Source organism: Flavobacterium sp., assembly GCF_050696275.1.
GTDB lineage: Bacteria > Bacteroidota > Bacteroidia > Flavobacteriales > Flavobacteriaceae > Flavobacterium.
In genome coordinates, this window is record NZ_JBOGUT010000023.1 from 1 (window position 1) to 57,671 (window position 57,671).

Annotated in this window: 47 protein-coding genes (1 of these 47 running past the window's edge); 21 read left to right on the top strand and 26 right to left on the bottom strand. The window is 36.1% G+C overall.

The features are described 5' to 3' along the window. The 4 genes from ACRDEC_RS12045 to ACRDEC_RS12060 form a co-directional block, all read right to left on the bottom strand. Positions 1 to 5,371: immunoglobulin domain-containing protein (locus ACRDEC_RS12045; protein WP_431498601.1), on the bottom strand; the 5,371-nt coding region annotated here is incomplete at its 3' end. Between the two features lie 416 nt (positions 5,372 to 5,787). Then, complete coding sequence (locus ACRDEC_RS12050; protein WP_431498602.1) at positions 5,788 to 6,450, bottom strand: response regulator; 663 nt, start codon at positions 6,448 to 6,450, stop codon at positions 5,788 to 5,790. A 33-nt stretch (positions 6,451 to 6,483) separates the two neighbouring features. Then, positions 6,484 to 8,439, bottom strand: coding sequence for an ATP-binding protein (locus ACRDEC_RS12055; RefSeq protein WP_431498603.1), 1,956 nt, complete (start codon positions 8,437 to 8,439; stop codon positions 6,484 to 6,486). A gap of 176 nt (positions 8,440 to 8,615) precedes the next feature. Further along, entirely contained in the window at positions 8,616 to 8,819 is a 204-nt protein-coding gene (locus ACRDEC_RS12060) for a hypothetical protein (protein WP_431498604.1), read from the bottom strand. Positions 8,820 to 9,111: 292 nt separating this feature from the next. Between ACRDEC_RS12060 and ACRDEC_RS12065 the strand changes: the two genes are divergently transcribed. The 3 genes from ACRDEC_RS12065 to ACRDEC_RS12075 are packed head-to-tail and all read left to right on the top strand — an operon-like array spanning position 9,112 to position 10,960. Beyond that, complete coding sequence (locus tag ACRDEC_RS12065) at positions 9,112 to 9,837, top strand: metallophosphoesterase (RefSeq protein ID WP_431498605.1); 726 nt, start codon at positions 9,112 to 9,114, stop codon at positions 9,835 to 9,837. A gap of 42 nt (positions 9,838 to 9,879) precedes the next feature. Next, complete coding sequence (locus ACRDEC_RS12070) at positions 9,880 to 10,377, top strand: DUF6646 family protein (protein WP_431498606.1); 498 nt, start codon at positions 9,880 to 9,882, stop codon at positions 10,375 to 10,377. Position 10,378: 1 nt separating this feature from the next. Beyond that, positions 10,379 to 10,960, top strand: coding sequence for a PhnA domain-containing protein (locus ACRDEC_RS12075; protein WP_431498607.1), 582 nt, complete (start codon positions 10,379 to 10,381; stop codon positions 10,958 to 10,960). Positions 10,961 to 11,008: 48 nt separating this feature from the next. On the opposite strand, the gene ACRDEC_RS12080 is transcribed toward ACRDEC_RS12075, so the two are convergent. The 5 genes from ACRDEC_RS12080 to ACRDEC_RS12100 all read right to left on the bottom strand — a co-directional run bounded on the left by ACRDEC_RS12080 (position 11,009) and on the right by ACRDEC_RS12100 (position 17,434). Then, entirely contained in the window at positions 11,009 to 12,430 is a 1,422-nt protein-coding gene (locus tag ACRDEC_RS12080; RefSeq protein ID WP_431498608.1) for a PcfJ domain-containing protein, read from the bottom strand. A gap of 484 nt (positions 12,431 to 12,914) precedes the next feature. Then, positions 12,915 to 14,468 carry an L-piperidine-6-carboxylate dehydrogenase gene (gene amaB, locus ACRDEC_RS12085; protein ID WP_431498609.1) on the bottom strand — a complete coding sequence of 518 codons (1,554 nt, stop codon included), beginning with the start codon at positions 14,466 to 14,468 and terminating at the stop codon, positions 12,915 to 12,917. Between the two features lie 190 nt (positions 14,469 to 14,658). Further along, the gene (locus ACRDEC_RS12090; RefSeq protein ID WP_431498610.1) at positions 14,659 to 15,585 is read right to left on the bottom strand and encodes a magnesium transporter CorA family protein; all 927 of its coding nucleotides are present in this window, start codon (positions 15,583 to 15,585) and stop codon (positions 14,659 to 14,661) included. Positions 15,586 to 15,745: 160 nt separating this feature from the next. Then, positions 15,746 to 16,264: a 3-hydroxyanthranilate 3,4-dioxygenase gene (locus tag ACRDEC_RS12095; RefSeq protein WP_431498611.1), complete on the bottom strand. Its 519-nt coding sequence runs from the start codon at positions 16,262 to 16,264 to the stop codon at positions 15,746 to 15,748. 72 nt (positions 16,265 to 16,336) lie between these two features. Then, positions 16,337 to 17,434: an endonuclease/exonuclease/phosphatase family protein gene (locus ACRDEC_RS12100; RefSeq protein WP_431498612.1), complete on the bottom strand. Its 1,098-nt coding sequence runs from the start codon at positions 17,432 to 17,434 to the stop codon at positions 16,337 to 16,339. A 353-nt stretch (positions 17,435 to 17,787) separates the two neighbouring features. On the opposite strand from ACRDEC_RS12100, the gene ACRDEC_RS12105 reads away from it, so the two are divergent. From ACRDEC_RS12105 to ACRDEC_RS12115, 3 genes are read left to right on the top strand one after another with little or no spacing between them, the layout of a single operon-like run. Then, positions 17,788 to 20,598, top strand: a complete 2,811-nt coding sequence (locus ACRDEC_RS12105) for a carboxypeptidase-like regulatory domain-containing protein (RefSeq protein WP_431498613.1) — start codon at positions 17,788 to 17,790, stop codon at positions 20,596 to 20,598. Positions 20,599 to 20,610: 12 nt separating this feature from the next. Continuing rightward, positions 20,611 to 21,219 (top strand): choice-of-anchor J domain-containing protein, encoded by a 609-nt coding sequence (locus tag ACRDEC_RS12110; RefSeq protein WP_431498614.1) that lies wholly within the window; start codon positions 20,611 to 20,613, stop codon positions 21,217 to 21,219. 25 nt (positions 21,220 to 21,244) lie between these two features. Then, positions 21,245 to 22,576, top strand: a complete 1,332-nt coding sequence (locus ACRDEC_RS12115; protein ID WP_431498615.1) for a DUF5689 domain-containing protein — start codon at positions 21,245 to 21,247, stop codon at positions 22,574 to 22,576. Positions 22,577 to 22,766: 190 nt separating this feature from the next. Here the strand turns inward: ACRDEC_RS12115 and ACRDEC_RS12120 are convergent, their stop codons facing one another. Next, positions 22,767 to 23,711 (bottom strand): L-threonine 3-dehydrogenase, encoded by a 945-nt coding sequence (locus ACRDEC_RS12120; RefSeq protein ID WP_431498616.1) that lies wholly within the window; start codon positions 23,709 to 23,711, stop codon positions 22,767 to 22,769. 135 nt (positions 23,712 to 23,846) lie between these two features. On the opposite strand from ACRDEC_RS12120, the gene ACRDEC_RS12125 reads away from it, so the two are divergent. Beyond that, complete coding sequence (locus tag ACRDEC_RS12125; protein WP_431498617.1) at positions 23,847 to 24,467, top strand: hypothetical protein; 621 nt, start codon at positions 23,847 to 23,849, stop codon at positions 24,465 to 24,467. 52 nt (positions 24,468 to 24,519) lie between these two features. Beyond that, positions 24,520 to 27,828 carry a transcription-repair coupling factor gene (gene mfd / locus ACRDEC_RS12130; RefSeq protein ID WP_431498655.1) on the top strand — a complete coding sequence of 1,103 codons (3,309 nt, stop codon included), beginning with the start codon at positions 24,520 to 24,522 and terminating at the stop codon, positions 27,826 to 27,828. Between the two features lie 13 nt (positions 27,829 to 27,841). Here the strand turns inward: mfd and ACRDEC_RS12135 are convergent, their stop codons facing one another. The 3 genes from ACRDEC_RS12135 to ACRDEC_RS12145 all read right to left on the bottom strand — a co-directional run bounded on the left by ACRDEC_RS12135 (position 27,842) and on the right by ACRDEC_RS12145 (position 29,839). After that, complete coding sequence (locus tag ACRDEC_RS12135; RefSeq protein WP_431498618.1) at positions 27,842 to 28,501, bottom strand: aspartate kinase; 660 nt, start codon at positions 28,499 to 28,501, stop codon at positions 27,842 to 27,844. A gap of 72 nt (positions 28,502 to 28,573) precedes the next feature. Next, positions 28,574 to 28,933: a YraN family protein gene (locus ACRDEC_RS12140; protein WP_431498619.1), complete on the bottom strand. Its 360-nt coding sequence runs from the start codon at positions 28,931 to 28,933 to the stop codon at positions 28,574 to 28,576. Between the two features lie 3 nt (positions 28,934 to 28,936). Beyond that, positions 28,937 to 29,839 (bottom strand): S66 peptidase family protein, encoded by a 903-nt coding sequence (locus tag ACRDEC_RS12145; protein ID WP_431498656.1) that lies wholly within the window; start codon positions 29,837 to 29,839, stop codon positions 28,937 to 28,939. 282 nt (positions 29,840 to 30,121) lie between these two features. Here ACRDEC_RS12145 and metG point away from each other — a divergent pair, with 282 nt between their 5' ends. The 3 genes from metG (at position 30,122) to ACRDEC_RS12160 (ending at position 34,261) form a co-directional block, all read left to right on the top strand. After that, on the top strand, positions 30,122 to 32,182 hold the full coding sequence (gene metG / locus ACRDEC_RS12150; protein ID WP_431498620.1) for a methionine--tRNA ligase: 2,061 nt from the start codon (positions 30,122 to 30,124) through the stop codon (positions 32,180 to 32,182). A gap of 18 nt (positions 32,183 to 32,200) precedes the next feature. Continuing rightward, positions 32,201 to 33,637, top strand: a complete 1,437-nt coding sequence (locus tag ACRDEC_RS12155) for a hypothetical protein (RefSeq protein WP_431498621.1) — start codon at positions 32,201 to 32,203, stop codon at positions 33,635 to 33,637. 105 nt (positions 33,638 to 33,742) lie between these two features. Continuing rightward, positions 33,743 to 34,261, top strand: coding sequence for a ferritin (locus ACRDEC_RS12160; protein ID WP_431498622.1), 519 nt, complete (start codon positions 33,743 to 33,745; stop codon positions 34,259 to 34,261). Positions 34,262 to 34,479: 218 nt separating this feature from the next. On the opposite strand, the gene ACRDEC_RS12165 is transcribed toward ACRDEC_RS12160, so the two are convergent. From ACRDEC_RS12165 to ACRDEC_RS12200, 8 genes are all read right to left on the bottom strand, one after another. Continuing rightward, positions 34,480 to 35,433 (bottom strand): DUF3078 domain-containing protein, encoded by a 954-nt coding sequence (locus ACRDEC_RS12165; protein WP_431498623.1) that lies wholly within the window; start codon positions 35,431 to 35,433, stop codon positions 34,480 to 34,482. A gap of 53 nt (positions 35,434 to 35,486) precedes the next feature. Then, on the bottom strand, positions 35,487 to 35,993 hold the full coding sequence (locus tag ACRDEC_RS12170; protein WP_431498624.1) for a DUF2480 family protein: 507 nt from the start codon (positions 35,991 to 35,993) through the stop codon (positions 35,487 to 35,489). Between the two features lie 5 nt (positions 35,994 to 35,998). Next, positions 35,999 to 36,322, bottom strand: coding sequence for an SUF system Fe-S cluster assembly protein (locus tag ACRDEC_RS12175; RefSeq protein WP_431498625.1), 324 nt, complete (start codon positions 36,320 to 36,322; stop codon positions 35,999 to 36,001). Between the two features lie 9 nt (positions 36,323 to 36,331). Then, positions 36,332 to 36,751 (bottom strand): SufE family protein, encoded by a 420-nt coding sequence (locus ACRDEC_RS12180; RefSeq protein WP_431498626.1) that lies wholly within the window; start codon positions 36,749 to 36,751, stop codon positions 36,332 to 36,334. Position 36,752: 1 nt separating this feature from the next. Continuing rightward, the gene (locus tag ACRDEC_RS12185) at positions 36,753 to 37,226 is read right to left on the bottom strand and encodes a hypothetical protein (protein WP_431498627.1); all 474 of its coding nucleotides are present in this window, start codon (positions 37,224 to 37,226) and stop codon (positions 36,753 to 36,755) included. Positions 37,227 to 37,241: 15 nt separating this feature from the next. Continuing rightward, positions 37,242 to 38,456 carry an aminotransferase class V-fold PLP-dependent enzyme gene (locus ACRDEC_RS12190; protein ID WP_431498628.1) on the bottom strand — a complete coding sequence of 405 codons (1,215 nt, stop codon included), beginning with the start codon at positions 38,454 to 38,456 and terminating at the stop codon, positions 37,242 to 37,244. A 66-nt stretch (positions 38,457 to 38,522) separates the two neighbouring features. Beyond that, positions 38,523 to 39,680 (bottom strand): hypothetical protein, encoded by a 1,158-nt coding sequence (locus ACRDEC_RS12195; RefSeq protein ID WP_431498629.1) that lies wholly within the window; start codon positions 39,678 to 39,680, stop codon positions 38,523 to 38,525. Further along, positions 39,664 to 40,653 (bottom strand): DUF2157 domain-containing protein, encoded by a 990-nt coding sequence (locus ACRDEC_RS12200; RefSeq protein ID WP_431498630.1) that lies wholly within the window; start codon positions 40,651 to 40,653, stop codon positions 39,664 to 39,666. Before ACRDEC_RS12200 ends, ACRDEC_RS12195 begins: the two co-directional genes overlap by 17 nt. 120 nt (positions 40,654 to 40,773) lie before the next feature. On the opposite strand from ACRDEC_RS12200, the gene ACRDEC_RS12205 reads away from it, so the two are divergent. Continuing rightward, positions 40,774 to 42,120: a serine hydrolase domain-containing protein gene (locus tag ACRDEC_RS12205; RefSeq protein ID WP_431498631.1), complete on the top strand. Its 1,347-nt coding sequence runs from the start codon at positions 40,774 to 40,776 to the stop codon at positions 42,118 to 42,120. A 283-nt stretch (positions 42,121 to 42,403) separates the two neighbouring features. Next, positions 42,404 to 43,396 (top strand): hypothetical protein, encoded by a 993-nt coding sequence (locus ACRDEC_RS12210; RefSeq protein ID WP_431498632.1) that lies wholly within the window; start codon positions 42,404 to 42,406, stop codon positions 43,394 to 43,396. 50 nt (positions 43,397 to 43,446) lie between these two features. On the opposite strand, the gene sufD is transcribed toward ACRDEC_RS12210, so the two are convergent. The 5 genes from sufD to ACRDEC_RS12235 are packed head-to-tail and all read right to left on the bottom strand — an operon-like array spanning position 43,447 to position 47,819. Further along, positions 43,447 to 44,763, bottom strand: coding sequence for a Fe-S cluster assembly protein SufD (sufD, locus tag ACRDEC_RS12215; protein WP_431498633.1), 1,317 nt, complete (start codon positions 44,761 to 44,763; stop codon positions 43,447 to 43,449). A 1-nt stretch (position 44,764) separates the two neighbouring features. After that, positions 44,765 to 45,517, bottom strand: coding sequence for a Fe-S cluster assembly ATPase SufC (gene sufC, locus ACRDEC_RS12220; protein WP_431498634.1), 753 nt, complete (start codon positions 45,515 to 45,517; stop codon positions 44,765 to 44,767). 10 nt (positions 45,518 to 45,527) lie between these two features. Next, complete coding sequence (locus tag ACRDEC_RS12225) at positions 45,528 to 46,016, bottom strand: flavodoxin family protein (RefSeq protein WP_431498635.1); 489 nt, start codon at positions 46,014 to 46,016, stop codon at positions 45,528 to 45,530. 7 nt (positions 46,017 to 46,023) lie between these two features. After that, entirely contained in the window at positions 46,024 to 47,472 is a 1,449-nt protein-coding gene (sufB, locus tag ACRDEC_RS12230; protein ID WP_431498636.1) for a Fe-S cluster assembly protein SufB, read from the bottom strand. 17 nt (positions 47,473 to 47,489) lie between these two features. Beyond that, positions 47,490 to 47,819 (bottom strand): HesB/IscA family protein, encoded by a 330-nt coding sequence (locus ACRDEC_RS12235; protein ID WP_431498637.1) that lies wholly within the window; start codon positions 47,817 to 47,819, stop codon positions 47,490 to 47,492. A 277-nt stretch (positions 47,820 to 48,096) separates the two neighbouring features. Between ACRDEC_RS12235 and ACRDEC_RS12240 the strand changes: the two genes are divergently transcribed. The 8 genes from ACRDEC_RS12240 to ACRDEC_RS12275 form a co-directional block, all read left to right on the top strand. Continuing rightward, the gene (locus tag ACRDEC_RS12240; RefSeq protein ID WP_431498638.1) at positions 48,097 to 48,960 is read left to right on the top strand and encodes an MBL fold metallo-hydrolase; all 864 of its coding nucleotides are present in this window, start codon (positions 48,097 to 48,099) and stop codon (positions 48,958 to 48,960) included. 135 nt (positions 48,961 to 49,095) lie between these two features. Continuing rightward, on the top strand, positions 49,096 to 49,524 hold the full coding sequence (locus ACRDEC_RS12245; protein WP_431498639.1) for a MarR family winged helix-turn-helix transcriptional regulator: 429 nt from the start codon (positions 49,096 to 49,098) through the stop codon (positions 49,522 to 49,524). Positions 49,525 to 49,560: 36 nt separating this feature from the next. After that, positions 49,561 to 50,919, top strand: coding sequence for an alpha/beta fold hydrolase (locus ACRDEC_RS12250; protein ID WP_431498640.1), 1,359 nt, complete (start codon positions 49,561 to 49,563; stop codon positions 50,917 to 50,919). Between the two features lie 87 nt (positions 50,920 to 51,006). Next, entirely contained in the window at positions 51,007 to 52,614 is a 1,608-nt protein-coding gene (locus ACRDEC_RS12255) for a S8 family peptidase (RefSeq protein WP_431498641.1), read from the top strand. 81 nt (positions 52,615 to 52,695) lie between these two features. Beyond that, the gene (locus tag ACRDEC_RS12260; RefSeq protein WP_431498642.1) at positions 52,696 to 54,573 is read left to right on the top strand and encodes a M1 family metallopeptidase; all 1,878 of its coding nucleotides are present in this window, start codon (positions 52,696 to 52,698) and stop codon (positions 54,571 to 54,573) included. A 156-nt stretch (positions 54,574 to 54,729) separates the two neighbouring features. Next, on the top strand, positions 54,730 to 56,235 hold the full coding sequence (locus tag ACRDEC_RS12265) for a T6SS effector amidase Tae4 family protein (protein WP_431498643.1): 1,506 nt from the start codon (positions 54,730 to 54,732) through the stop codon (positions 56,233 to 56,235). Then, positions 56,220 to 56,681 (top strand): hypothetical protein, encoded by a 462-nt coding sequence (locus ACRDEC_RS12270; protein ID WP_431498644.1) that lies wholly within the window; start codon positions 56,220 to 56,222, stop codon positions 56,679 to 56,681. Before ACRDEC_RS12265 ends, ACRDEC_RS12270 begins: the two co-directional genes overlap by 16 nt. Before the next feature lie 367 nt (positions 56,682 to 57,048). After that, positions 57,049 to 57,671, top strand: partial view of a helix-turn-helix domain-containing protein gene (locus ACRDEC_RS12275; RefSeq protein ID WP_431498645.1) — the 5' portion only. The gene runs 175 nt beyond the window's last position; 623 of the gene's 798 nt are visible here — the first part of the coding sequence; its start codon is at positions 57,049 to 57,051; its stop codon lies beyond the right edge, outside the window.

Consider the following 57,671-nt stretch of genomic DNA (forward strand, 5'->3'; position numbering starts at 1 on the left):
GGGCTATAACATTTCCACCGGTAGCCGCATCATACCAAATGATACCAGTTCCTGTTACCTGAATGTTGGCAACCGTTGGATTAGTAATTAAACAGAAATCCTGAGTTGTATCACTTGTTGTTGGAGTAGTGCCATCATTAACCTGAACTGTAACAATCAATCGGATGGAACTTTCACAGCCTGTTATCGCATCCGTTTGAGAAGCATAATACACCATGCCGTTGACCAAAGCTGCTGTTGGGGCTATAACATTTCCACCGGTAGCCGCATCATACCAAATGATACCAGTTCCTGTTACCTGAATGTTGGCAACCGTTGGATTAGTAATTAAACAGAAATCCTGAGTTGTATCACTTGTTGTTGGAGTGGCACCATCATTAACCTGAACTGTAACAGCCAATCGGATGGAACTTTCACAACCATTAATTGGGTCGATTTGTGCCGCATAATATACCATACCATTGATTAATGCAGCGGTTGGCGCTACAACATTTCCACTGGTAGCAGCGTCATACCAAATGATTCCAGTTCCAGTTACCTGAATATTGGCAACCGTTGGATTATTGATTAAACAGAAATTCTGAGTCGTGTCAGTTGTTGTTGGAGTGGCACCATCATTAACCTGAACTGTAACAGCCAATCGGATGGAACTTTCACAACTATTAATTGGGTCGATTTGTGCCGCATAATATACCATACCATTGATTAATGCAGTGGTTGGTGCTACAACATTTCCACCGGTAACAGCATCATACCAAATGATTGTAGTTCCAGTTACCTGAATATTGGCAACCGTTGGGTTATTGATTAAACAGAAATCCTGAGTTGTATCACTTGTCGTTGGAGTGCCCCCATCATTAACCTGAACAGTAACCATCAATCGAATGGAACTTTCACAACCGTTAACAATATCGATTTGCGAAGCATAGTACACCATACCATTGACTAAAGCCGTTGTTGGTGCTATTACGTTTCCTCCAGTTGCGGCATCATACCAAATCACACCCGTTTCGTTTACCTGAATATTGGCAACCGTTGGGTTATTGATTAAACAGAAATCCTGAGTTATATCGTTTGTAGTTGGAGTGGCTCCGTCATTCACCTGAACAGTAACTGCTAATCGGATGGAACTTTCGCATCCGGTGGTAATGTCTGTTTGGGATGCATAATACACCATTCCGTTGACCAAAGCTGTCGTTGGCGCTACAACATTTCCTCCGGTGGCAGCATCGTACCAGATTACGCCCGTTCCTACAACCTGAATATTAGCGACTGTTGGATTAGTAATTAAACAAAAATCCTGAGTTGTATCGCCTGTAGTTGGAGGTGCTGTATCATTGACAATTACTGAAACATCCTGAAAAGTTCCAGCTACGTTTTGACAAGTAGTATCACTTGAAACGGAAATGAAATAAGTATAAGGGCTGCCAGTTGCAGTTAGTCCTGAAATGGTCAGCGTTCCGTTTACTGCTATAGAATAAGTAACTCCACTAAACGTTCCATTTACAATTGGCAGTGTGGTATCATTAGTAAAATACCAATTGTAAACCGGATTCGGCAATAAAGTGCTTGGCTGTAAAATTATATTCGTGTTCAAACATTGCTGAACATCACTGATGGTGATATCACTCGCTACAGAAAAAGGCAGAATAGTAAATGTGATCTGCGCTCTTTCGGCTTGTAAAGTCTCACAATACTCATCGGAACTTACACCAACATAATAGGTGTATGTTCCCGGTGCCAATCCTGTCAAGTTTAAAGTACTTGCTGTCTCACCTGGAATTAAGATTTGATTTGTACCATCAAAACTATACCAATGAAATATCGGATTAGTTACTGGTGGTGTTGCGCTTAATTGTGCTGTTAATGTCACTGAGCCTGTTGCACTGCAAAATACGGTATCGGTTCCTGAATTGATCAAAATACCAGATATTACAACCGCCGGCGCAGTGTCACCTACAATTATTGTTATTTTCGTTCTTGACAATACTTCACACCCGTTACGCACAGGTTGTATATAGAAATCATGAGAACCTACTGAAAGATTATTTGGCACTGTATAAGAGGAACCAGTTGTCACAATGTTTCCTCCGTATTCTGCATCATACCATACATAAAATGTACAAGGTTGTGGTGCAATAGAAACAATATCTCCATAACAAGCCTCAATAATATTATCACCTCCGCTTCCTACGATATCAATAAGCGCTTCTCTTTTGACCATGTGCACTTGTAAAAAATCGAGTAAATTAAGAGGTCCTTCAAATCGAATTCGAACACGATCAAAAGCTGGCGATGTTGAATTGGACGTTAAAAGCACTTCCGCTCCTCCGTTAAGAAGTTCGGTATTCAGAAATGACCCGTTAACTTCCATCAAATCTCCAACCGGAGTATTTCCCATATAACGCTGAATCGTGAAACCAAATAACAAACTGAGTGTCAATTGTGTCCCCGGTTTAGAGATTTTAATTTTCAAAATATCCGTGCCTTGAGATATCGTTCTGAATTTCACAGTCATTTCTGCTGCTGCTAACACTCCAATAGTCTTATGCATAGTAGCATAAGTAACTTCATCATTATCAACTGCATTCCATGGGTTTTCTACATATACTAAAGAGCTTCCTAATACTCCTATTCCTTGATCTACCGACCCGTAAAAAATATCTTCCACGTCTCCGGTTTGACAAACAATTGGATTTGCCTCTCTGGTATAATACGCCTCATATACTTTGGCGCTTTGTATAACACTCAAGAGTGATCCAACTATTATTCTGACACCATCGTACGACTGTGGCCCTGAAGCATTGGAAGGAACAAAAGTATATTCAAAAATATTTTCTCCAGGCAGTAAATTGATAAGATCATCATTTGATACCGTTTGTATTGTCCCTATATCAATTGGATTTCCTAAGCCGTCTCTTTTAGTTCCTACGACCGAAATTGCATTTAATAAAGTAAGACCACTAAATTCTGAACCCAACTTTATGGTTACTGGCGTTCCTGCTGAAATCGTTGAATTCCATTGCAAGGTTTGCCATGTGGTTCCTATACCAAGAATTCCAAGACCAGTAATTATAGTAGAATTTGTTTGTAAGTCATGATCAATCGCAGCATTTCCATTAGTAACTGCCCCTGTAATGATTGACCCACTAATTTGAGTATCTGCAAAAACTTTTTCTATAGCTGTCGGACAAGCATCAGGATCAGACACTACTACGGTTACAGATAAATTTTTTGAGCATAACCCATTATTAGCTACAACTGTAAAAGTATAGGTTCCTGCTTGTGTGAACGGTCCTGCTATGTTAGAAGGCAGCGCCACTCCATTTTGATTATACCATACAATTGGTGCATTTGAAGTTGATAATAATGTGACTGTATCACCAAGATTGGCAGAATAGCTTATTGGGGAAACCTCTAGTTGAGGTAGTGGATTTACAGTCACATTAACTGATTCCTTATCGGATGTACATGTTTCAGCCGGATTTGAAGCTTGAATATAAAAAACTCCACTCGCTTGTATATTGGCAGCCTGACTGCCTGTTATTGGATTATCTGCCGCATCATAAAAGGTATACACAGTATCTCCAGACATATCAAAATTGATGATGGCGTCTCTCAGGTTTACAAATCCGCAACCCGTAATTGATGCTTGGATATCTAGGGCTGTTTCAGTTGGAGCGGTAACCACAACCGGTTGTAAAGTATTAATTGCATTTTCACATGTACCGCTGACCTCTATTGAAACATAATAAGTAATTGGTGTATTACTTGTACTTAGTCCACTTATTGTCAATGCTCCTGTGATATTATCTTTAACATATGTTAAACCTGGATGTCCACTAAATCCAGTTATAATTTCCTGGGTTTTTAGCTGATCCGTATAATAATTAAAAACCGCGTTCGGAATAATTGTTGTAGGTGCTAAAACTGCAACTCCCAGACAAGAAGCCTGTACTGTCGCATCAATTGTAATATCTGAAGCGATTGGTACAGGAACGACATTAATCAAAACAGGGATTCTTTCCGAGTCAACGGCACATCCAATTTTTCGGGCTGCAACATAAATTGTTGTTGGAACCGCTAATGGCCCTGTAGTATAACTTCCGTTATAAGCTGTTACTGCCAAAGGGATTCCTCCAACAGCATTGGCATACCAAACCAATTCATTTGTATTCGCAGTCAGTGCTGATACAGTTGCCGTCTGGCCACTGCAAATTGTCATATTCTGACTGGACACATCAATTATTGGCGGAGCTGGCGATCGTGTTATACCATATAATTTTAATGCTTTTACTAAATTAAGCTGTACCAGAGAACTAATGGTCACTTTAACCCTGTCAAACGATTGACCTGGTGATAAAGGAATCGTTACTTTTTGACTGGTATTTAATAGATTCAGCAAGTCCAGATTCAGTTCATTTCCTAAATCGTGGGTATATACCAAGGTCGCACCACTATATGCCTCTACTTTTATCCCATCAGACAATCCTAAATTTAACGGTGATGGATCATCCATTTGAATTGTGATATGAAACTGGTCAGTAGGATTTGAAAGTGAAGAAAAGTAAACCGTCTGGCTAATATTTCCTGCAACTGACAACAGTCCCAAACTAAGTTCTGAAAAACTGTTCATGTCTGTATCAATTGCAAATTTAGGATTTGTAACTCCCGTACCTCCTAACCCTAAAATATCTAATGTTCCTCCAGTTCCATCAAAAGAAGTGGCAAAACTTTTATCGCATACATCATATCCTTCAGTATAAAAAGCATAATATACTGACATACTGTTTGTTGTTCCAAGCAGTAAAGCATCGGTTAGATCTTCAATTTCTAATCTGTTGTATGCCGAATTAGGAGTTATGGCTACATAATAATAGCCATTTTCATCGACTATAAGTCTGACGTTTTCGTTAGAAAATCCTGAATGGCTTGATCCGGAAAGCACACTTGCAGCACCATTTTTAGCTGTAACTGTAAAGTAATGATCTCCTAGAACAACCGTCCCAAGCAAATCAGACAAAGCACCACCCAATCCTCCGCCCAGCAAAGAATTCAAGGCATCAGTATCAAAGCCTATCCGTACATACGAGGTTGTACCAGCCGGCAAAGTGGTGGGAAAACCCAATTCCAGCTTACCACTATAACTGCCAATTCCTAAAGCTATACCGCCGTATGAATTGAGTGTGGCAAAACTGTTGTCATTCAGAATCGCGTTAGATTCATTTGTGACATGACTGTGGGAAATTACCTGATTGGCGTAAACGTAACTTACTTGCGCGCTTAAATCAGTTTGAGAAAAAAAAACGAGTAAGATAGAGATGTAAAATGTTCTGACATAATAATCCCAAATTGTAGAATTCCTATTCATAAGCAATAATTTAATTGTTCTTAACTCCGTGAATTATAGAAATTTGCGTGTAGGTACAAATGCCATAAGAAATGAATTTTTCTTGCTAATTTTTGGGCATAAAAATGCCTGTTAACAAAAACAATAAATTTTAACCGTAATGAAAAAAATTGTGATTTGGGGGTAAGTGGTACTAAACCTAAATTCTAATAAAAATGTTACTTTTTACTTTTGAAACCCTTAATATTAAAGAATTAATTGATTTTTTATTAAGCTATCTACTACCAAATTTACTTCATTTTAAGATTGTCATGGTAAGGTTTTTCCACATCAATTGTTAATATTTTGAATTTTAGGCGTTTACATCATGACCGAAAAGCAAAACACGTCATAGAAACAAATTCCATGACGTGTTTTAAAATATGGAAAACACCTTGTTAAATCAGACCCAGTTTCTTTGCTTCCCTTATAATATCTTCGTCAGTTCCTTTTTCAATACAGAAATAATCTTTTATCTGAACTTTTCTTTTTTCTATGGAACTAATAGAAAGATTTAAGTGATTTGGAAGGTTTTTCGTTTTTATACCTTGCGCAAGAAGTGTTATGATTTGCCTGTTGAAATTGTCCAAATAAACTGTTTTTGATAATAATTCTTTCAAGCATTGTTTTACAGTCAAACTGTGATACGTTTCGCCATTGACAATCATATCAAAAGCACTAAGCAATTCATCTGCAGTAAAATCACTTTTAACCAATAGCCCTGCCGGTTCAATGTTTCTCAGAATATTGTACAGCAAAAGCGCTTCAGTATGTGACGTAAGTATGACGATTTTGCTGTTTGGCATGTGCTTCTTAACTAACATGGCCAAATCTTCTCCTGAAGTAATGTTTTTCTCCTCATAGGGAGGCAGACTATAGTCCAGAAAAATTAAATCGAAAAAATTAGATTTCGCTTTATTTGTAATAATTTCATAAGCACTTTCGCAATTGTGGGCCGCCGATGTTTCTATTTCATACCCTAAAGTATTATAAGACAGAATAATTTTATACCCTTCAATCATTGAAGGATGATCATCTACCATAAGAATTTTTAATACCATAAGTGTTTGTTTATAAACTATTGTGTAACAAATTTATCCTGGAATATAAATGTCAATTTGAGTTCCTTCTCCTTTTTGAGATTGGACTTTAATTTCTCCTTCAACTATTTTTATTCTGGACTGCATATTTTTAAGACCAATTCCTTCTTTGGTTTTTTTAACATCAAAACCAATACCGTCGTCAGCTATTTCTATATGAATCCGATTTTCCAGTTTCGTTATTGTTGCCCTAACATTTTTAGCTTTGGCGTATTTATTAATATTTTGCAATGCTTCCTGAAATATCCTGTACAGATGCATTTTAGTTGTGCTTTCGACTGCATCCCAATTTATTTCAGTATCTATTTCCAAATGGTAATTGGCCTCTGAAATACTTTTTTGTTCTTCAAAGAGCGAATCAACAATGGTTTCAAAACTATCTTTTCCAGAGAAGATATCTTTGCTCAAATCATGTGAAATACTTCTGATTTCTTTCTCAATGTTTTGAATATTCTCTATATGTGAGAGGCATTTTTTGATGGTCTCCTCATCTGTTTTTTTGCTTAAGATGAATAAATTCAGCCTTGTGCTTGTCAGTTTACTCATTACTCCGTCATGAAGTTCCTGAGCAATACGTTTTTTTTCTTTTTCTCTTCCTTCATCAATTTTGTTTTTTTGATCAAGCATCAATTGATAAATTTCTTCGTTGGCTTTTTGCTGATCTTTCTCAAATTGCAATTCTTTATTTCTCGCATGCTGTACTTTGGTAATATACAATAATGCTATTATAAGCAGCAAAACCGAACTTAATCCTAAAATCAGCCATCTTTGGGATGAGATCTTGTTTTTCTCTGCCTCAATATTGTTTTTTTGAGTTAAAATCTCATCTGTTTCGAATTCTATTCTTGCGAATTTATTTCGTGTAGCCCGCTCCATGTTCTGCAGGCTATCGCTCAATTTAATGTAATCCTTATTATAAACGGCTGCTTTTTTAGGTTCGATTTTGGCCAAAAGCTCCAATGACGCTAATTCGTCCCTATAATTTTTTGTTTCATACGCTTTTGCATTGGCATCATTTATATATTCCAAAGCCTTGACTGTATCTTTTTGGGCAAGATAGTATTCAGCTAAATGTATTTTGTTGATAACGATACCGGGAATAATCTGCAGGCTATCTCTTATTTTCAATGATTTTCTAAACATTGAAGAGACCGTATTATTTCCCATTTTAAATTTAGAGTAGGCTAAATTATCGATAATGGCTGCAAATATTGCAGGATGAATTTTATCCAGATTATTAATTTTCAAAGCGTTCTGATATGTTTCGACCGCTTTTCCATATTGCTTTAAATGCTGGTACACAACACCAATATTATTAAATGTCTGTGCTTTCAGAATCTCATATTGAGGCTCTTTTTTTAAGTTTTCCAGTTCTAAAAAGGCTTTTTGGTGGTATTCGAGTGATTTATTAAAATTATCCATCCCCAGCAAAGAGCTTCCTAAATTTACATTACATTCATAAGACAGCATTTTGGCATCAATTTCTTTTGCTAGACCAAGCGCTCTTATTGTTGCTATTTCACTTCCTATATAATTTCTCTCCGTGAGCATAATATAGGCCTTGTACAAAATAGTTTTGGCCAGATTCTCTTTGTCGTTTAACTTTTGATAAAGCTTTTCTGCCTTAGAATAATAATAATAGGCACTGTCATTATTTGCTTTTTCAAAATAAAAATCTCCAATATAATAAAGCGCTTTAGGAACATTAGAAGAGTCATTACTCTCCAATGCCAATGAGTAGCTTTTCCTACTCACAGCAAGATATTTATCCAATTCGTAAAGTTCGAAATACCTGTTTGCAATTTTAAAATGATTTCTTCTGTTTAAAGAATCATTTTTCGACGCATTAACAATTTCAAAAGCTTTGTCTGTATAATACAGCCGTTGTTTTTTAGAATATGCCTCATTGCGTGCCTTAGACAATAAAGTATCTAAGTTCTTTACAGACAAATCGTTCAGCTTTTCTGCCTTCTCGTCTGAACAAGATGCTAAGAAGAGAAAAAAGAGGAAGAGGAAATATATTTTACGGTTCAAATTAATTATCGGTTAAAAATGATTTACACAAATTTAAACAAATTTTAATTGCCCGAAAACGATTACAAAAGTAATTTTCTGTTGTTTTTTAATTAATCCTGTTTTGGCTTAACAATTGGATCAACAGTAGAAACTGGTGGTATTGGGTCATCTTCCCCATCTTTATTTGATAAATTTGCACTATCATTTAATGTGGTATTTTCAGAAACTGGTGATTTCTCGATTTCGTCTACTGAACAAGAAGTTAAAGCACCGAAACAAACTACTAAGCCTAGGGTAAATAAAAAATTTTTCATAATATTAATTATTAATTGATTAAAGGTTGTTTTTGGAAACACTAAAAATTAAAACACAAATAAAACATGACTGTTAAAAAAAAATTAAATACTCTTTATCTATCACTGTTGTTTTATATGTTATAATTTTGAATAAAATTATAACCCTTCGAACCATCAATTTTATGGTTTTTCCTTCTATTTTGTTAAATCTAATTTTACCCGAAAAAGTTTCAAATTGACTGATCTTTTTTAATATTAAAAAATCTATCCTGTTATTTTTTTGTAAATTTCCAATTCTAATATCCCGAAAATGAGAACATTCGTAATAGGCGACATACATGGTGGTCTTATTGCCTTAAAACAAATACTCAAGCGAGCCAGTATAATTCCAGCTGATAATCTTATTTTTCTGGGAGATTATGTGGACGGCTGGAGCGAATCACCACAGGTTTTAGACTTTTTAATTGAGCTTAACCAGACTAACTACTGTATTTTTATTCGCGGAAACCATGATGAGTTGGCTATGCATTGGTTGCAAAACAATCACGATAATCCTATGTGGTATGAGCATGGAGGGAAATCAACCATATTGGCTTACGAAACAATTTCGGAAGAAACGAAGCAAAAACACATTGATTTTCTGCTTTCTCTTAAAAACTATCATATCGACAAACAAAACAGATTGTTTATTCATGCAGGCTTTACAAACCTGAAAGGAGTTACCATCGAACATTTTCCAAGAATGCTCTACTGGGACAGGACGCTTTGGGAGTTGGCGTTGTCTTTAGATCAAAATCTTACTCAGGATTCTGTTTTTTATCCGAAAAGATTAAAACTTTATTCCGAGATATTCATTGGCCACACTCCCGTAACTCAAATCAGCGAAACAATTCCAGTAAAAAAAGCCACGATTTGGAATGTAGATACAGGAGCTGCGTTTAACGGACCGCTAACCATTATGAATATTGACACTAAAGAGTTTTGGCAAAGCGATCCTTTAAATACCCTCTATCCAAACGAAATAGGCAGAAATTAAAAACTAACTTCTTATATTTGTAGCAAATTAAAATTCTAAAAAATGAAAAAAATTATCACACTAATTGCTGTGTTAACGGTATCTTTGGTAAATGCACAGGCCTTCAAGGGTAAGGGAGATATTAAATTCCAGGTTGGAGCTAATATTCAGGAAAATGCGACAGGTATTACATCTACGGCAGATTTTGGTTTAGGTGAAAATATGTCTTTTGGTTTTCAGGTTACTTACTTGCTTTCGGCTAATAAATATTTAGACTTTAAACCTGAATTTCAAGACAGAGCCGATGTCAGAGGACGTTTTAACGCTAATTTAGGTAATGTTTTAAATATTGACGATAAATTGGACGTTTATCCTGGTTTGGATTTAGGATTACGAAATTTTGGCGGACATGTAGGTGCCAGATATTTCTTCACAGATGGATTTGGGGTATTTACCGAAGCTGCATTTCCTATCGCAAAATATGACACAACTGACAATGAGCTTTTTGACAACTACAACAATCAGTTCAATGTAAGTATTGGAATGTCTTTTAATCTTTAGTATGACTCCAATAGAAAAAAAATTATACGAGAGAAGCGATTCCAAATGCGAATTGTGTGGCTCTAACGAAGATTTAAGAATTCATTTAACGAAAGAGGAAGCAATATCGGTAGATAATTCTGTTTTGGTATGCACTACTTGCAAAAACCAAATCGAAAACACGACAACAACAGATCCGAATCATTGGAGATGTCTTAGTGACAGCATGTGGAATGAAAACAAACCAGTTCAGGTTGTGGCTTGGAGAATGTTGAGCAGATTAAGACCGGAAGGCTGGCCACAGGATTTACTGGATATGATGTATCTTGATGAAGAAACTTTAGTTTGGGCTTCTGCAACTGGAGAAGGTGAAGATGAAGATGGAAAAATCATCCACAAAGATGCAAATGGAAATATTTTAAAAGATGGAGATTCCATAGTGCTGATTAAAGATTTGGATGTAAAAGGCGCTACTTTTACAGCAAAACGAGGCGCTGCTGTACATAACATCAAATTAGTTTGGGATAATGCCGAACAAATTGAAGGCCGTGTGGAAGGACAGCATATTGTCATTTTAACCCAATATGTTAAGAAAACGAAATAGTCCTGCTTAAATAAAAACAAAAGAGCTGTCAATTATGACAGCTCTTTTTTATCGGCCTAGCAGCATACATACCTTTATCAATAGAAATATCACGTACAAGATCCATTTCCAATTGATTTCATTATCAAAAAATGTAGTATCTCTTCTGTTGTATTCCTCATTATATTCATAGCGAGGAGCAACGTATCGATCTTGAACAATATATTGATTTTCGATTGGCATTTGGTACTGAGCCTGATCTGCAGCATCTTCATATTCAAAACACAATATTATGCTTTCTTTTTCAGCCCATTCTACTATTATTTCATAGGCTTCAAAAGAAACGTATTCGTTGTATCTTGCTTTCGCCTGAACTACTGCCCGATCTGCCAAATCTACCTCTATGGTAGCCAATGTTGCATAGTCCGTTTGTTGTTGCTTTTCTCTCAAAGAGAATATCGCTGTTCGACCTTCAATACAAACGTACTCGTACTCGGCAACACAGTGGCTCATTTCATAACCTTCTTCGTACAATTCTTCAGAGTTTACCAATTCTACAATATAATACAAACTGTTTTCGTTGTCTTTTAAAGTGTGTTTTTCAAAACCATTGATACCACTTGTTGTCCATTGGGCTCTGTTCAAGGCATTCATTTTTTTGAAATACTCAGAATGCCATTCATCAGAATTTCGAACCAATGCCTCCCAAGTCCTGCCTTTCATACTGAAGTTTTTATTTTCACCGAATTGTTCTTTTATAAAAAACAAAACTTCCTGCACTTTTGCAAAAGGCAATTCTTCGTATTTAGCAAAAAAAACGACAACCTTTTCCCAAAAAACTTCTTGCCCAAAACTTTCAGACAATACACTCCAGGCTAATGTTTCAGCCATTGTTTCTGTGGCACCGAAACCTTTGGCCTGAATATATCTTATGGCTTGTTCCACACTGTAATTAACCGGTGCATTTTTGAACTCGTGTGCCATTTTCTTTGTCAAATGAATTGGAAAACTACTCAAATTCAACACACTGTCACCTCGGCCCAATTGCACGTACCACAACATTTGTATTTTATTTTGGCCATAAAAGACACTTTCCAAAAACTCCGGAACTTCGTATTTTGCAAAGCAATTTTGGATCAAAGAACTCATTTGGTTCTCGGCAACGAAAGACTCTTTTTCCCAAGTAATACTATCTCTGACCATTTTATTACCGAAAGCGGCAATGTTAGCCAATGCGTTTATGTACAATTCATTTCTCAACAAAGCATAACAACCTTGAGCTTCCAAATGCAACAACAAATCTCTGAAAGCAGCTCTTTTCCAAGGGTTTTGAACTTGGCTCATAGATGCAAAGCAGGTTGCGATTATTGATGCTAAAGTACCTTGATTGCCTACAGTTGCACTTTTTTCAGCATATAATCGCTCCACCATTTGCTTAAAAGCAGAGGCCGTTGTTGTCGTGTTTGTCAATATTGTTGTCTTTGTTTCCATTGTTGATGATCTTTACAATTCTTTTTTAAGTCATTTTTGTTTTTGTTTTTAAATTAAAATGCCCGACTCTGAGAATTCAGAATCGGGCACATAGCAATGTGTTACAGCTACCGCTAATGCAGCTGTATTTTCGTTTCTGAAATTGTTTTACAAAATCCGATTAAGATTATTGTACTGTTCTTTTTTTCTCGATTCATCATAAGCATAAAAAAACCCGAAAGTTTAATTTCGAGTTATTGTATTGTTGATTGTCAATTTTATATTTCTAATCACATAGCAGTAAACCCGATACAGACGACGGAAGATTTCTTCCTTCGCTAAGCGCTGTGTATGTTGATTTACTAAAATGCATTGTTTTTGTTTTTTAATTCGGGAGCAAAAATAATTGTTTTTACCTGGTTTCAAAATTTTAAACCTAATTTAGAATTAAAATAAAAAAAGCGTCCACTCTTGTGAACGCTTTTTTCTATTCTCTCTTAAAAGATTACAAATCAAATTTAATTCCTTGTGCCAATGGCAAACTTGTAGTATAATTGATTGTATTTGTTTGTCTTCTCATGTAGATTTTCCAAGCATCAGAACCAGACTCACGTCCGCCTCCTGTTTCTTTTTCTCCACCGAAAGCACCACCGATTTCAGCTCCTGAAGTTCCAATATTTACATTGGCAATTCCACAATCTGAACCTGCAACAGATAAGAAACGCTCTGCTTCACGCAAATTGTTAGTCATAATAGCAGAAGATAATCCCTGAGCTACTCCGTTTTGAACATCAATAGCATTTTCTACTTCACCTGAGTATTTCAATAAATATAAAACTGGTGCAAAAGTTTCGTGCTGCACAATTTCGAAAGCGTTATTAGCTTCAGCAATAGCCGGTTTCACGTAACAGCCACTTTCGTATCCTTCTCCTGAAAGAACACCGCCTTCAACTAAAATTTTACCGCCTTCAGCAACAACTTTAGTCAAAGCTTGGTTGTACATTTCTACAGCATGTGTATCGATAAGTGGGCCAACGTGATTTTTCTCATCTAATGGATTTCCAATTCTTAATTGTCCGTAAGCAGATACTACAGCGTCTTTTACTTTATCGTAAATACTTTCGTGAATAATCAAACGACGAGTTGAAGTACATCTTTGTCCTGCGGTTCCTACAGCGCCAAATACAGCACCGATAACTGTCATTTTGATATCGGCATCCGGAGTAACAATGATAGCATTATTTCCGCCTAATTCTAATAATGATTTTCCTAAACGACCTGCAACCGCTTGTGCAACGATTTTACCCATACGAGTTGAGCCTGTAGCAGAAACCAAAGGCACACGTTTGTCAGCAGTCATTAATTCTCCTATTTTATAATCTCCGTTAATTAAACAAGAAATTCCTTCCGGAAGATTGTTTTCTTTTAAAACCTCTGCGATGATATTTTGACACGCAATTCCGCATAGAGGTGTTTTTTCAGAGGGTTTCCAAACGCAAACATCTCCACAAATCCAAGCTAAAGCAGTGTTCCAAGCCCAAACTGCCACTGGAAAGTTAAAAGCAGAAATAATTCCAACAACTCCCATTGGGTGGTATTGCTCATACATTCTGTGTCCCGGACGCTCAGAGTGCATTGTCAAACCGTGTAATTGACGTGATAATCCTACTGCAAAATCACAAATATCAATCATTTCCTGAACTTCTCCGTAACCTTCCTGCAAAGATTTCCCCATTTCGTAAGAAACCAATTTACCTAAAGCTTCTTTATGTTTACGTAATTTTTCGCCAAATTGACGAACAATTTCTCCACGTTGCGGTGCCGGCATCAATCTGAAAGTTTTGAAAGCTTCTGTAGCCGATTGCATTACTTTTTCGTAATCTGCGGCAGTAGATGCTTTTACTTTACCAATTAATTGACCGTCAACTGGTGAGTGACTTTCAAAAATTTCTCCGTTAGAAAACCAGTTGTTTCCTGTTGAAGTTCCTTCGTTTATCGCCTTTACGCCTAACTGCGCTAATGCTTCGGTCATACCGAATTGTTGTGCTATTGTTGACATTTTAACTATTTTATCGTTTTTTGTTATATTTTTCGCAAATGTATGATTTTTTGTTTAATCATGGGCTCGTTTATCTGTAAAGTTGTTCCTAGCCCTGATGGAAGCGGCATCCTTTTTTGTTTAAAACAAAACCTAAATTACTAACAGAGTTTCACAACAAAAAAGATACAGCGTACAGCAGGAACAGCTCCTAAAATAAATTATTCTTCTTAAACATAAACACTCCAAAAATAGAAATTCCCGAAGAAATCAGCAGAATAATCCAAAAACCATATGGATTTCCCTGTAAGTTATTTGGCACATTCATACCATATAAACTGGCTACTAATGTTGGTATCATCAAAATGATGGAAATGGAAGTCAGCTTTTTCATGATGATATTCAGGTTGTTTGAAATCACGGAAGCGTAGGCATCCATCATGCCGGTTAAGATATTACTGTAAACATTAGTTGTCTCTTCAGCCTGCCGCAACTCGATTTCAACATCTTCCAGCAAATCAGGGTTGAAAGTCTCTTTGTGGTTTTTTAAATTTCTTATTCTATGAAATAAGATATCATTTCCTTTTAAGGAGGTAATAAAAAATACCAGGCATTTTTCTATTTGAAGTAACGCCTGCAGCTCTTCGTTTTTAATTGATTTTTCTAAATTTTGCTCTGCCTGTTTGATTCGTTGATTGATGTGCTTCAGGTATTTTTGAAACCAGACACTCGAGGACAACAGTAATTTTAACACCAAATCAAAATGATGGCTTACCGTAATTTTTTTACGTTGTGTGTATAAGACAAAATCCGAAAGCATATCTGTTTCCTGAAAACACAATGAAACAAACACGTCATCCTTAAAAATTAATCCCAAGGGCGCCGTATTAAAAGGCAACTTTACGTCGTTACTTTTGAACGGGATCCTGATAATAATCAAACACCAGCCGTTTTCGGTTTCGATACGCGGGCGCTCGTCAAAATCTTCAATATCGTTGTAAAAAGCTTCCGGAACCTGTAATTCTTCTAAAAGGAATTGGGTTTCCTTTTCGGTTGGACAAACTACATTAATCCAGCAATTGTTCTTCTTGTTTTCGGTTTGGAATAATCCGTCATTGTTTTTGTAAAAAGTAATCATAATGCAAAGCGCTGTTTTGGGATAGCGTTTGCAATAAGCAACGGCTATTCCTGTTTATCTTTCGTTCTCCTTGAATAATCGTCCATGAGGATTCTTAAATTTTTTTTTGCGAAAGTATAACTTTTAAATACAAAAACTCCCAATTATTTCTTAACTCTGCTTAAAGTGGTTTCATGACTGTTTTACATTCGGAACACGTTCTTAGGTCTTCGGAGGAATAAAAATGGTTGAAATGTTTTTGAAAATCGTTTTCAATATCATTCAAACCGAAATAAACTTCGTGCAGTTTATGATTGCAGTTGTCACAAAACCAAAGCAATCCGTCTTTAGCTCCAATATCGTTACGTTTTCTTTCGATAACCAAGCCTATGGAGTTGGCAGAACGAACGGGTGAATGTGGTACTTTAGCCGGATGCAGGTATATATCCCCAGCCGAAAGATGCATGGCTCTTTTTTTTCCTTCCTCCTGAATATAGACTGTGATATCTCCTTCAAGCTGGTAAAACAGTTCTTCTGTTTCGTTGTAATGGTAATCTTTCCTGTTGTTGGGCCCTGCGACAATCATAACGATATAATCTCCGGAATCAACATATAAGTTTTTATTACCAACCGGCGGTTTTAAAAGATGTCGGTTATCTTCAATCCATTTCGTAAGGTTAAAAGGTTTTGCGATTGCCATATTCTTAATTTTTAAAACGTAAAGTTATGAAATAAAAAAAGGCTGGGAAAATCCAGCCTTTTGTACTTCTTTTTATTTTACTTCCTTAATTAAATAAATATAAGTAGGGAAGTGATCACTAAATCCGACTTCAGTCATAGAATGTCTTAGCGGATATCCTTTATATTGACCTGTTGTGGTAATTAAGAAAGGCTTATTATAGATTCCTGCTTTCCAATACCTCCAAGAAGAATAATCTTCTTTTATCAATGGTTCGGTAACCATGATAATATCAAAAATATCCCAGGCATCTCGGTATCCAATTGTTCCCATACCTTTATTTGCCATGCTTTCAAAAGGATTGTAAACGCCTTGCGGTTCAACCTCTGTTTTTTTACCTTTTGCACCAATTTCAACTTTTACACTTTTGTTAAAGCTTCCATCATTCAAATCACCTAATATAATCACTTTAGCATCCGGCTTGATTTTCTGCAACGAATCTGTAATTTTTCTGGTTAGTGCAGCTGCCGCTTCTCTAAAAGGAGCACTTTTCTTTTCACCTCCCGAACGTGAAGGCCAGTGACAAACAATCACATTGATTTCTTCTCCGTCTAGCTTTCCTGTAACCAATAATTGATCACGGGTATAAATTCTTCTGTCGTTTGTGGTTGTTACAGCGATATCATCGGTCTTCTCTTCCGCTTCCTTCTTGCTCGATTTATCTTCTTCTTTATAAATATAAAGTGGTACGTTTATGTAACTTGTTGGCTGAAAATGCTTCTTTTGGTACAACAATCCAACATCAATCCCACGTTTATCCGGTGAATCAAAATGAATGATTCCATAATCTTTGTCTATTAACTTAGGTTCTTTGACCAAATCTTCCAGAACTGCACGATTTTCAATTTCAGAAGCACCAATAAGTACCGGTGGATTCGGATTTTCTCCTGTGCCAATTTCAGCCAGCACCCTGCTTAAGTTAGCCAGTTTCTTCTTGTACTTTTCTCCAGTCCATCTCTGAAGACCGTTAGGCAACCATTCTTCATCATTATTAGGTCCGTTGATTGTGTCAAAAAGGTTCTCTAAATTATAAAAAGCAACTGTTTGAACGACAAATTTTTTAGATTGGGCTTTTACGCTTACTGTTAAAGACAATAGAAATAAAATGGTGAAAAAATTTCTAATTTTCATAAATACTATAATTAGTTAAAATCAAGAGTCAAAATAACTTTTGGGGCTACAAATGTAAAATAATATTACACACAGCCTAATTTTAATCCGTTAAGAAATATTCAATTAAACAAAAAATCCAATTATCAGCCTGATTATTCTTACATATTTTCTGTCTTAAAGCAAATTTACACGCCTCATAATCAATGTAAACCGCTAAAAAACAGTTGAATTTACAAGGCCAACGTAAATTTATCAACAAGTTTAACATAAGTTTTATACTAAATAGCTGAAATGTCATTTAATCTTGTAAATTTGTCGCCCCATTTAAATTTAACTTAAAAACTAAAAAGGGATTAACTTTAATTTAATTTATGAAAAAACTTGTTATTACTACATTACTTGTATTACAGGCTTTTTTAGCTTTTGCTCAGCAACAAACAGGAATCACTGCTAAAGTTGTAGATGCGAAGACTCAAAAACCATTACAAAATGTCGTTGCTTCAATCCAAAACACAAATTTTACACAACTTACCGACATTAAAGGGGTGTTTAAATTTACAGAAGTTACAAAAGGCAGTCAATTATTACAAATTAAAAGCGTTGGCTACAGAGATCAATTACTTCCAATTCAAATTCTGACTGGTCAAATGATTGATTTGGGTGTTATTGCTCTTGAAGAAGATCAGACAGCTGAACAACAATTGAGCTTAATTACTATTACCGAAAATGATTTAGGTGATGATAACAGTGGTTCTGAAAGCACTTCAGGCTTATTGCAGGCTTCACGTGATGCTTTTCAACAATCAGCTGCTTTCAATTGGGGTCAAGCCCGTTTTAGAATTCGTGGTTTAGACAATGAGTATGGAACTACCATGATAAACGGTGTAATCATGAACAAGATTTATGACGGAAGACCACAATGGGGTAACTGGGGTGGTTTAAATGATGCTACTCGTAATCAAGAATTTACAATGGGACTTACTCCGTCAGACTACAGTTTTGGTGGTATTTTAGGAACCCAGGAAATAAACACCAGAGCTTCTATTTACAGACCTGGTTCACGTATCTCTTTTGCAGGAACCAACACCAACTATAACTGGAGAATGATGGGAACTCACGCTTCAGGCATGAACAAAGACGGATGGGCTTTTGTTATTTCTGCAGGAAGACGTTGGGCTGAAGAAGCTTACTTTGAAGGCACTACTTATTCTGCTAATTCCTTTTTCGCAAGTGTTGAAAAGAGAATTAATGACAAACATTCCTTAAACTTTACATCGATTTTTGCTCAAAACAGCAGAGGTAAAAATTCACCAAATACGGATGAAGTTACCAAAATTGCTGGAGAGAAATACAACTCTTACTGGGGTTGGAACAATGGTGAAAAAAGAAACTCACGTGTTAAAAATCTGGAAGAACCAATCTTAATGTTAAGCCATTATTGGAAAATAACCGATAGAACAAACTTAAACACGAATGTAACCTACCAGTTTGGTAAAATAGGAAACAGTCGTATTGATTACCAATCACAGCCTAATCCAGACCCAACTTACTACAGAAACCTACCAAGTTATTTCACTTCTTTATATGATGCGGATACAAACGAATACGTAGGAGACAGTCCTGAGAATCTTGCAGGCGCAGCTAACGCAAAATTCCTTACAAACAGACAGTTAAACTGGTCTGAAATGGCTGACCTTAACAATGGAGGACGCAGCTACTATGCTTTATACGAAGACAGAACTGATGACAAATTATTCACAGCTAACTCTGTTTTAAACTCTCAATTAGCTGATAACATCAGTTTAAATGCAGGTGGAACTTTCAGAAAATTAAAATCTGAGAATTTTCAGGAAATGTTAGACCTTTTAGGAGGTGCTTACTTTACAGATGTTGACAATTATGGTTTAACAGATACACAACAGCAATCTGATTTGAACAATCCAAACAGAAATGTTACTGTTGGTGACAGATATGGTTACAACTACAATATGTTTGCTACAACTATAGATGCTTTTACTCAGTTTAAGTTTACTTACAGCAAAGCAGATTTCTACGTAGCTCAAAATTACACACGCTCTGAATACCAAAGAGAAGGTTTGTATAAAAACGGATACTACCCTGTGAACTCTTTTGGAAAAGGCGAAAAAATAGCTTTTGACAATTTTGGTTTTAAAGGAGGTTTAACCTATAAAATTACAGGTAAGCATTTATTATCTTTTAACGGTTCTTACCAAACTAAAGCACCAAGCATGAGAAACACTTTCCCTAATGCAAGAATAAACAACAATATTGTTGAGGGAATTGAAAGTGAAACTATTTCAAGTGCAGATGCAAGTTACATTATCAGAACGCCAAAATTGAAAACAAGGCTTACAGCTTACTATTCTAAAATTAAAAACGCTACTGAAACTTCGTTCTTCTTTGCTGATGGTGTTAGTTTAGATGATGGTGATCCAAACACGGACAACAACAACCAAAGCGGATTCTTAGCAGAAACAGTAACCGGTCTTGATAAAAAGAACATTGGTCTTGAGTTTGGTTTCGAATACCAAATAACTTCAACAATTAAAGCGACATTAGCGGCTGCTTACGGTGAATTCACTTACGACAGTAACCCTAGTATCTCTTACAATCAGGATGCAATGGCAACTGAAGGAAACACAATGCCTTCTATCGATTACGGAAAAGCCTACCTGAAAAATTACAAACAATCCGGTACACCTCAACAAGCAGGATCATTCGGATTGGAGTACAGAGATCCGCACTTTTGGTGGATTGGTGCTAATGCCAATTATTTAGCTAACAATTATATTGATGTTGCTCCTATTACTAGAACAGCTAATTTCTTTGTAGATCCGGCTTTCGGAAACGGTGTACCGTTTGCAGAAGCTACTCCGGAAAGAGCCAGAGAATTATTGAAACAAGAAAAATTTGACGCAGTTACTTTGTTAAACCTTACCGGTGGAAAATCGTGGAAGATTAACAGTTATACTTTTGGTTTGTTTGCCAGCGTTAACAACATCTTGGATAAATCATACAAAACGGGTGGTTTTGAACAAGCAAGAGATGCGAACTTCAGACAGTTAAACCAAGATGTAAGCAGCGGTACTCCTGCTTTTGCACCAAAATATTTTTATGGTAACGGACGAACATATTTTGTAAATTTATACGTTAATTTCTAATTCAGATAAGAGATGAAAATTAATAAAACAATAGTAACATTACTTATTGCATCATTTGCGATAGTAAGTTGTACCAAGGATAGTGATTATGAAGTAGCGAAATCTAATACTTATCTGTTTCAAGAGGATTTTACAGGTTCTACAGACAACACCAACCTAAATACTCCAGGTTGGACCAATTTTGCCCAAACAGGAAGCAAAATCTGGTCAGAGCAGGAATACAGTGGTAATGGTTATGCTGAATTCAGTTCGTTTGGTTCAGGCCAGGCGGTAAATGTAGGCTGGCTGATTTCTCCAGCTTTGAACATGGATACGCAGGATGCAGAAAAATTGGTATTCCAATCAGCTCAAAATTTCTTGAGAACATCAATAGATAATCCTTTAGAATTATTGGTTTCCTCAGACTACGACGGTACAAACTTTGCAGCTGCAAGCTGGGAGAAGGTTCCTATTATCACTCCAACACCAGATACAGAAAGATTTCTTTTTGTAAACTCAGGAGTTGTTGATTTATCAGCTTACAAAGGAACTTTGCATTTTGCATTCCGTGTAACTGGTTCAGGAACGAATTCTAACTTGACAGGAACATATCAAATAGATAACATTAAAGTTTTCTACTAATAATTCATTCATTAAAATTACTATTATGAATTCAAGAAAAATAAAATCAATAGTCCTAGTATTAGCCACATTAGGTTTATTTACAGGTTGCGTTGAAGAAAACTTTGACGAACCGACAACAGCTATAAAGACGTATAACCTGACAGCAAATAAAACGGTTCAGAATATTTATACTGCTTCATCGTCAACAGTTACTCAATATACAGCCGATGATATCATTGAAGCGTATGTAACTTCAAGTGATGAAACGGGTAATTTCTATAATGTTATTTCTTTCCAGACTATCCCTACAGATGCTTCTGCTCCGGTTGCATTTAGTGTTTCTATTGATTTAAAATCATACGGAAAAGGATTTACTCCAGGAAGAAAAGCGTATATCAAGCTAAAAGGTTTGTATACAGTTATTGCTGACGGTTCTTTAAAAATAGGAGATATTTATCAAGGAGGTTTGGGCCGTATTCCTAATTACAAATGGGAAAATCATTTATTCCCTTCAGAAACTATTGTTCCTGAAGACAGTTTTGTAAGAACAATGACTTTAGCTCAAGCTGCTACCAATGCTAACATTAACACTTTGATTGAACTTGACAATGTGCAATTTGCAGATCAGTCATTAGCAAGAAGTTATTTTGATGTAGACAACGGAGGTGGTGCAACCAACCACAACATTGTAGATGCAACACTAGGTAATACACAACGTTATTTCAGAGTAAGTAGCTTTGCTACCTTTGCCGTAAAGCAAGTAGCAAGAGGCCGTGGAAAAATAAGAGGTGTTATGAGTAAATTTGGTTCTGACTTCCAGTTTTTGGCTAGATATATAGACGATATAAAACTAGATACACCAAGAGCTTACAACTTTTCAGGAGCTTACACAGAGAATTTTGAAAGTTTTGCAGTAAATCAGAAATCATTCCCTAACTATGTTAACTTCGATCTTAAAGGAACTAAAAACTGGATCATTAAATCAGGGAAATTCCTTGAAATGAGCTCTTTTGGAGGAACTGTGGAAGATAACGAGTCTTATTTCTTTATGCCTGTTAATATGGGTACTGCTTCTACTTTTACTTTCCAGATCAAAGCACAGTTCTACAACGGAGCTTGTCTTAAAGTATACAGAACAGAGAATTATGTACCTGGAATGAACATAAAAGATGTACAGCTATATGATATTACAACTAGCTTTACCATTCCTACAGCAACAACAAGTTCTTTTGCGTCAGCAGGTGTATACAATATCCCGGCTAACGTAACAGGAAACGGCTATTTTGTTTTCCAATATGTGGGAACAAGCAAAGTATACAGCGAAGGACCTGTAGTTACAACAACAATGCAAATTGACAACGTAGTGGTTAATTAACAACTGCTTCTCTATTATAAAAGCCCCGCAACTCGCGGGGCTTTTCTTTTGTGTTATAAGACACAACTTCAGACGCAGAATCTACAGCAACAAGTATAATTACTTCTAACAAACAACTTCAATAAAAAAGCCACAACCGGAAGTTGCAGCTTTTTTATTTATTACCTAAAGCCTGAAAGCTTTGGAATTTTTATTTTTTTGCCAAATTCTCTAACATTACTGACGTCATTCTTTCCATATCAAAATCATTCTTCCAGCCCCAATCCTGTCTCGCAACAGAATCGTCAATACTTGCCGGCCAGCTGTCTGCTATTTTCTGACGGAAATCAGGAGCATAATCAATGGTAAATTCAGGAATGTGTTTTTGAATAGATGCAGCAATTTCTTTAGGAGTAAAACTGATTGCAGATAAATTATACGAGCAACGCACTTTAATTTGTTCAGCCGGAGCCTGCATAATACTTATTGTAGCTTTAATTGCATCGTCCATGTACATCATAGGCAAAGCCGTATTTTCGGAAAGGAAGCAAGTAAATTTTTTGTCTTCCAGCGCTTTATAATAGATGTCTACCGCATAATCTGTAGTCCCGCCACCAGGAGGTGAAGTCCAGGAAATAAGTCCCGGATAACGGATACTTCTCACATCTACACCATATTGTTTATTGTAATATTCGCACCATCTTTCGCCGGATTGCTTACTGATTCCGTATACAGTTGAAGGTTCCATAACAGTATATTGCGGCGTATTGTCTCTTGGGGTTGTTGGTCCGAAAACGGCAATACTCGACGGCCAGAAGATCTTTTTAATTTTCCCAGCCTTGGCTAAATTTAACACATGGAAAAGTGAATTCATATTCAAATCCCAGGCAAAAGCCGGGTTCTTTTCTGCAGTAGCTGACAATAAAGCGGCCATCAGGTAAACATCGGTAATGTGGTACTTTTCGATTAAATTTTCAATCTGATTGTAATCTAAAGCGTTTACTACTTCAAAAATTCCGTCATTGACAACATCATTATCCAACTTTCTGATATCAGAAGCAATAACATTATCTGTGCCGTAAACGGATCTTAATTTTTGCGTTAATTCGGTGCCTATTTGTCCGCAGGCTCCTATAATCAATATTTTTGTGCTCATCTTATGAAATGTTGTTGCACAAAGATACTCTTTTCGGAAATTAAATAACGGACAAAATCTTAAGATCTTTAACACTTATGATTATCTAAAAAAACAAAATAGTACTTTTGCTCCTATTCTCAATCGGATTGAATCATGAAGTACACTATCACATTTTGTTTGTTGCTGACCATTTTGCTATCAGCCTGTAAAGAAGACAGTAAAATGCACGAAATAGAAATCAAAAAAGCCCTGCAGGAAAAAGAACTGGCTTTTAACACTATTAATAAAACCTGGAATTTTACTTCAAGAAGTATGAGTCCAGAAGCACAAAGAATTGCCAACAACTGGAACGAATGGCGCTTGTTTGTGTCTGAGCTGAATCAGAAACCTAAAGGAACTATCAGTGCTTTTCAGACAAAAACAAAAAGTCTGGTTCAAAAGGCTCAGGAACTGAATAACAACATTCCGGCACAGGTAGACAAACCGCAAATAAAAAGCAGACTGATGGCTTTGATAACCAAAGTAAAAGCCCTGCATACTTTTATCAATTTAGATCGGATTCCGGAGAAAAAAGTAGTTGGCCTGATTACCGATTTAAATGTTGAAGTCAATGCATTGCAAGGGCAGATAGAAGAAATTGTAAACCGAAGCCATATCCAGAAAGAAGAAGGTGAACAGGAAATGCTGAATTCCATCAATGGGATGGAAGCTCCGTCAGATGCTGTAAAACCTTCAGCACCTAAAGAAGAAGAAGAAGAAGGAATGCTTAAATAATTTTCCATTGAGTACTGAAATCATTCGCAACAAATACCGCCAGCAAGCTAAAATAGCTACAATTAACAATGCCATTCAGGGCGACAACAAAATTCATATAAAAGGATTGCTGGGTTCGTCACTTTCGTTTGTAATTGAAGCACTTTTTCAAAAAAGCGAGCACTCTTTTTTATTGTTATGCAATGAAAAGGAAGAAGCGGCCTATATTCTGAATGATTTAGAACATTTAATTGGAGACAAAGATGTCCTTTTTTATCCCAGTTCGTACCGAAGACCTTACCAAATAGAAGAAACAGAAAACGCGAATGTTTTGCTGCGTTCTGAAGTTCTGAACAGGATCAATTCCCGAAAAAAACCGGCCATTATCGTTTCCTATCCGGAAGCCATTTTTGAAAAAGTGGTGACCAAAAAAGAATTGGAGAAAAACACACTGAAAATTTCGGTTGGCGAGCAGGTTTCCATTGATTTTATTAACGAAGTATTGTTTGAGTACGAATTCAAACGTGTCGATTTTATTACCGAGCCCGGAGAATTTTCGGTGCGTGGAGGTATTCTGGATGTCTTTTCATTTTCAAACGACAATCCGTACCGTATTGAGTTTTTCGGGAACGAAGTAGACAGCATCAGGACATTTGATGTTGCTACACAGCTTTCCGTTGAAAAGAAACAGAAAATCACCATCATTCCTAATTTCGAAAACAAAATATTACAGGAAAACAGAGAAAGCTTCTTAGAATATATTCATCCGAGAACAACTCTTTTTATTCAAAACACGGATTTATTATTGTCGAGTTTAGACAAATTATTTGGCAAGGCTGAAGAGACTTTCGACAAACTGTCTAAAGACATCAAACATGCTACTCCTGGGCAATTATTTCTGAATCAGAAAGAATTCATTAAACAGGCCTTGGATTTTTCAATTGTTGAATTGTCTACAAAACCAACATTCAGAATATCCGAAACTTTTGAATTTCATATCCAGCCTCAGCCATCATTCAATAAACAATTCGATTTGTTGCTGAATAACCTGAAACAAAATCTGGATCTTCATTATAAAAACTATTTATTCTGTTCGAATGAACAGCAGGCCAAACGTTTTCATGACATTTTTGAAAGCTTGGATGAACAAAATCACGAAAACCTTACCAAGCAATACGAAACGATTGTTTTGCCGTTATTTCAAGGTTTTATAGATGATGAAAACCAGATTGCCTGTTATACTGACCATCAGATTTTTGAGCGTTACCATAAATTCAGCATCAAAAACGGCTATTCCAAAAAACAGACCATAACCTTAAAAGAACTGACTTCATTGGTTGTTGGCGATTATGTAACACACATTGATCATGGAATAGGGAAGTTTGGCGGATTGCAGAAAATCCAGGTCGAAGGCAAAACGCAGGAAGCCATAAAACTCGTTTATGCTGATAATGACATTGTGTATGTCAGCATTCATTCCCTACACAAAATTTCGAAATACAATGGCAAAGACGGTGCACCACCCAAGATTTACAAACTGGGTTCCGGTGCCTGGAAAGCCTTAAAACAAAAAACAAAAGCAAGAGTCAAGCACATTGCTTTTAACCTGATTCAATTGTATGCAAAGCGCCGTTTGGACAAAGGTTTTGCTTTTGCACCCGATAGTTACCTGCAACTCGAATTGGAAAGTTCCTTTATTTACGAAGATACTCCTGACCAGTTAAAATCTACCCAGGAAGTTAAAGCCGATATGGAAAGTGACCGTCCTATGGATCGTTTGGTTTGTGGTGATGTTGGTTTTGGTAAAACAGAAGTTGCCATTCGTGCTGCTTTTAAAGCCGTTGACAACGGAAAACAAGTCGCCATTTTGGTTCCAACAACAATTTTGGCTTACCAGCATTACAGAACATTCACCGAAAGACTAAAAGAAATGCCGGTCAATGTAAGTTATGTAAACCGATTCCGCTCAGCAAAGCAAAAAGCAGAAACATTAAAAGATTTAGAATCTGGAAAACTCGATATTATAATCGGTACTCACCAACTGGTGAATAAAAATGTTGTTTTTAAAGACTTAGGACTGCTGATTGTGGATGAAGAACAAAAATTTGGTGTCAATGTAAAAGACAAACTCAAAACCATCACACAAAATGTCGATACTTTGACGCTGACGGCCACTCCTATTCCAAGAACGTTACAGTTTTCGCTGATGGCGGCAAGGGATTTATCGGTTATTACAACACCTCCACCCAATCGTTACCCAATTGAAACACATGTCGTAGGCTTTAATGAAGAAGTCATTCGGGATGCAGTTTCATTTGAAATAGAGCGTGGCGGACAGATTTTCTTTATCAACAATAGAATTGAAAACATCAAGGAAATTGCGGGTATGATTCAGCGATTGGTTCCAAGTGCCAAAATAGGTGTCGGTCACGGCCAAATGGAAGGCAAAAAACTGGAAGAATTAATGCTTTCGTTTATGGAAGGTGAGTTTGATGTTCTGGTTGCTACAACTATCATCGAAAGCGGATTGGACGTCCCTAATGCCAACACCATTTTTATTAATAATGCCAATAATTTCGGACTCTCTGACTTGCATCAAATGCGTGGTCGTGTAGGCCGAAGCAATAAGAAAGCTTTTTGTTATTTTATTACGCCGCCTTATTCGGCTATGACAGAAGATGCCAGAAAACGAATTCAGGCATTGGAACAATTCAGCGAACTGGGAAGTGGTTTTAACATTGCCATGAAAGACCTTGAAATTCGTGGTGCAGGAGATTTATTAGGTGGAGAACAGAGTGGTTTTATTAATGAAATAGGTTTTGAAACCTATCAGAAAATCATGAACGAAGCCATAGAAGAACTGAAAGAAAATGAATTTAAGGATTTGTATGCCGAAGAAGATACTGCCGTAGAAAAAGAATATGTAAAAGACCTTCAAATTGATTCCGATTTTGAGCTGCTCTTCCCGGACGATTACATCAACAGTGTAACCGAAAGACTTGCTTTGTACAACGCTCTGGCGCTAATTAAGGACGAAGAAGGTTTGCAGGAATACGAAAACCAGCTGACAGACCGTTTTGGTGCTTTGCCGAAACAAGCCATCGCTTTACTTAACAGTTTACGTATTAAATGGATTGCCAGCAAATTGGGCATTGAAAAATTAGTATTGAAACAAGGCAAAATGGTGTGCTACTTTATTTCGGATCAGCAGAGCAATTATTACCAGTCCAACAGATTCCATCAGGTACTGCAATTTGTGCAAAAGCAACCTCAACTGTGTAAAATGAAGGAAAAAGAAACTAAAAACGGACTGCGTTTACTGCTTACTTTCGAAAATGTAAAATCGGTTAAGAGAGCCTTGGAATTGATGGAAATGATTTAGAAAAACTTTTATTTTACAAGTGTTTCAAATCTTTAATCACTTTGAAAGCCACATCCACCACATCATCACTCACTAAAATGGTAAATTCATTTGAGGTTGAAATTACTTCATTAATAATGATTCCTTCCCAAGCCAAACGCTGAAAAATGAAATAGTAAATTCCGGGAATGACTACGTTTTCTTTTGGAAGTTTAACGGTAATTGAAGCCAGGTTCTGCAGCTTTTGAATTAATTTCTCATTCGAAAAATGCTTGTCTACAAGGTGATTAACACTTTCGCTTACTACTATATTGGTTTCGTTTACACCACGCGATGATGTATAAAATATATCCGAATGCATATTGATTTCCGAAATCAGATCAGCCTGTTTGTTTAAAATAGTATCTGAAATCAGGAAGGTATAATCTGTCAAAGAAGAGCGAACGGTAATTTCACCGATATTCTTCAGCACTTTAGTGATTTTATGATTAACCTTAAAATCCAAATCTTCTGAAAGTCTTTTCAAGGCCATAATTATTGCCCCTTGTTTGACGTCTTTACCCAAGTCATGTTCTAATTCTTCGGTCATGATTCTTGCCAAAGAAGTTAAATTGATAATGCCTTGTGAAAGCGCATTAAGTAAAAACGGTTTGGTTTTGATGTAGTTTTCTACTACGGAAGATATTGTTTTCATTTTTTCACTTAAATTCTGTTGCAAAGATAAATTTAAAACAATTTGTTACAAATAAAACAACGTTGTTTTTTGTTAAAAATGATAAAAAGCATCTTCTAAATGCTCAATAATGAAATCTTTACCGTTTTTATGGATGGCAACTATATCAAAACGGACGTCAAAATCCAAGTCATTTGACAATACATATTCGTCAATTGCTTTAACCAGAAGTTTGATTTTTTTTGGGTTTACAAAATCCTGAGGACTGCCGAAATCGACAGAAGAACGTGTTTTTACCTCAACAACGGCAAGTGTATTGTTTTTTTGGGCAATAATATCGATCTCTGCTTTTTGGAAAACAAAATTCGTTTCCAGAATAACGTAACCGGCTTTCAACAGAAAACTGACAGCCATCTCCTCACCTAGTTTCCCGAGTTCGTTGTGGTCAGCCATTGCTTAAAATCGGAAAGAAACTTTACTACAGCTATCATTGACATCAATAGTAACCTGAGAACCGAAAATCAGCGCCCTGTTGTCCTGAATATGACCCGCCGGGAAGTTATAAATAATAGGAATATTGTATTTTTTTGTTACATCTTCCACAATTTGAAGCGCATCTTTTCCCCAAGGAATATCATTGTCTTTCATTTTTGTCATAGAACCCAGAATAATTCCTTTAATGCTTTCCAAACATCCGTTCCTCATCAGGTTCATCATCATTCTGTCAATATGATACAAGTATTCGTCTAAATCTTCCAAAAATAAAATCTTATCATGACAATCAATAGCTGAAGGAGAACCAAACAAACTGTATAAAATAGATAAGTTTCCGCCAACTAATTCTCCGGAGGCCTTGCCAAATTTATTCATAACATGAGGATCCAGTTCGTATTCCAGCCTTTCATTTCCTAACAGCGCAATCTTTAATGATTCTTTTGCCTGAACTGATGCTTTACCAACACTGATCGGCATTATTCCATGAATGGATTTGTACCCCATTGTATTTAAATGGCTGTGCAAAACCGTAACATCACTAAACCCTACAATCCATTTTGGGCTTTGCTTGAATTTCGTAAAATCGAGTAAATCAATCATTCTTACCGTACCATAACCGCCACGAACGCACCAGATGGCTTTGATATTCGGGTTGTCCATTTGATCTTGGAAATCTTTGGCCCGTTGTTCGTCAGTTCCTGCAAGCTGATTTAAATCCAGACCAATTGTACTTCCGATTTTGACTTCCAAACTCCAGGATTTCAGCAATTCAATAGCCGGTTTTAAATTATCATCGATGTTTTTTCTGGCAGTAGATACAATAGCAACAGTATCCCCTTTTTTAAGACTTGGAGGTGTAATCATGTTTTTTTGAGCTTGGATGTTCGAAAATGCAACTAGTAAAAATAAAATACTAAACGTTTTTTTCATTTGGAATCTGAATTCGATAACAACAAATGTATTAAGTTATTTTTTTATTGGAACTCAGATAACATAGATTTTACAGATTTATGAAGATTTTTTAGCCCCGGTAGCAGTGAAAATCCTTTTTCTGGGCTTTTTTGCCGAAAAAGATTGCAACGGATAACGGGAATAGCTCTAAATAAAAATTCTATTCCTTATTTTTGCATTCAATTAAATTGAATTATGTTACAAGATCCAAAAAGATATACGATTACTGCCGCCTTACCGTACACCAATGGCCCAATTCATATAGGGCATTTGGCCGGCGTTTATGTTCCTTCTGATATTTATGCCCGTTTCCTGCGTATGCAAGGGAAAGACGTGGCGTTTATGTGTGGAAGTGATGAGCACGGGGTAGCCATTTCGATGAAAGCAAAGAAAGAAGGGATTACGCCTCAACAAGTCATTGATAAATACGATGGAATAATAAGACAATCTTTCTTGGACTTTGGAATTTCTTTTGACAATTATTCAAGAACTTCGTCAAAAATCCATCATGATACTGCCTCTGATTTTTTCAGAAAGTTATATGACAATGGCGATTTTATCGAAGAAATAACCGAGCAATTGTATGATGCTAAAGCGGAGCAATTCCTTGCTGATCGCTTTGTTACCGGGACATGTCCAAAATGTGATAATCCGGAAGCGTACGGCGACCAATGCGAGAATTGCGGTTCGACTTTGAATGCTACCGATTTAATTAATCCGAAATCGACCATCACGGGAGAAACTCCGATTTTAAAATCGACAAAACACTGGTTTTTACCTTTAGACAGATACCAGGAATTCTTAAAAGACTGGATATTAGTTGGCCATGCCAAAGACTGGAAAACCAATGTGCTGGGTCAAGTAAAATCATGGCTGGAAGACGGTTTGAAGCCCCGTGCCGTAACCCGAGATTTAGACTGGGGAATTGATGTTCCTGTTGCAGGAGCAGAAGGCAAAAAGCTTTACGTTTGGTTTGATGCGCCTATTGGGTATATTTCAGCTACCAAAGAGTGGGCTGCCCGTGAAGGGAAAGATTGGGAACCTTATTGGAAAAACGAAGATACAAAGCTGGTTCATTTTATTGGGAAAGACAATATCGTTTTTCACTGTATCATTTTCCCTGCAATGCTCAAAGCCGAAGGAAGTTATATTATGCCGGACAACGTTCCTGCGAATGAATTCCTGAATTTGGAAGGAAACAAACTGTCCACTTCAAAAAACTGGGCCGTTTGGCTGCATGAATACTTACTTGATTTCCCAGATAAGCAGGATGTTTTGCGTTATGCTCTGACGGCAAATGCTCCGGAAACAAAAGACAATGACTTTACCTGGAAGGATTTTCAGGCGAGAAACAATAACGAATTGGTAGCAGTTTTCGGGAATTTCATCAATCGTGTAGTCGTTTTGACCAATAAATATTATGAAGGCACTGTTCCGAAACCGAACGAATTATCGGAAGTTGACGAACAGGTTTTAGCCGAATTAAAAGCTTATCCAGCCGTTATTGCAAGTTCTGTGGAAAGATACCGTTTCCGCGAAGCTTTAGGCGAATTGATGAACGTAGCCCGATTAGGGAATAAATATTTAGCGGATGAAGAACCTTGGAAAATCGTAAAGGAAAACCCGGCGCGAGTAGAAACACAAATGTACGTTGCCTTGCAAATTGCAGCGGCTTTAAGTGTTTTGGCCGAACCTTTTTTACCTTTTACAACGGCTAAATTGAAACGTATTCTGAAATCAGAAAACAATTTGGCATGGAATGATATTTCAAACTCATCCGATTTACTTCCAGCCGACCATCAGATTGGGGAAGCAGAATTATTATTCGCTAAAATAGAAGATGAAGAAATTCAGAAACAAATAGAAAAACTGGAAGCTACAAAAGTGGCTAATAAAGCAGAAAACAAAGTGATTGAACCACAAAAAGAGACTTCAACTTTTGAAGATTTCGCCAAAATAGATTTACGAGTAGGAACCATTATCGAAGCAGAAAAAATGCCAAAGGCCAACAAGCTTTTAGTATTGAAAGTAGATACCGGAATTGATGTCCGTACGATAGTATCCGGAATCGCCGAGCATTTTACTCCAGAAGAATTAATTGGCAAACGTGTAACGGTTTTAGCTAATCTGGCTCCAAGGGCTTTACGCGGTGTTGAAAGTGAAGGCATGCTTTTGTTAACCAATGATGCAGCAGGCAAACTGGTTTTCGTTAGTCCGGATACAGATGGTGTAGAAAATGGTGCTACTATTGGTTAATCTATTTTAAAAAATAACATGTTCAAAAAAATTCTGGTTCTCCTTGCGGGGTTCACTGCTGCCGTTTCTTTTTCTCAGGAAACGGTAAATACTATTCCATTATCATTAAAAGGCAATCGTGATGTTTTTCAAATTGTGGAGACATCAAAAAACGAAGTTACTTTATTTCTAAGCGATAAGAAAAAAGTCAATGCTATGCGATTGAATGAACAATTGCAGATTATGGATTCCCTGAGCTCAAGTCATCCGGGCAAAGTTTACAGCGATATGATTGGTTACATCAACAATGGAAATCAATACAAACTATTTTGGTCGTCAGGAAATTCAAAAGAAATAGCTTCCCAAACCTATGATTTTGAAAAAAGAACAGTGGTTATTAATACCTTTTCTTCTAAATTAAAGGATGAAAAAGTGATTCAGAAATTTTCAGATAATGGTGTTTTTTATATGGCAACGGTGCTTAAAGATTCAAATATTTTAAAATTGTATATCTTCGATAAAGCGGATCATTTGACTGAGAAAACGATTAATTTAGAAGGTTATAAATTTTATCTTTCGAATTTTAAAAAATCAACACTTTATGGCGTGCTGCAAGAGGATCTCATGCCTTTTGAAAACGCCTTTTCATTACAGCAAATAACAACTGAAAGTCCAACTTCGTTAACTTATAGCTCTAAAAAGAGAAAATGTTATATTCAAAATGGCACTTTTATCATTTCATTTGATACAAATCCGAGTTACACACAACTGATTAACATTACGTTATCTAATTTATCCGCTGTAGAAAAAATATACAAAACTCCTTTTTTACAAACGACAGAATTCACTCCGGCTCGTTCCAATTCTTTTTTAATGGATGACAAGTTATTTCAGATAAAACTGACTTCGGAAAAGATGATTTTGTCCATAAAAGATTCTCAGGATAACATTCTAAAAGAATTGCCTACTCTTGTTACTGAAGAAATCAATTATAAGAACTCTCCAATTACTCAGGAAAACGGCAGCAGCTCAAATCAAAGGATTTTAGAGAAAACAAATCAGTTTTTAAGAAAAGTGAGCAACTCGAATTGTGGGATTTCGGGTTATAAAATAAATGGAAATTACTTTTTAAAAATCGGAAGTGTTTCTGAGGTTCAAGACAATAACGGTGCAATGTACGGCGCAATGTTTGGAATGGCCGGCGTTTTAATTGCCAGCGCCATATCAAACCCTACTTTTGATAACTTTAACTCTTATTCCAGCAGAAAAGTAGTTTATATCAACACTTTATTTGATAACAATGGTAATCATATAAGCGGAGATATTAATCCGGTTGCCTTCGATAAAATCCAAAATCATATTGAGAAAAACAAAAATCTCGTTTCTCCAACCCTCTTTAAAATGAACAATACCTATTATCTGGGCAACTACGACACCTACACTAAACAATATATATTAAGAAAATTTGTGGATTAGCTCACTTAAAGAAACCGTGTTTTATAGTAAAACTGCATAAAATAAGTTTTTCGAAATTCATCAATAAACGAAAATTTCGTAACTTTATAAAAAAGAGACTCCATTATGCTATCAAAAAACATAGAATCTGTATTGAACAAACAAGTTCGAATTGAAGCCGAATCATCCCAAGTTTATCTGTCTATGGCATGTTGGGCAGAAACACACGGACTTGAAGGTGTTGCACAGTTTATGTATCGTCAATCTGACGAAGAACGTCAGCACATGCTTAAACTAATAAAATATGTTAACGAACGTGGCGGTCATGCCATCATAACCGATTTGAAACCTCCGAAAACATCTTTCGGAACCTTCAAAGAAATGTTCGAAGAATTGTACCAACATGAATTATTCGTTTCTAACTCGATAAACGAATTGGTTCATATCGCTTTTGATGAAAAAGATTACGCTACTCATAATTTCTTACAATGGTATGTAGCTGAACAAATTGAAGAAGAGGCACAAGCCAAAACCATTCTGGATAAAATCAATCTGATTGGTGACGATAAAGGAGGCTTGTATTTATTCGATAGAGATATTCAACAAATTACTGTAAGAAGTGCATCAGCGGTAGGCAAAAATTAACTTAAACGAGATTCGTTTTGGGCAACAAGGAAAAAGATAAGTCTAAAAAGAAACACGATAAAGAGCTTCTTAAAATTCATAAAATTGCTGAAGACTGCAAATCAAAATGTTGTGAAAAATATTTAAAAAGCGAAAAAAAACGATGTAAACGCTGCCCGATGTTCGATTTACTTAAAAAATACCATATAAATACTCCTTCACCCTGAAGGAGTATTTTATTATAAGCCGTAATTGACTCCTAATCCGAATATTTCCCTTACCTGAAATGCTCCAATGGCGTTATCGTCGTAAATAGCCTGAACAGCTAAATTTGTTGAAATGTACTTGTTGATCTTCATCACCAGATTCATTTGATAATCAATATCTACATTTTGCGGAGTGTCTAAATAATCAGAATATAAATTTAGGATGTTCTCCATTGAAATGTTTTCCATCAGATTTAGCTTGTAATAAGCGTTTATAGCCGCTCCAAACTCGAATCGGGTTGTTTCTCCTTGCTCGACTCCATATGCCGCTCCAAACTCGGTAAAATGATCGTGAACAAATATTAAACGAGATGTTGCCGGCGCGAAGTTTACTTTTAAATTATCTGATTTTTTCCACAGCAATCCTGGACCGGCCTGTAAATAAGCCGGAGAAAAGAAGTGTGAAATTTTTACATCTCTCTTATCAGCAAAGTCATCAGCTGGATTTAGTGGTGTTCCGTTGTCGTTTGTAAAATCAACTTTTTTGAATCCGGAATCCATTTGGGTTTTGAAATTTAAAAACGCAGAGTAATACCAATTTCCTTGACCTATTTTTTTTCCTAAAAGTGAGGTAAATTCAAATCTATCATCAGATTTAGTGGTTTCAGCATCTTTTAATTTGGTTAAACCATAAGCCACCAGAATCTTGTTGTCCCAAACGATATTGGGCGTTTTATAGTTGAAGTCGTAATTCAATCCTACATTTCCTGCCATACTTGATGTTCCACCGCCCAGCCATTCGTGGTTAAAAGCTGATTGGTTAAACAACAAAGTGATGTTCCCGGTTTTTTTCCAGCCCATATTGGCCGTGTCTTGGGCTTTGGCAGCTGCTTTTGCAGTTTTGTCAATAAGTTCTTTTTCTGTTTGCTGCGCATTTGAACAAACTCCAAAAAATAAAACCGATACTACTAAAATTGTCTTTTTCATAGAATTTGTGTTTACAATTCTCACAAATTTATGAAAAATATATTCCAGTTACTTTATTTTTTCGATTTATATAGTGGTACTGCAGAGCATGCTTCACCATACATAATGCTTCTGGCAAAGGGCTGAAGTTTTTGCAGTGCCATAACATAAGCGCTTTCCGGGACCGGTTTTTTGGAGCACCCCTTAATAATAACGGGTTTGTCCTGGTATTTAGAATAATCTATATCTGCAAGAATTTCCTGGTACAGTGCGGTTTCTAAATCACTAATTGTACCCATAACCACTTTTTTAGCAAACGGAGCAACATAAACCGTTACCAGAATTATGGCCCAAGCAGGAAGTATTGCATCGGTGGCACAATGAATGGCGACAAATTGATTTTGGTATTTAGACCAATCTTCGGTTTTTAAAACTTCACGAAAATCCTTTTCTTTCAAAAGAAACCCTTCATAAAGCCATTGTGAAATGTCAATTTGCGTCCTTGTCCCCTTTGGATAATAATCTTCCAAATCGAAAACTTCCAAGGCACTACCCGCTACTTTGTTTACAATCTCTTCCATTTTAATTAAAGCATTCCCAACTCCAACTTAGCTTCTTCACTCATTAAATCTTTGCTCCAAGGCGGATCAAAAGTGATTTCAACTTCGCAGGATTTTACAGTATCAATTTTTTTTATTTTGTCTTCCACTTCTTTAGGCAAAGTTTCGGCAACAGGACAATTAGGTGATGTAAGTGTCATTAAGATTTTTACATCTAAAGTTTCATTTACAAAAACATCGTATATCAATCCCAACTCATATATATCAACAGGAATCTCCGGGTCGTAAATTGTTTTTAAACCTTTTACTACTTCTTCTCCTAAATTGATTGTGTCGTTAAATTCTTCCATTTTCTTTAATTATTGCTTAGCCTGAAAAGCCAAAGCGTACATTTTTATTTGTTTTATCATTGAAACCAATCCGTTTGCTCGAGTTGGCGACAAATGATCTTTTAATCCTATTTCATCGATAAATTTCGTGTCTGCTTCCAAAATTTCTTTTGGTGATTGATTTGAAAAGGTTCTAACCAAAATCGCTATAATTCCTTTGGTAATTATGGCATCACTATCGGCAGTAAATACTATATTCCCGTTATTTTGCTCCGCATGCACCCACACTTTGGATTGGCATCCTTTAATGGTATTTTCTTCGATTTTATATTTTTCTTCGATTAACGGAAGACTTTTCCCTAAATCGATAACGTATTGAAAACGCTCATCCCAATCATCAAACATCGAAAATTCATCAACAATTTCGTCTTGTATTTCTTTAATTGTCATTTTATTCTTTTTTATCGGCAATCTCGATAAGTTTATTTACAATTTTTTCTATTTCAACTGGTGGAAAACCTCCGTCAAATGTCACTGATTCAAATGTTTTGTCTTTTTCAATCACTCTGAAATTTGCCATTGGCGCACCATCATATAACCGTTGTTCTGTAGGTGCTTTTAAATTAGCCAAGCCTTCTTTTTTTACTGATTTATAAAGCGAAACCAGTTCTTTCCAGTCTGCATCACTGATTTTAACTTCTTCAGGTTTACCATCTCTGACATTCGTCACCCAGGCAATTTGATTCGCAATTGAAATCCTTCTGAAAAAACCTCGTGTATTGGCTTCATATTCCAATTTTGGCATTACCGTTTCCTGTTTCATGGTTGCTTCTCCGGTTAAATTATCTTTTTCTACTGCTTTTTTCTGACAGTTACAACTTGAAAAAGTCACTATCATGGACACTATTAGAGTAATTGCTTTCATAATTAATTTGGTTTTTTAGGATAACATCATTTTAGCTTTTTTAACCGCTTCTACAAATATATCAATTTCTTCTTTGGTATTATAAAACGAAAAACTCGCTCTTATAGTTCCCGGAATAGTAAAATAATTCATAATAGGTTGCGCGCAATGATGGCCGGTTCGTACCGCTACTCCTAACTTATCAACAATTGTACCAATGTCATACGGGTGAATTCCTTCAATATTAAATGATATGACCGAAGTCTTTTCCTTACTGGTTCCATAGATTCTTACCCCTTCAATTTCGAGCAATCGTTGAGTACCGTATGCTAACAATTCCTTTTCCTGTTTCTGAATATTTTCAAATCCAATCTCATTCAGATAATCTATAGCTGATCCAAGCACAATTCCATCGGCGATATTAGGAGTTCCTGCTTCAAATTTATGCGGTAATTCAGCATAAGTCGTTTTTTCGAAAGTAACTTCTTTTATCATTTCGCCTCCGCCCTGATAAGGTGGCAACTTGTTCAGCCAATCTTCTTTTCCGTATAAAATTCCAACACCTGTTGGCCCGCAGATTTTATGTCCTGAAAACACATAAAAATCACAATCCAATGCCTGAACATCCGGCTTTAGATGCGGTGTTGCCTGTGCGCCATCGATTAAAATTGCGGCTCCGGCTTCATGTGCCTTTTCAATCATATACTTTATGGGATTGATGGTTCCCAATGCGTTTGAAATATGATTTACAGCGACAATTTTGGTTTTATTGGAAAGTAATTTATCAAAATCAGAAATAATCAATTCTCCTTCATCATTCATTGGAATCACAACCAGCTTCGCTCCGGTTCTTTCGCACAACATTTGCCAAGGAACAATATTGCTATGGTGTTCCAGTGCAGAAACCATAACCTCATCATCTTTCTTCAGAATCGAAGCAAATCCGTTCGCTACCAAATTGATTCCATGTGTAGTTCCTGAAGTAAAAATAACTTCATGTGCATGTTTTGCATTGATGTGGGTTTGTATTTTTCCACGCGAAACCTCGTATGCATCAGTTGCTAACTGACTCAAAGTATGCACTCCCCGATGAATATTAGCATTAATTTCCTGGTAATATTTTGCAATCGCATCAATAACCACCTGCGGTTTTTGCGAAGTAGCCCCATTGTCGAAATAAACCAATGGTTTTCCGTTTACAGTTTGCGATAATATTGGAAATTGAGCTCTTATTTTCTGAACATCAAACATAACATCTAAAATTTAGTGCAAATTTACGTTATGTTTATTTAAAATAATGCTAATGAATTGATAAACTTAGTAACTTCCCCCAGAACCACCACCACTAGCATCACCGCCACCAAAAGGCATTTTTTGCTCTGTAGCCGGCATTCCTTTTAAATTGACCTGCAAATTGACAATAACCGCTTCCACGTTAGACAAAATAGCATTATTAGCATTTCGGTCTTGCGCGAAAGTGACACCTGAAGTTTTATGTTTTAGTTTTCGGATGGAAAAATAGGCCAGTATTGAAAGCAATGTCCCTCCCAAAATCAATGCAATTTCAAGGGGCAAAACGGAATAATAGTATCGAATGGTATAAAACGAGAATGCTAAAGCGGCAAAACCAATCAGTAACATCAACTTGTCCTTCTTTAATAAAGAATAAAAGATATAAGAAATCGGAATTAAAAAAGTCAATCCATAAAACAAAAAAGCAAACGGAATGTCAGTTCCTGGTGCAATTACAACATTCATCAATTCTTCCGAAAGCTCCCTTACTACTAAATAATTCATGGATAAATAACCCAAAATAAGAGCAAAAGCCTGAATGAGAAGCAGACTGTTTTTATAATATCTTTCGGCTGTTTTAACCAATTTAGCGTATAAAAAATAAAGGATGGCTGCTAAAAAAAGCGTTACAAAAGGCAAAAATCCTTTATCTATAATTTCAAATTCAACAATTAAATCACTGAAAAACCCAACAATCCCTATACAACTTATAAGGGCTGACAAAATGTTTAAATAGCGTAAACAACAAAACAATCCAACAATCACCATCGAAATAAAAACAGCTATTGGCTGCTCGAAAACAACACCGATGCCACAAAAAAGACAAGCTTGAGCGCCTAATATAAAAGCATCATCCAAACCGTAACAATAATAATTCTGTTTGGCCAAAATTTCACATCCAACAAAACCAATCAAGGAGTATATAAAAAGCAGAAATTCATAATTTGATGACAATCCTGAAATAGCAATCAAAGATAGTGTCCCGGCAATAGAAGAATATAAAATACATCCTAGCAGAAAAAACCCTATCCAAATCAGGAAATTATGTTGTTGTTTAAGCCCTGGGAATTTTAATAAAATCGCGTCAAGCTGACCTTTAGTAATAAAATTACTGTTTCTTAAATTCTTGGCCTCGTCAACTAAAACACTATTATTTAATAATTCTTTATTTACTGCGATCATGACTGTGTTTATTAAACTGTTTAATTAATTTGATAAATAAAATTATGGAGGCAATAATATAAAATGGAGTAATAATAATCATCAATTCGGTAAAAAGATTAAAATCAATATAAGACGATAACTTATATAAGAAAATATTAAAACCGATATAACCGTAAATTAAAGTGAAGGTAAAAACAGAAACAGCATGAGTTTTATAACTTATTTGGTAAAAATAATAGGTCGAAGCTGCCATTAAAATCACAAAAATCAACCAATAATATTCTAATAATCCAGCAATGCAGCAAATACTTATTAAGTGCAAAGCAAAAGTGAGAAACACAAAACCAAAATGTTTTTTTAAACCGATTTTCTCCGAATAATAACTCCAGGCAATAAGCAAAATCCCTAATGCCAATCCATAATAAGAAAGCATCGGATGGTTATAAATATCATTTTCCAGAAGTGCTTTGGGTGTGATGGTGATTCCTATCGTAGCCGCTAAACCTGTTATCGCAATTGACAAGGCACTTTTGTTATTAAAATAATAGGCACAGCAGAAACCAATTATTGCCGAAAACAGCGTTGTTAAACTATAATCCGTTCCGAAAATCGTATATTGAAATTGAAGATAACCCACAAAAATACAACTCAAAATAGTTCCCATAAGTACTAGATAGTTGTAAACAGGATTCTCAAAATCTACATCTTCTTTTGAAAATCCTTTCGATTTTTTAAAACTGAAATAAAAACAAACCGTTGTTATCAAAAATAAAACAGCCAAAATAATACTGTGACCAATCGTGTCAATGTTTTTATAAATCAAGGTTCCGACACCTGTAGTGAAAAGCAATACCGACAAATACAGCAGAAACAACAACTCATTATGTAAAGAGAAAATACCCAGCGATCGGTATTGTTTTACAGTATCGGATTGCTCTTGCGTAATTAGGTTTTCATCCAATAATTTCTGTAGTATTTCTTCTTGTTTCATTTTTAAAAATATCAGTAAAAACAAATATACCCAAAAAACAGCCGTAAAAAACACAGTAAATTCTTAACATTTCAATATTGAATCTCTTTTTTTATTAATTTGCATCAAACTTGAATTCTTATGAAGAAAATATTTCGTTTTATTGGATTAGTGCTTTTGGCAGCCATTATTTATTACGGTTTTGTAACCTATCCGAAGCTGGATCTGATCTCCGGATTCTCTTCAAAAAGCATTGCTTCCGGGCATTTTATCGATAACCGTTCGATGAAAACCATTGAAGAAGGCGATAACGATATCAATATGATCGATTTAGCCAAAAATGAGATTGATGAAAAAACAAAAACGGCTTTCGCCTCAGTGTATGGCCTGAAAAGCAGAAAAGCTATTTATCGCGAAGGTTTGGGCGCTGTTTTGGTCGATGATGATTTCGACGAAAGCAAGCCGTACAATGTTCCTAAAAGAACCAAACTTAGCAATAACCTGTCTTTTCCTTACGGAAATAACGAACCTGAAAAGACCGTTTTCCCTACTGTAGATTATAAAAAGTTAGAATTGGCCGTTGCCAGTGCATTCGATAAAAAAGGAGAAAAAAAGCAGCGTACCCGTTCGGTTCTTGTACTCTATAAAGACAAAATTATTGCCGAAAAATATGCTGACGGATTTACGAAAACTTCTAAAATATTAGGTTGGTCTATGACTAAAAGCCTGACAGCCACTTATTTTGGAATATTGCAAAAACAAGGAAAATTTGACATTAACAAACCGGCTCCTGTCGCTGAATGGAAAAACGACGAACGCAAAGACATCACCACAAACGATTTGCTTCACATGAATTCAGGATTGGAATGGGAAGAAGACTATACACAAATCTCTGATGTGACAAAAATGCTGTTTCAAGCCGAAGACATGTCTAAATCACAAGTTGAAAAACCAGCAGCTTTCAAACCGGACACACATTGGAATTATTCTTCAGGAACGACTAACTTACTATCCGGAATTTTGAGACAGCAGTTCAAAACACATCAGGAATATTTAGATTTTTGGTTCAGTTCTTTACTTGATAAAATCGGTATGAATTCAGCCATTGTCGAAACTGATATGGCTGGAAATTTTGTTGGTTCTTCTTATGGCTGGGCCACAACGAGAGATTGGGCAAAGTTTGGCTTATTATATTTACACAAAGGCAATTGGAACGGTGAACAAATTTTCGACGAAAGCTGGGCGAAATATGTTGCTACACCAACAAACACTTCAAAAGGGCAATATGGTGCGCAATTTTGGCTGAATGCCGGCGGTTATTTCCCTGATGTGCCAAAAGAAATGTTTTATTGCAGCGGTTACCAAGGCCAAATGATTGCTATTTTCCCTTCTAAAGATTTAGTCATCGTGAGAATGGGATTGACAGAAGAACCGGATTTTGACTTTAATGGATTTTTGAGAGACGTTGTAGGAAGTGTAAAACAATAATTTTCTTATTTGGACAAAGCAATTTCAACACATTACACATCAAATCATTATACAAAATAAAGAATGCCATAATTTACAAATTGTTGCTCCATAATTTATAAATTGTCCGAGTAACCGTTTTTTTAATAATTACAAAACCATCAATTTTGCATGGCTTTCAGGTCATCTGTCATTAAAAATCAAGACAAAAACAACCTGAAAGTTATAATTCTTGCGCAGGAATTAGGCGATTTACAAATCTCAAAATGTTATTGAAGATTTTAATTATTAAAAAAATAGTATTATGAAAATCAAATCTTATTTATTAACAGCGCTATTTGCTGTTACTCTTATTTCTTGTTCTAAAGACGATGCCACCACAACCGATGCCAATTCGGAAAATAAAGTGTTAAGTTTCAATTCGGAAAAAGAAATGCAAAACAAAATTGCTGAAATTACCATTTTCAAAAAAGCCCAGGAAGCTCAAATTATTGAGAATCTTTTAAAAAGAAATCATTTAGAAGCACCATCTTTAGCAGATTTGGAAACTTTAAAAAATTCAAACGCCCAAATTGATGAAAAAGCCATTTTAGAAGATTTAAAAATTTACCATAACGAAAGGCTTAATGGTATTTATGCAGAAAGAGCTCATTTTAACTTCACAAGTATTCAAAGTATTGCAGATGAAATTAATTCTTTGACATTATTGAACCCATCTAAAGCTAGTGAGTTGTTCAATAAGTATGCACCTCTTTTAAAAACCGTTGAAGCTTTAACAAGTCCTGTTTTTGACAATGATGTAGCATTGGTAATGAATGGCAATGGTAAATTAATCTTGAAAAATGAAGTTTTCACTCCAAAGCAGAACAATGAAGTTAATTCAAAATTACTTGTTGCAGGAGATATAAAACAAGGAATCTTAGCTACTAATGGTTTTTTTAGCGTGACTTGGCATGTAGGTGTAAGTGAGCACAAAGACGATCTTGGTCATGCTTATTATGGCAATTTTACACAATTTGGTGGTTTTGTTAACAATGTCCTTTTCCCAACTTGGTTTTATCCTGTTGCCAACTCAAAACAAAATTTTGTAAAACCTGGTACTATAAATCCTGTTTTATTTCGTATCGTAGCTTTCCCGACTAGTGCTGGAACTATTGTAAGAACTGATGATGCTGTTTCTTGGAACAAAGAGTATTGGAACAAATATGTCCCAACGGAAGGAGCTGTTGCTGGAACATTCGTAACTATTATAAATGGTCAATTTGTAACAATTAGCGGTTCAAAAACCATCAACTAATTGTTTTTAAGTTATAAAAAAACGTCCCGACAAAATCGGGACGTTTTCTATTATAAATCAAATCCTAAATTCACACCCAGTTTTGTGGCAATGATTTTAGCAATTTTGATTTTGAGTTCTGGTATTTTGATACTTGATGTTACTTCGCTGGTAAAAGCATACATCAGCAGTGCTTTGGCTTCTTTTTTAGGAATTCCTCGCTGTTGCATGTAGAACATGGCACTTTCGTCCAATTGTCCAATCGTACAGCCGTGAGAACATTTCACATCATCTGCAAAAATTTCCAACTGCGGTTTCGCATTAATTGTTGCTTTGTCGCTTAATAAAATGTTATTATTCTGTTGGAAAGCGTCTGTTTTCTGCGCTTCTTTTTCCACAAAAATCTTTCCGTTGAAAACACCTGTTGCACTATCATTTAGAATAGTCTTATAGTTCTGATGGCTTTCACAATTAGGCGTTGCGTGCTGCACTAAAGTATAATGGTCTACGTGTTGCTTGTCACCAATAATTGTAATGCCTTTTAAGGTACTGTCTATTCTTTCGCCCTGATGGTAGAAATTCAGGTTGTTTCTGGTAATGTTTCCACCAAAAGAAAAAGTATGCACTGCAACCCTGCTTTCCTGTTTTTGAGCAATGTAAGTGTTGTCAATCAAATTAGATGACTGTAAATCATTTTGAATTTTATAATAATCGACAATGGCGCGTTTTTGAGCAAAAATCTCTGTTACAGAATTCGTCAGAACCGGATTTTCATTCAAACTCTGATGACGTTCGATAATCTGGACATGGGCATTTTCTCCCACAATAATCAGATTACGAGGCTGAACCATCAAAGCTGCTTCGTTACCTGTCGAAAAATAGATGATTTCGATTGGTTTTTCAACGACTTTACTTTTTGGGATATTGATATAAGCTCCTTCATTGGCGAAAGCCGTATTTAAAGTCGTCAGACTCTCTTCTTTACTGGCAACCTGATTAAAGAAAGTATCAATAATCATTTTGTATTTTGGTTTGGTCAATGCCGATGACATTAAGCAAACATCCAGTCCGTCATGCGTTGTTGAAGATAAGTAAGAACTGAAAATACCGTCAATAAAAATTACTTTGTATGTATCTAAATCATTTAAGAAGAACTTTTTAACTTCCTTAAATTCGATTGCATTTTCTTTCTTTGGAAATACACTGAAATCGTTTTTAAGAATTGTGTTCAGTGAAGTATATTTCCAAGATTCTTCTTTTTTGGTCGGGAAGCCTTTGTCTTCAAAGTTTTTGATAGCTAAAGTTCGGATACCGTGCAAATCAGCATCTACATCAACATTTTCTTCAAAAGCCATGAAAGAGGCAATTAATTTTTCTTTCAATTCCATATTATGCTTCTTGTTCTTGTTTAATCCAGTCGTATCCTTTTTCTTCCAATTCAAGAGCCAATTCTTTTCCGCCTGATTTTACAATTTTCCCATCGTATAAAACGTGTACAAAATCAGGAACAATATATTCCAACAAACGTTGGTAGTGTGTAATTACAACCACAGCGTTGTCTTTGCTTTTCAATTTATTGACGCCATTTGCAACAATTCGCAATGCGTCGATATCCAGACCTGAATCGGTTTCATCCAGAATAGCTAATTTTGGATTTAACATCGCCATCTGAAAAATTTCGTTACGTTTCTTCTCACCACCTGAGAAGCCTTCGTTTAGTGAACGTGATAAAAATTTACGGTCAATTTCCAACAATTCGGATTTCTCACGGATTAATTTCAGCATTTCATTTGCCGGCATTTCCTCCTGACCATTAGCCTTACGGCTTTCATTGATTGCCGTTTTCATGAAGTTTGTCACTGAAACTCCCGGGATTTCGACAGGATATTGGAAAGAAAGAAAAACACCTTTATGCGCTCTTTCTTCCGGAGCCAATTCTGAAATGTCTTCGCCTTCAAGATAAATTTCTCCATCTGTCACCTCATAATTCTCATTTCCGGCAATAATAGATGATAAAGTACTCTTTCCAGCACCGTTTGGCCCCATAATAGCGTGTACTTCACCTGCTTTTACTTCAAGGTTGATTCCTTTTAATATTTCTTTATCTTCAATCGAAGCGTGTAAATTTTTAATTTGTAACATTGTCTTTATTTTATATAAAAGCTAATTCTATTTTATCTATATCTGTTGGGTTGTCTGCATTAAAATGCTGGTTTCCCAAATAGTCCATTCCTAAATATTCAGCTGACAAGCGAAATGGGAGATAAAAATCATATTCAATTTCGTCATCATGTGAATTAGAAATTACGGCAAATTTCTTTCCTCTCAATTTTCTTCCTGTTTCTTTTTCAATTCGGATTAAATCTGAAAGTCGATCAAAAAAAACTTTCATAATACCACTCATGCTGTACCAGTAAATTGGTGTTGCGAAAATCAGCGTATCGTATTTTTCTATAATATCTCTCATCAGAGGCAAAAAATCATCTGCTCTGTTTTTACTTTCGTAATCATAATAGGAAAAATTGTAGTTGTTCAGATTCACAACATCAATAGCAAACCGTTGGGCAATTTCATCCACAATTCTGGTGGTATTTCCATTGCTTCTGGAAGATCCTAAAATAATGACTTTCTTATTTTCCATTTTGTAATTATCCTACTGAACCTTCCAAGGAAATTTCTAATAATTTTTGTGCTTCTACAGCAAATTCCATTGGTAATTTATTCAGCACTTCTTTACTGAAGCCGTTTACGATCAATGCAATGGCTTTTTCTGTTGGAATACCACGCTGGTTGCAATAAAAAACCTGATCTTCTCCAATTTTTGAAGTGGTGGCCTCGTGTTCGATTTTGGCTGAAGTGTTTTTACTTTCGATATATGGAAAAGTATGCGCACCGCAATTGTTTCCCATTAACAATGAATCACATTGCGAGAAATTACGGGCATTATCGGCTCTGGCACTAACTTGCACCAAACCTCTGTAACTGTTTTGTGATTTTCCGGCAGAAATACCTTTGGAAATAATAGTCGATTTAGTGTTTTTACCCAAATGGACCATCTTGGTTCCTGTATCAGCCTGTTGGAAATTATTGGTTACGGCAATCGAATAAAATTCTCCGATTGAATTATCCCCTTTTAATACACAAGACGGATATTTCCAAGTTACGGCAGAACCGGTTTCGACTTGTGTCCATGAAATCTTTGCGTTTTTCTCGCATAAACCTCTTTTAGTCACAAAATTGAAAACCCCTCCTTTTCCTTCTTTATTACCCGGATACCAGTTTTGAACAGTTGAATATTTTATTTCAGCATCGTCTAAAGCGATTAGTTCCACTACAGCGGCGTGCAATTGATTTTCATCGCGGCTTGGCGCCGTACATCCTTCCAGATAAGAAACATAACTTCCTTCATCGGCAATCACTAATGTTCTTTCGAACTGACCTGTTCCTGCTTGATTGATTCGGAAATAAGTGGATAATTCCATAGGGCAACGAACCCCTTTTGGGATATAACAGAATGACCCGTCAGAGAAAACCGCCGAATTCAATGCTGCATAAAAGTTGTCTTTTTGCGGTACTATTGTCCCTAAATACTTACGGACTAACTCCGGATGCTCTTTTATTGCTTCAGAAATAGGACAGAAAATAATCCCTTTTTCTCCCAATGTTTTTTTGAATGTAGTAGCTACTGAAACAGAATCGACAACAATATCCATAGCGATATTGTTCATCTTTTTTTGTTCGTCAAGAGAAATTCCCAGTTTTTTATACATTGCTAAAAGTTCCGGATCAACATCATCTAATGTTTTATTCGGATCTACTTTCTTTGGCGCTGAATAGTAAGAAATCGCCTGAAAATCAGGTTTCTCATACCGAACGTTAGCCCATTCCGGCTCAATCATTTCTTTCCAGGCACGAAAAGCTTCGATGCGCCAGTCAGTCATCCATTGTGGCTCTTCCTTTTTTAGGGAAATGGCACGGACAATATCTTCATTTAAGCCAATAGGAAAAGTTTCAGATTCTATATCAGTATAAAATCCGTACTCGTATTCTTTATTTTCGAGTTCAATTTTTAGGTCGTCCTCCGTGTATTTTGACATAATTTTTTTTAATTTTTTTATAGAGAGAAAGACTCTCCACAACCACAAGTTCTGTTTGCATTCGGATTATTAAAAATAAATCCTTTCCCGTTTAATCCGCCAGAAAATTCTAAAACTGTTCCAGCCAGGTATAGAAAACTCTTTTTCTCGACTGCAATTTTGATGTTGTTGTCTTCAAAAATCTTATCATCTTCCCCTATTTCTTTGTCAAATTTCAATTCATAAGACAATCCTGAACATCCGCCACTTTTTACGCCTACTCTAACGTAATCTCTGGCAGCATCAAAACCATCATCTTTCATCATATCGACAATTTTTTTACTTGCTGTATCTGATACCTTTATCATTGCTAATTTTAATTTTGTCTAAATTATCCACAAAGATACTATATTAAAACCTTTTTCCATAATTGCTAACATTTTTATAACTGATTGCGGTATAGAAAAAGTCTATTCGACAGCTGTAAAACACATAGATTTTCTTAAATTGCGTGGATAATTCAAAATTTGAAAGATTAAAAGATTCATAGGGAATAATCGCAATCAGGTTGTCCAAAAATCAAAAGCCTTCGATTGTTTCTTATAGAATTTTTAAACTTTAATTTTTAAACCTTTAAATAAAACCATGAAACTTTACCCTATAGAAACCGGCAATTTCAAACTTGATGGTGGTGCTATGTTTGGCGTTGTGCCTAAAACCATTTGGAATAAGACCAATCCCGCAGATGAAAACAACCTAATCGATATTGCGGCACGTTGTTTATTAATAGAAGAAGGCAACCGCCTGATTTTGATTGACACCGGAATGGGAAATAAGCAATCAGAGAAGTTTTTTGGCTATTATTCGCTTTGGGGAACACATTCTATAGATAAATCATTGGCGAAATACGGTTTTCATCGCGATGATATCACTGATATTTTTATGACACACCTGCATTTTGATCATTGTGGCGGAAGTATTCAATGGAACAAGGACAAAACAGGATATGAACCTGCTTTCAAAAATGCGAAATTCTGGACCAATGACAACCATTGGGAATGGGCAACCAAACCAAATGCAAGAGAAAAAGCCTCTTTCCTTTCTGAAAATATCCTTCCGATGCAGCAAAGCGGGCAATTGAATTTCATAAAAAGGCCTGACGGGGATTTTTTAGCGAAATCAGAATTGGATTTCGGAATTTTCTTTGTGGATGGACATACCGAAAAAATGATGATTCCTCACATTCAATACCAAGGGAAGACCATTGTCTTTATGGCCGATTTATTGCCAACAGCAGGCCATTTGCCTTTACCTTATGTTATGGGTTATGATACGCGGCCGTTATTGACTTTGCCGGAAAAATCCAAATTCCTAACTACAGCAGCCGAAAACAATTATTATTTATTCCTGGAACACGACGCCCACAATCAGATTATTACTGTTGAAATGACAGAAAAAGGGGTTAGACAAAAAGAAGCTTTTACCTGCGAGGCTATTTTTACCAACTAACCTAATTCAATAAAAAACACAGACAGCTTGCTAACCGATAAGAATCCAATTGGTTAGCAGCTGTTAATTTTATATTAAAATCTATTTGATATATCAAATATTGATAAATCATTTATAATTTTGAAAAAAATATACATGGAAAAATTAAAAGACATCACTTTTTACACCATAGATAAAGCCATAAGAACATATCGGGTTTACGCTCAAAAAAAGCTAAAAGAATACGGATTCAAAATAACCATAGACCAATGGCTGGTTATTAAATCAATTCTGGAAAATCCGGAGATAACACAACAGGAAATAAGCGAAATGGTTTTCAAAGATAATGCTTCGGTGACGAGAATCATTGAAATTTTAGTAAAATCAGGATATTTAGAGCGGTCAGTGAATTTGGAAGACAGAAGAAAATCCAATTTAAAAGTAACCCTCAGCGGAAAACAAATCATCAAAAAAGTGCATGACCTGATTTTAGAAAACAGAAAAACAGCCCTTCACGGAGTAACACTAAATGAGTTGGACATTCTGAACAAAACATTAAATCAAATCATCAGGAACTGTAAATAATTGTAGTTTCAATCATCAATCAAAAAAACAAAAATCATGGTACGATTAGCCTGGACATTAGGAGTCATGTTGGTGACGGCAATAGCCACCACATTGTACGGACAAAGTGCAGTTCCTGTTGAAACAAATCAAGAACCACAACGAAAAGCCTTCATAGGACTATTAGGCAAACCTTCCGAACAAGGATTTACTGTTGATTCGGTAGCACCGAATTCAACAATGTGGAAACTGAAAATCAAAAAAGGAGATGTTATCAAATCCATCAATGGGAACCCGACCACAACATTCGAACTATATGCTGCCGCTGCAAACCAAATCAGAGCAAACGACAAAGTAATTGTTGCCTATGTAAGGGAAAATAAAACGGCAACAACATCTGCTAAAGCAATCATAAAACCACTAGAAACATCGGCAACTGCCGATGTTATTTATGATTGGGTAAAGTTTAAAAACGGCTATCTGCGGACTTTAACCCGAAAACCCAAAGGAAAAGACCTTGTCCCATGCATTTTACTAATTCCCGGTTATGGCTGTGGAAGTATTGAAAATTACAGTAAAAGCTACAACGGAAAACTGATTGACGAATGGCTAAAGAATGGTTTTGCAGTGGTCACCATCGAAAAATCAGGAATGGGAGACAGTTTTGACTGTGAGCCTTGTACTGAAGTCGACCTGCAAACCGACATAGAAAGTTTTGATGTCGGATACCGATATATGGAACAGCTTTCCTTTGCAGACAAATCAAAACTGTTTATCTGGGGCCATTCTATGGGTGGCACAATCGCTCCTGAAGTAGCTAAACGACATCATCCGAAAGGAGTGATGATTTTTGGATCCGTATTCCGCCCTTGGAGCGAATTCCTCTTGGAAATGCACCGCGTACAGAAACCGTTGTTGGAGCATCTGACTTATCAGCAAACAGAAGACTTCACCCGAAAAATCCAAAAAATCTATTATGAGTTCTTTGTGCTCAAAAAATCTCCGGAAGAACTCTCACATAATCCGGAATACAAAGACTTAGTGGTTTCGGAATTGAATTACAAAGCGGGAAGCACCAATATGTGGGGAAGATCCTGGAAGTTCTGGCAACAGCTGGATTCTCTGGATTTAGCCAAAAGCTGGCAAGAAGTAAACTGTCCTGTCTTAATTCTTCATGGCGGAACCGATTATGAACAATGTTCTCTTGTAGAACCAATGCTCACCCAAAAAACAATCAACGAAAAACATGCGAATTCCGCCACATGGATTACCATATCCGATTTGGACCATTTTATGATGAAAAGCAAAGACTGGCCTGAAGCAGTTAAAAACTTTAATGAGCAACAATATGCCAAGGGGAATTTTAATCCTAAAATTGCTGAAGAGACAATCAAATGGCTGAAATCGAAAGTATAACTTTTTAAGCAAAAGCATATAAAGTAATGTTAAAAAATATAACTTTGTTGGAATAATGTTGATTTTTACACCTATTAAATCCAAAACATGAGAATTTTAAAAACCATTTATTTTTCCGGAGCAATCGCTTTTGCCATAGCAAGCTGCAGTGCTCCTAAAAGCATCGTAAGTACAAACCCGGCTAAAATTGATGTCAGACCTTTTAAAACCACTAAACTTTCCGATAAAGAATTACAACGCTGGAGTCATTTCGATCTGGACAAAGATACTGTACCGGGAATGAGCGTAGACAAAGCCTATGCCGAATTACTTAAAGGTAAAAAAGGGGCTAAAGTGTTAGTAGGTGTTGTGGATTCCGGAGTAGACATTGAACATGAAGACTTGAAAGGAGAAATCTGGACCAATCCCAAAGAAATAGCCGGAAACAAAAGAGACGATGACAATAATGGTTACGTAGATGATATTCACGGATGGAATTTCTTAGGCGATGCTGATAACGAACAGTTGGAATTAACTCGTATCGTTAGAAAAGGTAATGATGGATCCGTACAGTTTGAAAATGCTAAGGCAGAATTAGAACACAAAAAAGCCGAACTGGGCCCGCAAAAACAACAGTTGGATTTTATTCTGGCAGGAGACAAGGCGATTGCTGATCATCTGAAAAAGAAAAACTACACGGCAGAAGATGCAAAAAGAATTCAAACCACTGACGAGACTTTATCACAATACAAAGCGATGATGACACAAATCCTTACTTCTACTCCAAGAGAAGAATTTGATGCTCAGATGGTAGAATATAAAGAATTTGTTTACGACCAGTTGAACTATAATCTGAATACAGAATTTAACGGCCGTAAAATCGTAGGAGACAATCCGAACGACCTCAACGATAAAAAATACGGAAACAATAATGTTATAGGACCTAAAAAAGAAGGAGCAAAACACGGAACACACGTAGCCGGTATTATTGCTGCCGTTCGCGGTAACAACAAAGGTGGTGACGGAGTTGCTTCAAACAATGTAGAAATCATGGCTGTACGTGCCGTTCCTAATGGTGATGAGTACGATAAAGATATTGCATTGGCTATTCGCTATGCTGTAGACAATGGTGCGAAAGTAATCAATGGAAGTTTTGGAAAAAGCTTTTCACCTAACAAACAATGGGTTTATGATGCTATTAAATATGCAGAATCTAAAGACGTATTATTTGTACATGCGGCTGGAAACGACGGAGAAGATATAGACACTGCACCGAATTTCCCTAACGATGCTGATGGAAAAAACCCTGAATATGCCGACAACGTAATCACAATCGGTGCTTTAAACTATGAGTATGGCGCCGGTTTGATGGCAGACTTCTCTAATTACGGAAAAGAAAATGTAGATATTTTTGCCCCAGGAGTAAAAATTTACGCAACAACACCAAACAATACTTACGAGTATTTACAAGGAACTTCTATGGCGTCACCAAATGTTGCCGGAGTTGCTGCATTAATACGTTCTTACTATCCAAACTTAACGGCTTCTCAGGTAAAACATGTTATTATGGATTCCGGAACACCGCTAAACAACACTATTAATTTAGCAGGATCAGAAGGCAAAACACAAACTACTTTAGCTCAGATTTCGAAAACAGGTAAAATTGTAAATGCTTACAACGCACTGATTTTGGCTGAAAAAATGGCTAAAAAATAAATTTAGAAAAATATAAATTACAATGAATTTCCTGCAACGCCCACCTGTGTTGCAGGTTTTCTTTTAAAGAAGAATATCAAAATGAAAAAGCTTTTATTTCTTTCACTCCTTATTTCCTGCAGTGTATTGGCACAGAAAAACCCGAATCCGGGCTATTGGCAGCAACACGCTGATTACAAGATGGATGTTTCCATGGATGTGAAAAACTATCAGTACAAAGGGACGCAGACCTTAGTGTATACCAATAATTCTCCTGATACATTGCACCGTGTATATTACCACCTGTTTAACAATGCTTTTCAGCCGAACAGCGCCATGGATGCCCGATTGAAAGCGATTGCCGACCCTGACGGAAGAATGGTGACAAAAGTAAAAGTAGACGGAAAAGAGGTGAAGCAAAGCCGGATTTCAGCTTTGAAACCAAATGAAATAGGCTATTTAAAAATTTCGAATCTAAAACAAGACGGCATAACTCTTCCAAATAAAGTAGTAAGCACAATTCTTGAAGTTACTTTGGCCAAACCATTATTGCCGGGAACCTCAACAACGTTTACCTTAGATTTTGACGGACAGGTTCCTGTACAGATACGACGTTCCGGGAGAAACGGCAAAGAAGGCGTAGAATTGTCGATGGCTCAATGGTATCCTAAAATGGCCGAATACGATTACGAAGGCTGGCAGGCCGATCCTTATATTGCTCGTGAATTCCATGGTGTATGGGGAAATTTTGACGTAAACATCACTATAGACAAGAACTATATTTTGGGAGGCAGCGGCTATCTTCAAAACCCAAACGAAATTGGCTATAACTATCAGGATGAAGGTGTAATTGTCAAGCTTCCGAAGAAATCAAAAACGCTGACCTGGCATTTTGTAGCGCCAAACGTACATGATTTTACATGGGCTGCCGATAAGAATTACATTCACGATAAGCTAATTGCGGAAAACGGTGTAATGTTGCACTTCTTATACAAAAACAACCCGAAGATTATCGACAACTGGAAACAACTGCAACCAAAAACAGCACAGTTGATGGCCATTTACAATAAAACGGTAGGACAATACCCATACAAGCAATATTCTGTAATACAAGGCGGAGACGGCGGAATGGAATATGCCATGTGTACACTGATTGTAGGCGAAGGCACTCTGGAAGGATTAACAGGTGTCACAGCGCATGAAATGGCACATTCCTGGTTCCAGCACATATTGGCTTCAAACGAAAGCAAAAACAGCTGGATGGACGAAGGTTTTACTACTTGGCTGGAAAACTACGGCCTGAACGAAATTGCAGAAAAGAAGGTGGGTAACCCGCATGCAGATTCGTACACAGGTTACTTCAATTTGGTTAAATCCGGAAAAGAGCAGCCACAAACAACTCATTCAGATCGCTATGACGAAAACAAAAGCTACAGCACCGATGCTTACAGCAAAGGAAACCTTTTCCTCACACAATTGGAATACCTGATTGGGAAAGAGAACTTTATGAAAACACTGAAACGTTATTTTAACGACTATAAGTTCACCCATCCAACGCCAAACGATATCAAACATACGGCAGAGAAAGTTTCGGGAGCCAATCTGGACTGGTACCTCAACGACTGGACCAAAACAACGAATACCATTGATTACAGTATCAAAACAGTAGAAGCAAATGATAAAACTACAAAAGTGATTTTAGAACGTATTGGCAGAATGCCGATGCCATTAGATATTGTCGTTATTTATGAAGATGGATCTGCCGAAACTTTTTATATTCCGCAGACATTAATGCGCTGGACGAAAGAGAATCCGTTCCCAAATGTAAAACGAACTGTTCTGGACGGTTGGGATTGGGCTTATCCAACGTTTGAATTCACCATTAACAAAGAGAAAAGTTCAATTAAATTGATTGCGATTGATCCTATGGAACTCATGGCAGATATGAATAGGACTAATAATGTATTTGAGAAAAAATAATTTCTAAATTATATTTAAAAAAGGCTGTCTTGATAAGATGGCCTTTTTTGTTTACTACTGGAATTCAGCTTTATTTTTCAAGCAGGCATTTAAATAATTAGTAAGAAAAGGTGTGGTTTTTCGTATATTTGAAACTGAAGCTAATAAATATAAAAAATGTATATCAAAGCCAAAATCCCATTGCAATTAGTATCTGCCTTACTGCTTTTAATTTTTAGCGGTTGTGACAAAGATTCAAACACCCCGGAAAACCTAACGAAAAATAAAAGTGTTCACACAATTAGTTTTGAAGAATTAAAATCTAGAATAAAGTCTGCTCCCGGAATTCTCCAAAGACTCGAAAACAGACAAAGCGGCACTATTTCCAGTAAAACCCAAAGCGGATTCGAATTTGAACTGGATTCCATAAAAGAATTTCAGGAAAACGCAAACTATCAATCCTATACTATAAAAGCAAAAAAAATAAATGCAGACGAAACAGAATACATTTACAAATTACTAATCGAAAACAGGAATAACACCATCACTTCATCCCTAATCACATTTGATTATCGAAACAAACTTTTAGTTCCTATAAATAAAGAAGCTTTTATATTGGATAGCGCAACTAGCAGAATGGAATGTTATGCTGTTACTTTTATTGTAGAATGTAGTTGTCATCAGCACTCTGCACCGTGCGACCACCCATCATCCTATACTTATCATTACTGCTCTGGAAGCAATGGCGGAGGAGAAACTACTAGCATAACTAATATAAATGGAGGCGTTACTACTGTAGGTACTTCAGGCGCAAATCCTTCTGTGGCAATTCTTAGTGAAGAAGAAGCGCTGGAGTTATATGGGAGTTTTACAACTAGCCTCACTTCTAGTCAAAAAGCACTCATGGAAACCAATTCCCTTCTTAGAGTTGAAATTTTTAGTTTCTTTATAACGGAAGGATTTGGCGGAAGTAAAAGAAGTTTTGCAAAACAAGCTATAAATTATATTATTCAACATCCAACAATAACATTTAACCAATATAAAAATTGGTTTTTAGGATCCGGAGATGGTACAGACGGAGATTTTGATGCTCTTTTTTGGGAAAACCCCAGTTTAACTTTTCCACAGCAATCGCTTCCAACTATGACAAACTTCAAAAATGCTTATCCCAAAAATTTAAATGGTACTTTTGAAATGAGTTTTTCCGATGTTTATAATCTAATAGGAGGTATACCCAAAGCAATGAGAGATGAAGTCCTGACGGATGACAATCCTTTAAACGATCATAATTATAATAACGCGTGTGCATTAAGGACTTCGAGAGCATTAAATTATTCTGGAGTAACAATCCCTAATATTCCAGGAAAAACATTTAAAGGGGAGGATAATAAATATTACTTTTTGGGTGCTCGAAACTTATATAATTGGATGATTAAAACATTCCCCACAAACAGTAATAATAGTATTGTTTTAAATCAGTCTCAAGGAGGAACTAATGGCATTAATTTTCCTTCTTTACTTGGAAATTTTCAAGGAATTTATATTTTGATCCCAGTAAATCAATCTGTGACTGGGTTTGGAGCTAGTGGTCACGCTGGTATTTTTACAACTCCTGAATTAACCCATTATTATTTTGCCGCAACGGGAGGAGTAAAATCAATTACACTATGGATATTAAACTAATCATGATTATGAAAAAACTATTTCTGCTTTTTGTGTTTTTGCAATTTGCCTCCTGCGGAGTCACTAAAAACGCCACATACATAAAAGATTTCAAATCAGAATTTAAATTGCAGGCCTATTGTCATTGTATCACGGAAGGTTACGGAAAAAAAACATCTTCTTCAATGACTTTAAAAGACAAATCTTTTTATTCCCCAGTTGTAAGCAGCATTTTTTTTGACGAATTGAAAAAAATTGGCTACGAAGAAAATCGAATAATGAAACTAGACTCCCTACATTCCATACAAGTTGTTTCGGAAGCAACAGCTGGCAAAAAAATAATATCCCATTGCTTGCAATTTTATCATAGTAAAAAACTGGATTCACTAACCAATATCAATTATAAAAAATGGAAAAATATAAAAAACATTGATTCAATCATTGTTAGTAAGAATCCGGCCTATTGAATTGTAAATCTTCCAAAGCTGAGTAGTAAGGCGCATAATTTTTTTATGTTTAACCATGAAAAGTACATAGCTTGTGTTTGCAGTAATTTATATCCAGAAAAATATCTTTGACACCAATTCGCAACCTTCCATCCCATTACTTGCTAAAAACCAACACTTTATACACTTCAAAAATCTTAATCTTTTCTAAAGACGCATTGTGTTTTTCCCCTTTAACGATATATTTACGAAATTCAAAAAAACTGATTTTCATGAAAAGGATTTATGCAGCGCTTCTTATTCTGTTCAGTATTGGACAGTAAGATTAAAACAATTTGTAACTGCTGTTATTACCGCAGCAAAAAGATATTTTCACTACTTTTAAACCATGATTCTACTCAAAGAAGGCGAATATTTCGGAAAAAACACCTTGGCACAAGAAGATGCTAATTTCAAATTGAGCCTGCAGCATTACACCCCAAACTTCAGCATTTCGGAGCACTACCATGAAAATGACTACATCAGTATTCTAACCAAAGGCGTTTATCAGGAAAAAAGCAAAAAACAGGAAAGCGGTGTCGAAGCCGGAAATATACTGTTTCGTCCCAAAGACTATAACCACAGTAATGCCTTTACCAATTGTGGTGGGTCCTGTTTTAATATAGAATTTAAGAAAGACTGGGACAAAAATCTGGATTTCGGGTTTCGATTGCCTTCGGGTTTTGAAAATTATAAAACCGGTAATTTTGCCTCCTTTTATAAATTGATACATTCGTTTTTAAAAAATGAAGCCTATGAAAATCAAACCGAATTGATTTATGACTGGCTGTTTCAAATCAATCAAAATACTGCAATTTCCAGCCGTCAGCCGTGGATTGAAAAGGTAAAAACAATCTTAGAAAACGAATTCGCTGTTTTTCATTCGCTAGCGTCGCTTTCTGATTTAGTTTTTGTTCATCCGGTGTATCTTTCGGGTGCCTTTAAGAAAAAAACAGGTTTGACCGTTAGTGA

Coding starts and splice junctions, on each gene's coding strand:
- ACRDEC_RS12050 (WP_431498602.1), bottom strand. CDS start 6,450: ATGGTATTAAAAATTCTTATGGTAGATGATCATCCTTCAATGATTGAA.
- ACRDEC_RS12170 (WP_431498624.1), bottom strand. CDS start 35,993: ATGGAAGAGATTGTAAACAAAGTAGCGGGTAGTGCCTTGGAAGTTTTC.
- ACRDEC_RS12080 (WP_431498608.1), bottom strand. CDS start 12,430: ATGGAAACAAAGACAACAATATTGACAAACACGACAACAACGGCCTCT.
- ACRDEC_RS12135 (WP_431498618.1), bottom strand. CDS start 28,501: ATGAAAACAATATCTTCCGTAGTAGAAAACTACATCAAAACCAAACCG.
- ACRDEC_RS12090 (WP_431498610.1), bottom strand. CDS start 15,585: ATGATTACTTTTTACAAAAACAATGACGGATTATTCCAAACCGAAAAC.
- ACRDEC_RS12160 (WP_431498622.1), top strand. CDS start 33,743: ATGCTATCAAAAAACATAGAATCTGTATTGAACAAACAAGTTCGAATT.
- ACRDEC_RS12270 (WP_431498644.1), top strand. CDS start 56,220: ATGGATATTAAACTAATCATGATTATGAAAAAACTATTTCTGCTTTTT.
- metG (WP_431498620.1), top strand. CDS start 30,122: ATGTTACAAGATCCAAAAAGATATACGATTACTGCCGCCTTACCGTAC.
- ACRDEC_RS12195 (WP_431498629.1), bottom strand. CDS start 39,680: ATGATCGCAGTAAATAAAGAATTATTAAATAATAGTGTTTTAGTTGAC.
- ACRDEC_RS12260 (WP_431498642.1), top strand. CDS start 52,696: ATGAAAAAGCTTTTATTTCTTTCACTCCTTATTTCCTGCAGTGTATTG.
- ACRDEC_RS12115 (WP_431498615.1), top strand. CDS start 21,245: ATGAATTCAAGAAAAATAAAATCAATAGTCCTAGTATTAGCCACATTA.
- amaB (WP_431498609.1), bottom strand. CDS start 14,468: ATGTCAACAATAGCACAACAATTCGGTATGACCGAAGCATTAGCGCAG.
- ACRDEC_RS12140 (WP_431498619.1), bottom strand. CDS start 28,933: ATGGCTGACCACAACGAACTCGGGAAACTAGGTGAGGAGATGGCTGTC.
- ACRDEC_RS12145 (WP_431498656.1), bottom strand. CDS start 29,839: ATGATTACACCTCCAAGTCTTAAAAAAGGGGATACTGTTGCTATTGTA.
- ACRDEC_RS12120 (WP_431498616.1), bottom strand. CDS start 23,711: ATGAGCACAAAAATATTGATTATAGGAGCCTGCGGACAAATAGGCACC.
- ACRDEC_RS12245 (WP_431498639.1), top strand. CDS start 49,096: ATGGAAAAATTAAAAGACATCACTTTTTACACCATAGATAAAGCCATA.
- ACRDEC_RS12105 (WP_431498613.1), top strand. CDS start 17,788: ATGAAAAAACTTGTTATTACTACATTACTTGTATTACAGGCTTTTTTA.
- sufB (WP_431498636.1), bottom strand. CDS start 47,472: ATGTCAAAATACACGGAGGACGACCTAAAAATTGAACTCGAAAATAAA.
- ACRDEC_RS12205 (WP_431498631.1), top strand. CDS start 40,774: ATGAAGAAAATATTTCGTTTTATTGGATTAGTGCTTTTGGCAGCCATT.
- ACRDEC_RS12210 (WP_431498632.1), top strand. CDS start 42,404: ATGAAAATCAAATCTTATTTATTAACAGCGCTATTTGCTGTTACTCTT.
- ACRDEC_RS12095 (WP_431498611.1), bottom strand. CDS start 16,264: ATGGCAATCGCAAAACCTTTTAACCTTACGAAATGGATTGAAGATAAC.
- ACRDEC_RS12060 (WP_431498604.1), bottom strand. CDS start 8,819: ATGAAAAATTTTTTATTTACCCTAGGCTTAGTAGTTTGTTTCGGTGCT.
- ACRDEC_RS12250 (WP_431498640.1), top strand. CDS start 49,561: ATGGTACGATTAGCCTGGACATTAGGAGTCATGTTGGTGACGGCAATA.
- ACRDEC_RS12165 (WP_431498623.1), bottom strand. CDS start 35,433: ATGAAAAAGACAATTTTAGTAGTATCGGTTTTATTTTTTGGAGTTTGT.
- ACRDEC_RS12240 (WP_431498638.1), top strand. CDS start 48,097: ATGAAACTTTACCCTATAGAAACCGGCAATTTCAAACTTGATGGTGGT.
- ACRDEC_RS12155 (WP_431498621.1), top strand. CDS start 32,201: ATGTTCAAAAAAATTCTGGTTCTCCTTGCGGGGTTCACTGCTGCCGTT.
- ACRDEC_RS12265 (WP_431498643.1), top strand. CDS start 54,730: ATGTATATCAAAGCCAAAATCCCATTGCAATTAGTATCTGCCTTACTG.
- ACRDEC_RS12180 (WP_431498626.1), bottom strand. CDS start 36,751: ATGACAATTAAAGAAATACAAGACGAAATTGTTGATGAATTTTCGATG.
- ACRDEC_RS12225 (WP_431498635.1), bottom strand. CDS start 46,016: ATGGAAAATAAGAAAGTCATTATTTTAGGATCTTCCAGAAGCAATGGA.
- ACRDEC_RS12190 (WP_431498628.1), bottom strand. CDS start 38,456: ATGTTTGATGTTCAGAAAATAAGAGCTCAATTTCCAATATTATCGCAA.
- ACRDEC_RS12065 (WP_431498605.1), top strand. CDS start 9,112: ATGAGAACATTCGTAATAGGCGACATACATGGTGGTCTTATTGCCTTA.
- ACRDEC_RS12235 (WP_431498637.1), bottom strand. CDS start 47,819: ATGATAAAGGTATCAGATACAGCAAGTAAAAAAATTGTCGATATGATG.
- ACRDEC_RS12070 (WP_431498606.1), top strand. CDS start 9,880: ATGAAAAAAATTATCACACTAATTGCTGTGTTAACGGTATCTTTGGTA.
- ACRDEC_RS12075 (WP_431498607.1), top strand. CDS start 10,379: ATGACTCCAATAGAAAAAAAATTATACGAGAGAAGCGATTCCAAATGC.
- ACRDEC_RS12110 (WP_431498614.1), top strand. CDS start 20,611: ATGAAAATTAATAAAACAATAGTAACATTACTTATTGCATCATTTGCG.
- ACRDEC_RS12255 (WP_431498641.1), top strand. CDS start 51,007: ATGAGAATTTTAAAAACCATTTATTTTTCCGGAGCAATCGCTTTTGCC.
- ACRDEC_RS12100 (WP_431498612.1), bottom strand. CDS start 17,434: ATGAAAATTAGAAATTTTTTCACCATTTTATTTCTATTGTCTTTAACA.
- ACRDEC_RS12125 (WP_431498617.1), top strand. CDS start 23,847: ATGAAGTACACTATCACATTTTGTTTGTTGCTGACCATTTTGCTATCA.
- ACRDEC_RS12175 (WP_431498625.1), bottom strand. CDS start 36,322: ATGGAAGAATTTAACGACACAATCAATTTAGGAGAAGAAGTAGTAAAA.
- ACRDEC_RS12185 (WP_431498627.1), bottom strand. CDS start 37,226: ATGAAAGCAATTACTCTAATAGTGTCCATGATAGTGACTTTTTCAAGT.
- sufC (WP_431498634.1), bottom strand. CDS start 45,517: ATGTTACAAATTAAAAATTTACACGCTTCGATTGAAGATAAAGAAATA.
- sufD (WP_431498633.1), bottom strand. CDS start 44,763: ATGGAATTGAAAGAAAAATTAATTGCCTCTTTCATGGCTTTTGAAGAA.
- ACRDEC_RS12200 (WP_431498630.1), bottom strand. CDS start 40,653: ATGAAACAAGAAGAAATACTACAGAAATTATTGGATGAAAACCTAATT.